Here is a 55699-nt window from a genome sequence, read left to right as displayed (position 1 = left end):
GCTTTATCTCGGTTATGTCGGCTTTTCCGTCTGTTTCTCCTTCGCCGTCGCTGCACTTCTGGAGGGCCGGATCGATGCGGCCTGGGCGCGCTGGGTAAGGCCGTGGACGCTCGCCGCATGGACCTTCCTGACGGCCGGTATCTCCATGGGATCTTACTGGGCCTATTACGAACTCGGCTGGGGCGGCTGGTGGTTCTGGGATCCGGTTGAAAACGCCTCCTTCATGCCATGGCTTGCGGGCACCGCACTGCTGCATTCGGCACTCGTCATGGAAAAGCGCGAAGCGCTGAAAATCTGGACCGTGCTTCTGGCGATCATGACCTTTTCGCTGTCGCTGCTCGGCACCTTCCTCGTGCGCTCCGGCGTCTTGACCTCCGTGCACGCCTTCGCCACCGATCCGAGCCGCGGCATCTTCATTCTCGGCATCCTCACCGTTTTCATTGGCGGAGCTTTCGCGCTGTTCGCATGGCGGGCGCCCTCGCTGAAGGTGGGTGGATTGTTCGCGCCGATCTCACGCGAAGGGGCGCTGGTCCTCAACAATCTGATCCTGACGGTCTCGACCGCAACGGTACTGATCGGCACGCTCTATCCGCTCATTCTCGAAACGCTGACAGGCGAAAAAATCTCGGTCGGCGCGCCGTTCTTCAACCTCACCTTTGGCCTCCTGATGATCCCGGTCCTGATCGTCACGCCATTCGGGCCGATGCTCGCCTGGAAGCGCGGCGATCTTCTCGGCGCTTTCCAGCGGCTTTATGTGGCGGCCGCCATTGCAGCCCTTGCCGGGCTGACGCTCTGGTACGTGGAGAACGGCGGCCCGGTACTCGCCGCACTTGGCATCGCAGCCGGTTTCTGGCTGATCTTTGGGGCGCTTGCCGATCTCTGGTATCGGGCCAATTTCGGCAAACTGGCCTTCGGCATCGCTTTTCGACGCCTGAAGGGCCTGCCGCGTTCGGCCTTCGGCGCCGCACTTGCCCATATGGGGCTTGGCATCACCGTGCTCGGCATCGTCACCGTCACCACCTTCGAGACCGAAACCGTTCTTGAAATGAAGCAGGGCATGGAGGCGAAGGCGGGCGGCTACAGTCTCACCTTCGATGGCATCCGCCATGCCGTCGGCCCTAATTTCACCGAGGATCGCGGCCATTTCACCATACGCAAGGCGGGTGTGGAAGTGGCCGACGTCTGGTCCTCCAAACGGCTCTACACCGCACGGCGAATGCCGACCACGGAAGCGGGCATTTTGACCTTCGGCCTCAGCCAGCTCTACGTCTCGCTCGGTGACCCGATGGCGGATGGCGGCATGGTAGTGCGCATCTGGTGGAAACCCTTCATCCTGTGCATCTGGGGCGGCACGCTGTTCATGATGGCCGGCGGTTTGATATCGCTCTCCGACAGACGGTTGAGGGTGGGCGCACCGAGCCGCAAGGCGAAGCCGGCAAAAACGGCCGCGATGCCGGAGGCGGCGGAATGAGGGAGGTTGTGGCGGGGCTCACGCTCCTTCTCGTTCTCATGTTTACGTCATGGCCGGCCTTCGCCTTCAACCCGGACGAGGTGCTGAAAGACCCCGCACTGGAACAGCGCGCCCGCAATCTCACGTCTCAACTGCGTTGCATGGTCTGTCAGAACCAGTCGATCGATGACAGTAATGCCGAACTGGCACGGGACCTGCGCGTTCTGGTGCGGGACAGGCTGGTGGCAGGCGATAGCGATCAGGCTGTTGTCGACTACGTCGTGTCTCGTTATGGCGAATTCGTGCTGCTGAAACCGCGTTTCAGCCTGCGTACCGCACTTTTGTGGGGCGCGCCCATCGTTCTGGCGCTTGCGGGAATATTCGCCATCCTCGTTTTTTCGCGTCGGCGCGCCACCCAGGAGCGGCCGGAAAAACTGAGCGCGGACGAAGAAGAGAGAATTCGTAATCTCATTGAAAAATAACTGATTTTCATATCCGTCCTCGGTTCTTTTTCAACATTACGGTTTTTTCATTCGTCAGACACTTCGCTGTAAGGTGTCGCCTCCTATATCTTCATCATCCACCGCTTCTCCCCCGGTCAAACGGGTTCCAGTCTGAATGAAGAAAGAAGGTACACCATGTCTCACTCGCAAAACGGACGCTCCTCGCTGAAGACGGTTCTGAAGGCAACGACCGTTGGCGGTCTTGCCGCGCTGATGCTTTCCACAGGCATCGCCGCACCGATCGTTCATTCCTTTGCCGCTCCGGTCGAGGTGACTGCGCCGCAGGTTCCGAGCTTCGCCAATGTGGTCGAGGCGGTTTCGCCCGCCGTCGTCTCCGTTCGCGTCCAGTCGAACGTGCAGCCCGCTTCCGATGATTCCAGCAACTTTTCCTTCAATTTCGGCGGCCGTGGTCTCGACCAGCTGCCGGACGACCATCCCCTGAAGCGCTTCTTCAAGGAATTCGGCGGCCCCAACCAGGACCGTCCCGACCGTGGTCCGAACCGTCACCGTGACGGCAAGGGTCCGCTGCGCCCGGTCGCTCAAGGATCCGGCTTCTTCATCTCCGAAGACGGTTATGTCGTCACCAACAACCACGTTGTCGATGACGGCTCCGCCTACACGGTGGTGATGAATGACGGTACCGAACTCGAAGCCAAGCTCGTTGGCCGTGATCCGCGTACCGATCTGGCGCTGCTGAAGGTCGATGTAAACCGCAAGTTCACCTATGTGCAGTTTGCCGACGATAGCAAGATTCGCGTCGGTGACTGGGTCGTAGCCGTCGGTAACCCCTTCGGCCTCGGCGGCACGGTAACCTCGGGCATCGTTTCTGCCCGTGGCCGCGATATCGGCTCCGGCCCCTATGACGATTACCTGCAGATCGACGCCGCCGTGAACCGCGGCAACTCCGGTGGTCCCGCCTTCAATCTCAACGGTGAAGTCGTCGGCATCAACACCGCGATCTTCTCGCCCTCCGGCGGCAATGTCGGTATTGCTTTCGCCATCCCGTCGTCCGTTGCCAAGGACGTGATCGCCGACCTGCAAAAGGACGGCAAGGTCGAACGCGGCTGGCTCGGCGTGCAGATCCAGCCCGTCAGCAAGGACATTGCCGAGTCGCTTGGTCTTGCCGAAGCGAAGGGCGCGCTCGTCGTCTCGCCGCAGTCCGGTTCGCCGGGCGACAAGGCTGGCATCAAGCAGGGTGACATCATCACTGCCGTCAATGGCGACCCGGTCAAGGATGCCCGCGATCTGTCGCGTCGCATCGGCAGCATGACGCCAAACAGCAAGGTTGAAATCTCGCTCTGGCGCGGCGGCAAGTCGCAGTCGGTCACCGTGACGCTTGGCGATCTCGCAAGCGACGACGCCTCCAAGGCAACGCCGGGCCAGGAAAATGACAGTGGCAGCAAGCCTTCCAGCGCAAAGGTGCTGTCGAGCCTCGGCCTGACGGTTGCGCCCGCTGACGACGGCAACGGCCTTGCCATCACTGATGTCGATCCGGACAGCGACGCCGCTGCCCGTGGCCTGAAGACGGGTGAGAAGATCACCTCCGTCAACAACCAGCAGGTGGCTTCTGCCGCCGATATCGAGAAAGTTCTCGAGCAGGCGAAGAAGGACGGACGCTCCAAGGCGCTGTTCCAGATCCAGACGGACAGCGGCAGCCGCTTCATCGCACTGGATATCGACCAGGGTTGATAATCTGAGATGCGACGCCGGTTCTTCTTCGAGCCGGCGTCGCTCGGGACTGTGTCTCCCCTTGAGGGCGGGACAGAGTATGTGGAACGCGCGTGCCGCTTGTTTCTTCTCCGCTAGGGAGGAGAAGGTCGCGGCAGCGGGATCAAGGGCAAGGCCAGCGATAGACCGCGCCCTTGCCCCCTCATCCGACCCTTCGGGCCACCTTCCCCCCGCCGGGGAGAAGACAAGGACCCACAAAGCCGGTCCAGTCAGCACCGAGGAGGAAATCTCATGGAAAACAAGGTTCAGGAAATGTCCGTCGCATCTGTTTCCGGTTGTGCGGAAAAGGGCGAGGGCGCTATTGTCCCGCACATGAAGATTCTTGTTATTGAAGACGATCTCGAGGCTGCGGCCTATATGACCAAGGCGTTCCGGGAAGTCGGTATCGTTGCCGACCACGCGAGCGATGGTGAAAGCGGCCTGTTCATGGGCTGCGAGAATTCCTATGACGTGATGGTGATCGACCGCATGCTGCCGCGCCGCGACGGACTTTCCGTCATCAGCGAGCTGCGCCGGCGCGGCATCGAGACGCCGGTTCTCATTCTTTCGGCGCTTGGGCAGGTGGACGACCGCGTGACCGGCCTGCGTGCTGGCGGCGATGATTATCTGCCCAAACCCTATGCCTTTTCCGAACTTCTCGCCCGCATCGAAGTGCTGGGCCGCCGCAAGGGCAAACCCGAACAGGACATGGTCTACCGTGTCGGCGATCTCGAACTTGACCGGCTGTCCCATGATGTCCGGCGCGGCGGCAAGGAAATCCTGTTGCAGCCGCGTGAGTTCCGCCTGCTGGAATATCTCATGAAGAATGCCGGCCAGGTGGTGACCCGCACCATGCTTCTGGAAAACGTCTGGGATTATCATTTTGACCCGCAGACCAATGTCATCGACGTGCATGTGTCCCGCCTCCGTTCGAAGATCGAAAAGGACTTCGAAAAGCCGCTGCTGAAGACCATTCGCGGCGCGGGTTACATGATGAAGGACGAGGGCTGATTGGCGAAAATGGTCCGCCTCAGAATATTGTTCCGGTCAACAGCGGTGCGCCTTTCTGCGCTCTATATCCTGCTGTTTGCGCTTTGCGCCGCCTTTCTGGTCTTTTATGTCACCGCGCTTTCCGAACGGCTGCTGAACCAGCAGACGCGTGACGCGGTGCTGCAGGAAGTGTCGGATGTGCAGCGCATCTACAATCGCGGTGGCATCAACCCGCTGTTGCGGATGATGGAGCGCCGTGCCCGCCAGCCGGGGGCGAGCCTTTACATCATCGCCGGCCCCAATGGCGAAATCCTTGCAGGCAACGTCGCTTCCGTGCAGCCCGGCGTGTTTGACAAGGAGGGCTGGACGGGTTTCCCCTTCCGTTACGAACGTTACTCCGAAAGCGGCGACAGCGTGCAGCATATGGCGACCGCCAATGTCTTCATGCTGGACAACGGCCTGCGCATCCTGATCGGCCGCGATCTCGGCGAACCCACCAAATTCCGGGCGCTGGTGCGCAATGCGCTGATGGTGGCGCTTGCCATCATGAGCGCCGGTGCGCTGCTCATCTGGTTCGGCATCGGCCGCAATGCCTTGAAACGCATCGACCGCATGTCGGCAGCGACCAAGAAGATCATGGCCGGCGATCTTTCGCAGCGCCTGCCGCAGGGCCGCTCCGGCGACGAGTTCGATCGGCTGTCCGGCTCGCTCAACGCCATGCTCGGCCGTATCGAAAAGCTGAACGAGGGCTTGCGGCAGGTGTCCGACAACATCGCCCACGACCTCAAGACACCGCTGACGCGGCTGCGCAACAAGGCAGCCGCCGCCTTGGATGATAACGACGAGACGAAACGGCGCGCGGCACTCGAAGGCATCATCGCAGAATCCGACCAGTTGATCCGCACCTTCAATGCATTGTTGATGATTTCCCGCGTCGAGGCCGGCTCCATCGCCGCCGAAATGACCGATGTGGACATGTCGGCAATCGCCGCCGACAGCGCCGAACTTTACGAACCGGTGGCCGAGGACGCGGGACTTACGCTTGAGGCCGAGATCGAACCCGGTCTTTCGGTGCAGGGCAACCGTGAGCTGATCGGCCAGGCGCTTTCGAACCTCATCGACAACGCCATGAAATATGCCTGCGAATGCGAGGGCGACAAAAAACTCATCGTGCGTCTGGTGAGCGAACCGGACGCCATCGTGCTGTCCGTCTCCGATAACGGCCCCGGCATCCCCGCTGACAAGCGCGGCGAGGTGCTGAAACGTTTCGTGCGGCTGGACGAAAGCCGCTCCAAACCCGGCACGGGGCTAGGCCTGTCGCTGGTGGAGGCCGTGATGGAATTGCACGGCGGATCGCTTGCGCTGTCGGACACCGACACTACGAATTCCGTCTGCCCGGGCCTGACCGTCTCGATGATCTTTCCCGTTTCGACCCAGTAAGCCGCGCTATCCAACGCCGCTGCCACCAGCACCGGCTGGTCACCGCTATTTGTGCGGAAATTCGTTCACCTCCGAGAAATAATCGTCTCTCGAGATTGAATTGAAAGATGATCGGAAGAATATCTTATAAGGTTCTACAGCTGGACTTTATGAGGGGATCGCATCGCGATCGGCAAAAGGACTTATGATCGATGGCAAACATGGCCCCCTTGGTCGGCGACCACCATGGACCGATCATTCTGTTCGATGCCGAATGTGTGCTGTGTTCCGTGAATGCGCAATTCGTACTGCGGCATGACAAGGCCGGATATTTCCGGCTGGCCTCCATGCAGGGAGCCGTCGGCACGGAAATCTACCGGCGGCACGGAATGGACCCCATAAATCCGGTCAGCCTGCTCGTTGTCGATGGCGACAGGGTGCGACAGGATAGCGACGGCGTTCTTGCTATCTATGAGGCGCTTGGCATGCCCTGGCGGCTGCTTGGCATGTTGCGCATAATTCCCGCATTTCTGCGCGATCCCGTCTATCGTTTTGTCGCCCGCAATCGCTACCGTCGGTTCGGAAAACGCGCGCAATGCTGGGTGGCGCCGCCGGAATACAGGGACAGGATTCTCTGAACTTAGCGACGATCCTCCGCCCAGGGCAGGCGACAATTTCAGGCGGTGGGACAGACACGTGACGGCGTTGCGGAGATGGTTACGCATCCCCGCAACGCCACGTCGCCATCGGCTCAGAACGTATAAGCCACGCCAATCATCGCGAAGGGCTGGATGTCCTTCTTGGAGAGCGGGCTGTCCTTGGCATCGCCCAGCAGGAAGCCAACACCGCCGGCGCCGGTGATCGACCAGTTCTCGGTCATAAGGTAAGTGAGGGAGGCGCTGGCGTCGATGCGCTTGAAGCCTGCCTTGGCGTCATAGCGGCGCAGGCCGGAACGGGCGGATTGGGCCGAGGTGACGCCGAAATAGGATTTCATGTGCTTGTCGTCCGCCCAGGTGGCGGAGAGGTCCGCGCCAAGGATGAACTGGTCGACTTTGTGCGAAACGCTGGCGCCGACGGTTGCGGTCAACCCTTCGCTCCCGCTGATGGTCTTGTCCACCTTCGCATAGACCTCGAAGGGATCGATGCCATAAGCGATAACACCGCCGACCACGCCGCCCGCCTTGATGTCACCCATTCCGCGAAGATTTTTCTTGTCGTCCTTTTCCCTGCGCCCGGCTTCCCAGCCGCCCTTGACGCCCAGTCTGAAGCCGTTGCTGTTCAGCAGGTTGACGGTGACGCCACTGAAATCGATGCTCAGCGTATCTCCATACTCAACGGAAACCAGGGGAACCGCGCCTGCTTCCAGCTTGTCCGAGCCCTCATATTTGGGAGCGTAGGCAGCACCCACGCCAAGTGTGATTTTCCACTCACTGGAACTGCTGTAGCGGGCATTGTCGAAATTGCCCTGCGGTTCGGCGAACCTGTCCGATTTGCCGAGATCGGCAGCGAGGACGGGCGTGCAGACGGCCTGCGCCAGGGGCAGCGCGGTCAGGCACAACGCCATCGCACGCAGGTTCTTTTGCCATTTCACTGTAAAAATCTGTTTCATGATCTTATCCGTTGCAGCATCAAGCGTTGCAAAACCTGGGAGTCGGGTTTCGTTGAGCAGGACGCTACGTGGGCATAATTGCGGAGACATTACGCGAGATTGCCGGCCACGACAGAAATGGCGCTTCCTCAGGCCAGACCTCGGAAAAGATCGGCAAAAACGGTTTTCCTGATCGCAAAGCGCCACGCATTTGTTACAACGCGGAGTGTATGCGCCCGGAAGCTTCGACAATGCGTGGCGGCAGGACGATTTTGCGGGGAGCGATCCTTCCTGAGAATCAGGCACGGTCGAAGCGCAAGGATGGGTCGCTCGGGAGAGGGAGAGAGACAGTGACGAAACGGGAAACCGCTGAAAGGCGGCTGAGCGAGGTTCTGCCGGGAGTTATCCGCCCCTATACGCAGACGGAACTGAAATCCGTTCTCTCCACGCTGAAGGATATCGCCAAGGGCGAGCCAGCTGTGGCCGCGCTTCTTGCCGCCGAAAGCCCGCTGAAGGACTTCATCGCTGCGGCTTTCACGCTGTCGCCCTATCTGCGCGACATGGCCGCGGCGGATGAGGGGCTGCTGACGCTCGCGATTTCAAAACCGCTGGAGCCACTGCTGGCCGATCTCGTCCGTGAAGCGCGCTATTGCTGGAAGCCGGGGCAAGAGGGCGGCGTGCCCGTCGAAAACGAGGTGATGTCGCGCTTGAGGATCGCCAAGCGTCGGCTTTCCTTCGTCGCAGCGCTTGCCGATCTCGCGCGCATCTTCACCGCCCGCGATACCACGAGCTGGCTGAGCGACATGGCGGATGCTTCGCTGTCGGCCGCCATCGACCACCTGCTGCTTGTCGGCCATGAGACCGGCAAGCTGAAACTGAAGAACGTGGCCGCGCCAAGCGAAGGTTCCGGCCTGATCGTGCTTGGCATGGGCAAGCTCGGCGCTCGCGAACTGAACTATTCCTCGGACATCGACGCAGTGGTGTTCTTTGAACCCTCTGCTGGCATTATCGACGATCCCTATGCTGCGACAGAGAATTTCGGCCGCATGATGCGCCGCCTCGTGCGTATCATGCAGGAACGGACGGCAGACGGTTACGTCTTCCGCACCGATTTGAGGCTCCGGCCAGACCCCGGCTCGACGCCGCTCGCCATTCCCGTGGAAGCGGCGCTGCTTTATTACGAGGGCAGGGGCCAGAACTGGGAACGCGCCGCCTATATCAAGGCGCGGCCGGTGGCCGGCGATCTGAAGGCCGGCGACAATTTCCTGCGCGAACTGACACCTTTCATCTTCCGCAAATATCTCGATTACGCGGCGATTGCCGATATTCACTCCATCAAGCGGCAGATCCATGCGCATAAGGGCCATGGCGCAATTGCGGTTAAGGGCCATAACGTCAAGCTCGGACGCGGCGGCATCCGCGAGATCGAGTTCTTCGCGCAGACGCAGCAGCTGATTGCCGGCGGCCGTATGCCGGCGCTCAGGGTCCGCGCGACGCAGGAGGCGCTGGCGGCGCTCACCGAAGCGAAATGGATCGATGCCGAAACGCGCGACAGCCTGACGGACGCCTACTGGTTCCTGCGCGAAGTGGAACACCGCATTCAGATGGTGCGCGATGAGCAGACCCACGTGCTGCCCGACACCGAAACTGAACTGAAGCGCATTGCCTTCATGCTCGGTTTTGAAGATACCAAGGCGTTTTCCGAGAAGCTGGAAAAGGTGCTGCGGCTGGTGGAGCGCCGTTATTCGGCGCTGTTCGAACAGGAGACGAAACTCTCCGGTGAGGCAGGCAATCTGGTCTTCACGGGCCAGAAGGACGATCCAGATACGCTGAAAACCCTCTCAGCACTTGGTTTTCAGCGGCCGGAGGATATTTCCCGCGTCATCCGCACCTGGCACAATGGCCGGTACCGGGCAACGCAATCGGTCGAGGCGCGCGAGCGGCTGACGGAGCTGACGCCGGATCTGCTGCGCGCCTTTGGCGAAAGCAAGCGGGCGGATGAGGCGCTGCTGCGCTTTGATAATTTCCTCTCCGGGTTACCGGCGGGCATCCAGCTCTTCTCGCTGCTCGGCAACAATCAGGCGCTGTTGTCGCTGCTGGTGACGATTATGTCGTCGGCCCCGCGCCTCGCCGAAATCATCGCCGCCCGCCCGCATGTCTTTGACGGCATGCTGGACCCGGCGCTGATGAGCGACGTGCCGACGCGCGAATATCTTGCCCAGCGCATGGGCAATTTCCTTTCCAATGCCCGCCACTACGAGGATATTCTCGACCGGCTCCGTATTTTCGCCGCCGAGCAGCGCTTTCTCATCGGCGTGCGGCTGTTGACAGGCGCGATCCGTGGCGAGATCGCCGCCCGCGCCTTCACCCATCTTGCCGATCTGGTTATTGAAGCGGCCCTGAATGCCGTTCTCTCGGAGATGGAGACGGCGCATGGGCCATATCCGGGCGGGCGCGTGGCCGTGATGGGCATGGGCAAGCTCGGCTCCTTCGAGCTGACCGCGGGTTCGGATGTCGACCTCATTCTCCTCTACGATTACGACGATGCCGCCCATGAATCGACCGGCGCAAAACCGCTCGATGTGGTGCGTTATTTCACTCGCGTCACCCAAAGGCTGATTGCCGCACTATCGGCGCCCACGGCCGAGGGGGTGCTTTACGAGGTGGACATGCGGCTTCGCCCCTCCGGCAACAAGGGGCCGGTGGCGACGCGCATTTCCGCTTTTGAGAAATACCAGCGCGAGGAAGCCTGGACCTGGGAACATATGGCGCTTTCCCGCGCTCGCCTGATCTGTGGCAAAGCCTCGCTGATGGAAGATGCGCGCGGCATCATCGCCTCGGTACTGTCCCAAAAGCGCGATGTGGCGAAAGTCTCAGCCGATGTGCTGGAAATGCGAAGCCTCATTGAACAGGAAAAGCCGCCGGAAAACATCTGGGATTTCAAGCTCATCAATGGTGGGCTGATCGACCTCGAATTCATCGCCCAATATCTGGCGCTGGTCGGTCCCGCCAGGGGTCTCCAGCCGCACGAACCGGGTCGCAACACGGCAGAGGCATTGCAGGTGCTGGCCGCCCCGGTGATGGAGCAGCAATCCTTCGACGACTGCATGGCGGCGACGGCGCTTTACACCGAGATATCGCAGATCGTGCGGCTGTGCATCGACGGTGCTTTCAATCCGAAGGAAGCGCCTGCCGGTCTTATCGATCTGGTTTGCCGGGCCGGGGATTGCCCGGATATTTCCACGCTGGAGGGCGAGGTGAAGCGGCTGGCGAAGGTTGTCAGGAAGGCGTTTGTGGCAACGGTGAAGAATGGCGGGTGATGGTGGGTATCGCGCGTTCTGCCTTCACTTACTGCAACGCAAGGGGCACAGCCCGATATTCCTCAATGCACCGTGCCACAGCACCCTGCCGCATGCGGGATGATAATCGTCACCACCGTGCCTCTGCCTTCGCAGGAGCGGATTTTCATCGTGCCGCCATGCAGCCTGACGAGCGAGCGCGAGATGGCGAGCCCGAGGCCTGAGCCGCCCTGGCTTTTGGCGTATTGGCTCTGCACCTGCTCGAAGGGCTGGCCAATCTTGTCAAGCGCCTCGGCGGGAATGCCGATGCCGGTATCGGCGATGGTGAGGATCATGGCGGCCTGATGCACATGGGTGCGCAGCGCTACGCGGCCGCCATTACCGGTGAACTTCACGGCATTGGACAGAAGGTTGAGCATGATCTGCTTCATGGCGCGGCGGTCGCCCTGCATCGTCAGCCCGGCGCAGACCTTCTGCTGCACGGTGATGTTCTTCTGTTCCGCCTGGATGGCGGTCAGCCGCAGGGTTTCCTCGATCAGCGGCGCGAGATCGATTGTCTCGCGGTTGATCCGCATATGGCCGGCCTCGATCTTGGACATATCGAGAATGTCGTTGATGACATTTAGGAGGTGCTTGCCGCTGTCGTGGATATCCCGGGCATATTCGGAATATTTCGGCGAGCCAACCGGGCCGAACATCTCGTTTTGCAGGATGTCGGAAAAGCCGAGAATGGCGTTGAGCGGCGTTCGCAGCTCATGGCTCATATTGGCGAGGAATTCGGACTTTGCGAGGTTTGCCGCCTGGGCGCGCTCTTTTTCGGCGAGATAATTGGCGTTGGCGTCTGAAAGCTCCGTCTTCTGCCGCTCCAGCTTATGCTGCGAGGCGGAAAGATCGCCGATGGTGGCCATCAGCCGGCGTTCGGAGTCACGCAGGCGCTCCTGATGGCGCTTCAGAAGCGTAATGTCGGTGCCGACGGAGACGAGGCCGCCGTCACGGGTGCGGCGTTCATTGATCTGTAGCCAGCGATCATCGGCAAGCTGCACTTCCGTCATGCGCGAAAGGCCGGACTGATCGGGGTCCGCAACGCGCCGCTCCACGACCGGGCGTGCCGCAGCCGCCTGCACGGCGCTCTTTTCGGTGCCCGCTACCAGAACGCTGTCCGGCAGGCCGTAAGCCTTCTGGTAATGGGTGTTGCACATGACGAGACGGTCGTTCTTGTCCCACAGCACGAAGGCTTCCGAGGTGGATTCGATGGCGTCTGCAAGGCGCTGGTCTGCCTCGGCATAACGTTGCGCAAGGCGGTGCTGCTCGGTCACGTCCATGGCGATGCCGATGACGCGCGGGCCGTTATTGGTGCGGATGACCTGGGCGCGGGCGCGCAGCCAGACATAGTGGCCTTTCGCGTGGCGCATGCGGAAGATCTGGTCGATCTGGCGCAGATCACCGCAGCCGACAGCACGGGCAAGCTCGTAGAGGTTCCCATCTTCGGAATGCATCATGCGCGCCGCATCGGAAAAGGACAGCGGTGCGGCCTTCGGCGGTCTGCCGAGGATTTCGTAGAGCGAGCCCGACCAGAACATGCGCCGCGTGGAAAGATCGAAGTCCCACAGGCCGCAGCGGCCACGTGACAGCGCCGTCTCCACCCGCAGGTTCGATTCAGCGAAGATGTCGTCAGCGTCGCGGGCGCGTTTGACCTGCATGTAATAGGCGTAGAGCACGACGAGAAGGATCGAGGAGATTCCGGCAAACAGCGTCACGTTCATGGCGATTTCGCTGCGCCAGAAAGAACGGATCGGCTCAAGCGAGCGCGCCGCGATGACCATGCCGCCATCGTCGCCGAAGGGGATCATCGTCGCATAATGCGGCTGGTTGTCGATATTGGTTTCGATGGTGCCGGGGGCACCGGGAAAACGCTGAACAATGGCGATTTCGGGAAGCAACGCCGGCAGGGAGGTGCCGATATAAAGCGTGGCGCCCTTGCCGGCGCCGGCGAAAATCCGACCGTTACTGCCCGACAGAAGCACCATGGTGCCATCAGCAAGGCTGCCCGAAGGCAGCGCTGCGGCAAGGCTCGCCTCGGCGCGGGTGCGCTCTTGCGAGGCAAAGACAATACCGTTGTTGATAAGGGCTGCTTTGGCCGTCAGCGCTGTCAGTGCGGTAGAGTGGCGGGCTGCCTCTTCCATGCGACTATATTCGGCAACGATGCCCAGCATGCGTGACGCCGCGATGACGACGAGAAATGCAAGAATGAGAATGGGAATGAGGCGCTTCAGCAGGGTCTCGACCTGCGGCATCGGGCGGTCGGAGCCGTTCATCAAACCCATCAGGTCGCTGGAAAGCCTTTCGCCCCAGGCCGCAAGATCAGAAAATTTGGCATACGGCCGCTCATCGCCCGCAGTCGCCCGCCGCACGTTCGTCATTGTCCCGCCTTCAAGATATCCCCACTGATTCGAAGCGCCGCCGCTCGAATATGCATAGTGAATCAAATGCGATTCGCCGTGTCCAGAGGCAAAAGTTAAAAGAATTTTAACCCCTTGAACCGACTCCGTATTTTTTCGGGACAGCGCGTTACGGTCTGCACAGCGGCGCCAGGCATTGGAAAAACCGACACCCGGATGGCCGGTCTGGGACGTTCCGGTGTGTTCCGGCCGGTGGTTCTCAAGCCTTGTCGAAAGCTTCAAGAGCAGGTCCAAGTGCGCCGAGAACGCCGTTTCCGGCGGCAGGAAGCCCGGTCAGCACCGCGCTGATGATATCGTCACGGCTTGCGCCATGCGCTTTGGCTTCCAGCACATGAAATGCCACACCGCCTTCAAGCCGCAGTGCGGCAAGAATGCCGATATAGACCAGGCATTGCGTCTTGGCATCCAGCGTGGACGCCGCACCCAGCCCCTGCACGGCCTGAAGCCAGACCGCCTGATGGGCCGGGGCCTCGGTGATGAAACGCTGGAACGAATTGCTGGTGTTGGAAATATCCGTCATTTGAAGTCCCTTTCCGCTTGCGGCCGCGTTCCGGCCTGTCGCTGACGATTGTGTCGCGCAATGCGTTGCGCCGCCTTGACGGAAATCAAGACGGCGCACAGGCATTGTCCGGAATAGGGGAGTTGGCGAATGTTCGCCGGGTATTATCCTTTCAGAATACGCCCGACGATATCGCTGACATCCGTCGAAAGACCTTTTGCTTCGGCGATCGTCGAAAGTGCTGCCTTGGCGTGTTCGGCGCGGCTTGCTTCCAGCGACCGCCAGGAGCGCATGGAGGTGAGAATGCGCGCGGCAAGCTGCGGGTTACGCTTGTCGATGGCTATGATCTGCTCGGCGAGGAACCGGTAGGCGGCACCGTCGGCGCGGTGGAAACCGGTAGGGTTGGAGAAGGCGAGCGTGCCCACCAGCGACCGTACCCGGTTGGGATTGGAGGCGATGAAGTGTTTCGACGTCATCAGCGCCTTGATACGTTCCAGCGCGCCGTCGCCGGGAATAGCGGCCTGCAACGAGAACCATTTGTCGAGAACCAGCGCATTGTCGGCAAAGCGGGCTTCGAAGGCGGCAAGCGCCTCCTTTGTCTCCGCGCTGTCGGGGAAACGTTGGGTCAGCACACCAAGCGCGTGCGCAAGATCTGTCATGTTGGTGGCGCTGGCATAGGCCTTTGCCGCCCTGTCAGGCGTTCCCTCGGCAAAAGCAAGGAAGCTCAACGCGCCGTTGCGAAGCGAACGCCGTCCAGCGCTGTCAGCATCGGGGCTGTAGGCTTCACCATTGCCGTCACTGTCGGCGAGCAGGCGGAGCGTCTCGATACCGGCTGTGGCAATGGCCTTGATCGTCGCGTTGCGGGCCTTGTGGATGGCGTCCGGGTCGGTATTGCCGCCCAGTTCGCGAGCGATGTCCGTTTCGCTCGGCAGCGCCAGCGCCTGTGCGCGGAAAGCGGGTTCAAGCGAAGCATCGCCGACGATTTCGATCAGCGTTGCGATGAGGTCGGCGTCCGAGCGTACTTCTTGGCCGTTCTGCACGGCCCTGGTGGCGGCAATCAGCGCCGGCAAAGCGAGATCGGTAAGCGCCTGGAAACGGGCAAACATATCCGTCTCGTGCCGGGCGACCTGCACCAGATCGGCAGCACTCTGTTCGAAATGCAGGTTGATCGGCGCCGAGAAGCTGCGGTTGAGCGACAGCACTGGGCGCGATGAAATGCCGGAGAAGGAGAATGTCTGGTTGCGTTCGGTCAGATGCAGCACGCCGTCACGGTATTCGCCGCCCGTAACAGCCTGCGGCTCGGCGATCTGGCCATTGTCGAGAATCAGCGCCAGCGACAGCGGAATATGACGCGGTTGCTTCACCGATTGGCCGGGCGTTGGTGCGACGGTCTGTTCCAGCGTCAGCCTGAAGGTCGCCTTGGCGGCATCGTAAGCGGAGGAAACGGAGACGAGCGGCGTGCCGGCCTCGGTGTACCACAGCGAAAACTGCGACAGGTCGCGGCCGCTGGCATCGGCAAAACTCTTGACGAAATCCTCAACAGTCGCCGCTTCGCCGTCATGACGTTCGAAATAAAGGTCCATGCCTTTCTTGAAGTCGTCTTCCCCAAGGATCGTGGCGATCATGCGGGTAACTTCGGCGCCCTTTTCATAAACGGTCGTCGTGTAGAAGTTGTTGATTTCGCGATAGGTATCGGGGCGTGGTGGATGGGCCAGCGGACCGGAATCCTCTGGAAACTGCTCCGATTTCAGGTGACGCACATCGGCGATGCGCTTGACCGGGCGCGAGCGCATGTCGGCGGAAAATTCCTGGTCGCGATAGACCGTCAGGCCTTCTTTCAGGCACAGCTGAAACCAGTCGCGGCAGGTGATGCGGTTGCCGGTCCAGTTGTGGAAATATTCATGCGCGATGATGCGCTCGATATTGGCGTAGTCCGCGTCGGAGGCAGTTTCCGGGTCGGCCAGCACGAATTTGTCGTTGAAGACGTTGAGACCCTTGTTCTCCATCGCGCCCATGTTGAAATCGGACACGGCGACGATCATGAAAATATCGAGGTCGTATTCACGGCCGAAGCGTTCCTCATCCCACTTCATCGAGCGCTTCAGCGCATCCATGGCATAGGCCGCGCGCGGCTCCTTGCCATGCTCGACATAGATCTTCAGCGCCACTTCGCGGCCAGAAAGGGTGGTGAACGTGTCTTCCACCACGCCGAGATCGCCGGCGACAAGCGCAAAGAGATAGCTGGGTTTCGGGTGCGGATCGAACCAGGCTGCGAAGTGGCGGCCTTCATCGTAATTGCCGCCGCCGAGGAAGTTGCCGTTCGACAACAGCAGCGGATTGCCCTCCTTCGCGGCGATGATCGTCACCGTATAAGGTGCCAGAACATCGGGCCGGTCTGGGAAATAGGTGATGCGGCGGAAACCTTCCGCCTCGCACTGGGTGCAATAAACGCCGTTGGTGCGGTAAAGCCCCATCAGCTGCGTATTGACCTGCGGATTGATGTAATTGGTGACACAGATTTCGAAGGGCGTCTCCGCAGGCAGATCGCGGATCGTCAGGCTATCGGGCGTCGCGTCATATTGGCTTGCGGGAATGTCCACCTGATCGAGCAGCAGGCCCGAAAGCGTCAACTCGTCGCCATCGAGAACGAGCGGCGCTGACACATCGACGCGCTCTCGGCGATGAAAGATCAGACGGGCTTCGACCTTGGTATTCTTGGGGTCGAGTTCGAAGGTGAGATCCACCCGCTCCAGAACGAAATCGGTGGGGCGGTAATCTGCCAGGTGAACGATCTGGCCCGTGTCTGTTCGCATGACTGTTCCTGAATAACTTTGTCGTTGTCCTCCGGGCATCATGTCGTCATAAGGCCCGGATGTAAAATAGGTAGAGTATTCGTCACAATCATGTGCGCATCGGGAGGACGTTCTGTCCTGCCATGGAAGGCTTTGCCGGCCCTGCAGACGATCCTGCCGCTGCCGGACCTGCGGACCATGCCAGCAAATGTTGAACGATTGCTGAAATTGTATTTTATTTTCTTCAAATTTTAGCGCGTGTCGCTTTTGGTCTGATTCTCACGTCGCCATCAGGGCTGAATGCCTGAACAATGGGGTGAGGAGGCCACAAGCCAGGGAAAGCAATCCTGCGCCTCACCAGATCAACGGAATTCATGGGTAAATAACATTTTTTGTTGTAAAGCGCTTCGGGAATGCTCTAGCCTTGGGCAAATCCAATTCCCCCGCGTCGTCCTCCCCCGCATGAACAATCTCCCGATGGCGTGTTTGCGCAGCCGATATGAGTAACTGCCGATGAACGCCGAACCGACAAATCCCTTTCGGGGGATAAGCCTGAAGCTGATTTCGGTTGGCTTTTTTCTGGTGATGCAGACTTGTATCAAGGCCTCCGGTCCCGATGTGCCGGCCGGTCAGATCACTTTCTTCCGCTCCGCTTTTGCCATCATCCCCATCGTCGTTTATCTTGCCTGGCTGCATGCGCTGACGAGCGCGCTGCACACCAACAATCTCATCGGCCATTTCAAGCGCGGGTTTCTCGGCATTCTCTCCATGGCCTGCGGGTTTTACGGGCTGACGCTGCTGCCGTTGCCGGAATTCATCGCCATCGGTTATGCCTCACCGCTGCTGGCCGTCGTGTTCGCCGCCTTCATCCTGCGCGAGAAGGTGCGCATCTACCGCTGGAGCGCGGTTTTCGTTGGCATGATGGGCGTGCTGGTTATCCTGTGGCCGAAGATGACCCTGTTGCGTGAAGGCGGTTTTGCTGCGGGCGAGGGGCTGGGCGCGATTGCCGTGCTCTGCGGGGCAGCACTTGGCGGTCTCGCAATGATCCAGGTGCGGCAACTGGTGGAAACGGAAAAGACGCCGACCATCGTTCTCTATTTCTCGCTCACGGCCACCTTGCTGTCGCTCGTCAGCGTACCCTTCGGCTGGAGCGCTCTGGATACCAAGCAGGCCGTGCTGTTGATCACCAGCGGCATTTGTGGCGGCGTTGCACAGATCTTCCTGACGGAGAGCTATCGCCACGCGGAGGTCTCCACTATCGCGCCCTTCGAATACAGCTCCATCGTTTTCGGGATAGCGGTCTCCTATATCCTGTTCGGAGACATTCCAACGCTCACCATGCTGATCGGCACGGCAATCGTGATTTTCGCCGGCATCTTCATCATTTTCCGCGAGCACCAGCTGGGCCTGGCGAGACGCGCGGCACGCAAGGCCTCCACGCCGCAGGGGTAACGCACCAAATTTGGCGGAGGTCGCAAACATGCGGCATCGTCGGCGCCAGAGCCGTTGTCGTTTCGTCGCCTAGTCCCGCAAATGCAAAAGGCGCCTTCCCGAAGAAAGACGCCAGCGCGCAATCAAAGATATGGACCGGTTTTACACCGGCCTGAGTGCTCTCAGCGCTCGCGGAAATCCGCAAAGACAGCTGCAGGACGTGTGACGCGAACCTGCTGCATGGCAGCACGTGCGGTCATCTGTTCGTTAGCGGCAGCGCCGAAACGATGGTAACCCTGACTGGAGCGAGGGCCGAGGCCCGCCAGTCGGAGCGTTTCAAAGCCGGAATGTACCGGACGGAAGCGAGTGGTCATTGCCTTGGTTCCTTAAACCGAATTCCTCCCAAGACACAGGCTGGCTTATCGCAGTGCAGCATGGATTCGGCAAGCCGGGTCAGCGCGCCGCTGTTATGCGTAATACGCATGGCTTTTTTCATACTTCGTTTACTCTGAGTAAGAATCAGGCAATCAGCCTTCGGAGATTTTTGCCTTAAACGCCAATAAATCCTGCCATGCCAATGACTTGCTGGCAGGTGCGTTTAGAAGTTCCTGCGGATGCAGGCTCGCCAGCGCCGGTAAAACCAGATGCCCGGCTGCGACATCACGCCACTGTCCGCGCAGCGTATGGATCGTTCCGGTGCCGCCGAAAAAGAAACGTGCGGTCAAGTTGCCAAGAAGCAACAGGTGTTTCGGCTCCGCAAGTGCGATCTGGCGCTCGATGAAGGGGCGGCAAATATCCATTTCGGCCTGAGTCGGCGGGCGGTTGCCCGGTGGACGCCAGGGCACGACATTGCCGAGCATGATGCGTGCGCGGTCAAGGCCGATAGCGGCCAGCATACGGTCGAGCAGCAGCCCGGTCTTGCCGGCAAAAAGCTGGCCCTCGCGGTCGTCATCCGCATCCGGCATCGGGCCGATCACCATGACGGCGCAAGCAGGGTCGCCTTCGGTGAATACCGTGTTGCGGGCGCTGTTCTTGAGGTTGCAGCCGCTGAAACCCTCAAGCGCGATTTTCAGTTCGGAAAGCGACCTTGCGCTTTCAGCCGCAAAACGGGCAGCCGCCACGGCCTGTTCGTCCGGCATGGCAACATTCTGCTGAAGTGCCGGAGCAGGCGGCGCGCCTCTCGTCGGCGCGCTGCGACCTGCCGTCTGCCGCTGCGGAGCATCGGCACGACGCTCCGTGCCGCTGTCCATCTGGTGTGCGGGCGCAGAGCTTTCCTGACGCACTGCCGGTCGGGCAGGGCGGGAGGCGGCAAATTCGGCGAAACGGTCAACAGGTCCGTCTTCCAGCAACCAGTCCACGCCCGCATCCGCATGGAAATGCAGAAGCGCGGCGAGTTCGGCCGGGGAGAGGTCGTGAGCGGCGATCATGGGGTGAAATTATCCCATGTTCCACGCCCGGGGAACCCGTAAATCACGCTGTCCAGCGCTGAATGTCACCGCTTTCGCCGATCATGGCCAAACCATGGGCAATCGAGAGCAACTCGCCGCCGGTTTCGATCCGGTCCGCGTCGAAACGACGGGTGAAAAGCTCGCGCACCGCCGGCACGAAGGAGGTGCCGCCGGTGAGGAACACCTTGTCGATTGCCTCAGGCGCGACTTGCGTCTTCTCCAGAACCTCGTCCAGCGCGCCCTCGATCTTGGCGAGGTCGTCGGCGATCCAGTTGTTGAAGTCGCTGCGCTTGACCATTTTGCGGCCGGCCTTGCCGAGCGGCGCGAAGTTGAATTCCGCTTCTTCGGCCGAGGAAAGCGCCATCTTGGTGGCGGAAATCGACTGATAAAGCGGATAACCCTCGTCATGCTCCACGAGATCGATGAAGAGTTCGAGCTTGTCCGGCTCCAGCGCCGAGCGCACCAGCGATTTCAGATCGGTGAATTCCTTCGAGGTCTTGAAGATCGACAGCTGGTTCCAGCGACCGAAATTCACGTAGTAGCCGGAAGGCACGTCCAGCACCTTGTCGAAGCTCTTGAACTTGCTGCCCTTGCCGATTTCCGGCGAGACCAGATTGTCGATCATGCGGAAGTCGAAATGGTCACCGGCGACACCGACGCCGGAATGGCCGATGGGGGTGGCGGAAAGCTTGCCGGCATGGGTCTCGAAGCGGATCAGCGAATAGTCGGTGGTGCCGCCGCCGAAATCCGCCACCAGCACATTGGCGTCCTTCTTCAGGCTCTGGGCGAAATAATAGGCGGCCGCCACCGGCTCGTAGACATAGTGGATTTCGGGAAAACCGGCACGCGTCAGCGCTTCGTTGTAGCGGGAGAGCGCCAGCGTCTCATCCGGATTGCTGCCGGCGAAACGCACGGGGCGACCGGCGATGACGGTCGAGACGTCGCTTGGCCACTCTGCGCCCGCATAGGTTTTCAGCTTGCGCAGAAACACGTCCATCAAATCCTCGAAGCTCTGGCGCTTGGCGAAGATCAACGTGCCCTGAAAGAGCGGCGAGGCCGCAAATGTCTTGATCGACTGCAGGAAGCGGCAATCGCCCGCATTGTCGATGAATTGCCTGATGGCAGCGTGGCCCGCTTCCACGTGCAGGGCAGCCGCACCAAGGCCCGAATCCTTCATGAAGGAGAGCGCGGTGCGCATGCTGTCATCCGTGCCCGCGCTGCTGGTAAACTGCATGGAGCGGCTTTCGCCGCCGCCGTCGGAAAGAGCCATGACCGTGTTGGTCGTGCCGAAATCGAGGCCCAGTGCCCGCTTTTGCGTCATCGCCATATCCTTGTCGCCGATAGAAATGCTCGCCCGGCCCAAAGGCGGCCCGGCGTGAGAATAAGGGACGCATTTGGCATCCCGATGTCAGAGGAGGGCGGTTGATTGCACAGGCCCGGCAGAATGGCAAGCGCCACTTCTCGGTTTATTAAAACATTAGAATAAAGTAATTTTCCGTTATAAATACAGTTTTGCGATGCAAATTAAATATTTTTTCGCAATCGCAAAGTATAAATAAAGGCTATATCCTCAGGGAGCTTTCTTAATTGTAGCTGTCGCGTTGTAACCCGGAAGTCCAGATGTCCCGCAAGCAGGCATGTTCCGCCCTCCAAGATGTGCCGCCCGGGCCGGAGGTCCTCATTCGCGGCGACGTGGAAATTTTCCATTCCCAGCTTATGAACCTCATGGCGTCATCGCAGCAGGGTTATGCCCTTTTCGATGGCAGCGATGACTTGCGCTTTGCCAATGCGGCCTTCCGCGAGGCGCTGGGCATGGCTCCGGACGGTTTTCCGAGCTGGATGGAGCTGATGCGCGGCGGGTATCGCAGCTCGACAGGAACGGCGGTCGAAACCACCGATTTCGAACTGTGGTTGCGCTCGGCGCGGACAAGGCGCGGCAAGTTGCCTTACCGCACCATCGAAACCAGCCTGAACGATGGACGCTGGATGCTGACGACGGAAACGACGCTGCCGGGCGGCTGGATGTTGTGTGTCGTGACCGATGTTTCCGAGCTTGGCATCCAGTTGCGCGATCTGCGGCAGGAGCGCGACAGGGCGCTGAAATCGGCGCTGAGCGACGAGCTCACGGGCCTCGGCAACCGCCGCTATGCCATGGATATCCTCAACCAGATGCTTGGCCCCAACAAGGCGCAGGCGCTTGCGGTGATCATCATGGATATCGACCATTTCAAGGCGGTGAACGACCGTTTCGGGCATGCCTGCGGCGATCTCGTCCTTAAGGATTTCGCCACCCGGCTTTCCGCCGCGATCGGCCGGGACGATCTGGTGGGGCGGATCGGCGGTGAGGAGTTTTTGCTCGTTCTCAGCGGGTCGCGAATGCTGAGCGCGGAAAGCACCATGCAGAAGCTGCTGGCGACGTTGACCGAGGCATCGCCGCTGAGCGATGTGCCGGATTTCCGTTACAGCTGTTCGGCCGGCATTGCCTTTGCCGATCCCGGCGAGAGCGCGAGCGATGTGCTGCGCCGCGCCGACACGGCACTCTACGAAGCCAAGAATACCGGCAGAAACCGCTTCGTAGTCTACGGAGCGGCCTCTTGACCGCTCCGGCGTCGCACCGGCGTCAGTTCGATTTCGCCGCGCCGCCATCCACCCGCAGCATTGTGCCGGTGATGTAGCTTGCCGGAACCGAGCAGAGGAAAGCCCCGGCGGCGGCGAATTCTTCCACCGTGCCAAGCCTGCCTGCCGGAATGCTCTTGACCGAAGCCTCGCGGATTTCCTCCATGCTTTTACCCAGGCGCTTGGCATTGGCGCCATCCAGCTCGTCGATGCGGTCGGTATGGATGCGGCCGGGCAGAAGAAGGTTGGAGGTGATGCCGAAACCGGCCACTTCGCTCGACAATGTCTTGCTCCAGCCCACCAGCGCCCCACGCAGCGTGTTGGAGAGCGCCAGATTGGGGATGGGTTCGAACACGCCGGAGGAGGCAACGGTCAGGATGCGGCCAAAGCCCTGTTCCTTCATCTGCGGCAGCAGCGCATTGGTGAGCGTGATGACGCGCAGCACCATCGACTGGAAGAAGCTCTCCAGCTTCTCGGTCGTGATCTCCTGCGCAAGACCCGGCGTCGGGCCACCGGTGTTGTTGACGAGAATGTCAATGCCGCCGAGCTTGTCGTTCACGGCCTGAACCATGGCCTCGACGAAATTGTCATCGCCAAGATCGCCCCGCACCCAGTCGGCCTTGCCCTTGCCGAGTGCATTGATCGTCTTGCAGTTCGCGTCCAGCTTTTCGCTGCTTCTGCCAACGAGAAGAACATTCACGCCTTCATTCGCCAGCGCCGTGGCGATGCCCAGCCCAAGGCCGCGAGAGGAGGCGAGAACGAGGGCGCGTTTGCCGGAAATGCCGAGATCCATGGGTTTTGTCCTGTCTTGTTTTCAGCAGATCAAAGAATCGAAGCGTGACTACAGGCGAAAACCTTCCACAGTTTTCGCTATCCCGCTCCATCTGTGCTGTTTATAGGAAGGCGGCGCCCGCTTTTGAAGGTTAAATACGCGTCATGACCGAACAATCTCTGCTGAAATTCTCAATTGCCATCACGGTTCTTCTGGCCGCGTTCGGCATTGGTGCAGGCCTGTTTTCCGGCTCTTTCGCGGTGGTGTTCGATGGCGTTTATGCCCTGACGGATGCCTTCATGACGGTGCTGGCGCTACTGGTGGCGCGGCTGATCGCGGCTTCCGCCGCCCCGCGGCCCGGTGGCCGGCTGGCAGAGCGTTTCACCATGGGCTTCTGGCATCTGGAGCCGATGGTCCTCGGCCTCAACGGCACGCTTTTGATGGGCGCTGCGATCTATGCCCTGATCAACGCCATCGACAGCCTGATGGACGGCGGCAGATCGATCGAGTTCGATTACGCCATCATCGTCACCTTCGTCAGCTTTGCCGTTTCGCTTATCATGGCATGGTTCGTCAAACGCCAGAACCGCAGACTGAAATCGGCCTTCGTGGCGCTGGACGCCAAAAGCTGGCTGATGAGCGCGCTCCTGAGCGCGGCCCTGTTCCTCGCCTTCGCCATCGGCTACGGGCTGACGGGAACGGCGCATCAGTGGATCGCGCCCTATATCGACCCCGCCGTTCTGGCGCTGGTCTGCCTCATCATCATTCCCATGCCGCTCGGCAATGTGAAGCAGGCGCTCGCCGACATCCTTCTGGTGACGCCGTTTGAATTCAAGCAGCATGTGGACAGGGTAGCGGCCGAAGCCGTCGAAAAATTCGGCTTTGCCTCGCACTATTCCTATGTCGCCCGCGTGGGCCGAGGCCGCCAGATCGAACTCTTCTTCATCGTCCCGAAAAACTGGCCACCCCGGCGTCTCGAAGAATGGGACGCGATCCGCGACGAGATCGGCGATGCACTCGGCGGCGAGGGGACGGATCGGTGGCTGACGATTGTGTTTACGACGGATGAGGAATGGGCGGTTTGAACGGGATGTTTGATTTTAGCTGCTTGCGGTACTCATCCTGATTCGCAAGTAGAGAACTCTCGTAATCTTAGACAAAAAGAAATAGGTGCCCGAAAATCGGCGTTCTGAGCATTTTCCCGGTGCTAGTCGTTTCCAGGTAACGGCTGCGGCCTTTAGAACAGGCGACGGCTGATCGAAATGAGCGAAAGCTCAAAGATAGCACACGGGAGACACCAAAATGAGCAATCAGATTGAACGTGCAGAAAAGTTTCGAAGCTTGCACATTCCGGGCGATCCCATCGTCCTTTACAACATCTGGGATGCAGGAAGCGCGATGGCCGTTGCCCGCAGCGGTGCGAAGGCCATTGCAACCGGAAGCTGGTCCGTTGCTGCCGCGCAAGGCTATTCGGATGGTGAGGAGATGCCGCTCGATGACGCACTGGCGGTCGTCGCTCGAATAATGAAATGCATCGATCTGCCTCTCACTGTGGATTTTGAAGGCGGTTATTCGAGTGATGCTGCAACGGTCAGGCGCAACGTAGGTCGTCTGCTCACCCTCGGTGTCATCGGATTGAACTTCGAGGATCAGGTGGTGCACGGGACGGGCCTCTATGATATCGATTATCAGGTGGACCGGCTTCGAGCTATTCGCAGCGCTGCCGAAGACCACCGTGTCCCGGTCTTCATCAATGCGAGAACGGACGTGTTTCTCAAGGCAGATGAGGGCATCGATCATGCGGTCTTGCTGGATGAGGTGCTCGCTCGCGGGGCAGCCTATAAGGCGGCAGGAGCAGATGGTTTTTTCGTGCCCGGGCTAAAAGACAAAAAGCTGATCAAAGAAATATGCGACCGCACGACTTTACCGGTCAATGTTATGATATCGGGCGACCTGAAAGATATCCGAGAGCTGGCAGACCTTGGTGTGGCCCGGATCAGTTTCGGCCCCACGCCATACATCAAAGTGGCTGGAGACTTGGAAAACAGCGCACGCGTTTTTGCCTGAAAGCAACTCTTGTACTGACCTGATCTCGTCATTGCTGAGGTCAGAGTCGGAAGAGCGGCGTTAGCCCGGCTGGGTCGGCCTTGGCGGAAAAACACTTTGCAGCTCGAGTTTTCGGCCGGCCGGATGGCTGGGAGTGCGAGCTGCAATGAACGGCGGGAAGCGTCCTGACCGCCCTGGCGACTTAGGCTCGGTGCAATCCTTGGAATTGGCAATCCCGTTGCCACCAAATAATGACAAACCTTGACGCCCACCCACGCAACTCCTATTCTCAATCTTACGTGCACGTAAAAGTAATAAAATACTCATCAGGTTGTCTGACAATTGAGTGGCGTGCGACATGTTTTGCCGCTATGGAAGCTCGACAAAGGCGTCGTGCTTTGCGAAGACAGGCTAGGGCGAATGTGTTGTCGCAGACGGGCTTTTCGGCCAGTGCAGGCAACACGGTGCGAATGCCGGAAGCGGATATAACAACAGCCGGATGGGACCGGCGAGGTGAGAGGACAAGATGACGGAAGCGATGGAACTGCCGGAACGCGAAGCGATGGAATTCGACGTTGTGATCGTCGGTGCGGGTCCTGCGGGCCTTGCCGCCGCGATCCGTCTGAAGCAGGTCGAGCCGGAGCTTTCGGTCGTCGTTCTGGAAAAGGGTGCTGAAGTCGGCGCGCATATTCTCTCAGGTGCCGTGGTTGATCCCATCGGCATCGACCGGCTTCTGCCCGGCTGGCGTGAGGAAGAGGGGCATCCCTTCAAGACCGAGGTCAAGGACGACCAGTTCTTGTTCTTAGGCCCTGCGGGCTCCATCCGTCTGCCGAACTTCATGATGCCGCCGCTCATGAACAATCACGGCAATTACATCGTCTCGCTTGGGCTGGTCTGTCGCTGGCTGGCGGAAAAGGCGGAAGCGCTCGGCGTCGAGATCTATCCGGGCTTTGCCGCCACCGAAGTGCTTTATAATGAAGAAGGCGCAGTGATCGGTGTCGCCACCGGCGATATGGGCATCGAGAAGAACGGTGAACCCGGCCCCGCCTTCACGCGCGGCATGGAGCTGCATGGCAAATATGTGCTGATCGGCGAAGGCGTGCGCGGTTCGCTCGCCAAGCAGCTGATTTCCAGGTTTGACCTTTCGAAAGATCGCGAACCGCAGAAATTCGGCATCGGCATCAAGGAACTCTGGCAGGTCAAGCCGGAACACCACAAACAGGGCCTCGTGCAGCATTCCTTCGGCTGGCCGCTCGGTTTCAAGACCGGCGGCGGCTCGTTCCTCTATCATCTGGAGGACAATCTCGTCGCCGTCGGCTTCGTGGTGCATCTCAATTACAAGAACCCCTATCTTTATCCTTTCGAGGAATTCCAGCGCTTCAAGACGCATCCGGCCATCCGCGACACTTTCGAGGGCGGCAAGCGCATTTCCTATGGCGCGCGCGCGATTACCGAGGGCGGTTACCAGTCGGTGCCGAAGCTGACTTTCCCCGGCGGCGCGCTGATCGGCTGTTCGGCCGGTTTCGTCAATGTGCCGCGCATCAAGGGTAGCCACAATGCGGTGTTGTCGGGCATGCTGGCGGCGGAAAAAATCGCCGCGGCTATTTCCGCCGGTCGCGCCCATGATGAAGTGGCCGAGATCGAGGCGGAATGGCGCGACGGCGATATCGGCAAGGACCTGAAGCGTGTGCGCAACGTCAAGCCGCTGTGGTCGAAGTTCGGCACGCTTGTTGGCGTCGGCCTTGGCGGTCTCGACATGTGGACCAACCAGCTGTTCGGTTTCTCCGTTTTCGGCACGCTGAAACACGGCAAGACGGATGCGCAGAGCCTTGAGCCGGCCTCCAAACACAAGCCGATCGCCTATCCGAAACCGGACGGCGTTTTGACCTTCGACCGGCTGTCATCGGTGTTCCTGTCCTCCACCAACCATGAGGAAGACCAGCCGGTGCATCTTCAGGTGAAGGATATGGACTTGCAGAAGCGTTCCGAACACGACGTCTATGCCGGTCCCTCGACGCGTTATTGTCCTGCCGGCGTTTATGAGTGGGTGGAGAAGGACGGTGAGGAGGTCTACGTGATCAACGCGCAGAACTGCGTGCACTGTAAGACCTGCGATATCAAGGATCCGAACCAGAACATCAACTGGGTGCCGCCGCAGGGTGGCGAAGGGCCGGTTTACGCCAATATGTGATCGCGGTGCTGGTCTGCCGGCAACCTTCGTCTTGCCCGGGCTTGCCCCGGGCATCTGCAGCCGATTGATTTCACGATACGTGGTTGGATCCTCGCGACAAGCGAAAGGATGACGTCTCGTGCGCGAGGCATCGAAAGTCTCGTCCCCCTAGTATTTGTGGATTGCCCTTCGATTTCTTACATATAGGATGTTGGGGTGTTGTAGCTTTGCATGGTCCATGGATTGTGGGCCAGGAATGCGGTAACGCCTTGAATGTGCATATGTTGCGTTTGGGCCGTCGCCCGGCGGCAGGAGTGATGGAATGTCCGGCTTTCAGAGGCTGAATATCGTGCGGAATACAAGGATCGTCGCCGGTCTGGCGGCAGGTATGGTAGTTGCCGTTTCGCTCAGTGGCAGCCCTCTGATGGCCGCCAGCTGCCGCGCCGACGCCATGGCCGGCATCGACTGGCGCGAATGCAACAAGCGGCTCCTGATGCTGGGCGGCAGCAACCTCGATTCGGCGATGCTGTACGGCACGGATTTCACCTATACGGATTTGCGCGGCTCCTCGCTGAAGGGCGCCAATCTTGAAAAGGCGAAACTCATCCGGACGGCTCTTGGAGAGGCGAACCTGCAGGGCGCCAACCTGACGAAGGTGGAAGCCTACCGCAGCGACTTTTCCGCCGCCGACGCCACCAGCGCAAAATTCATCAATGCGGAAATGCAGCGGACCAATTTCAACAAGGCCAAACTGGACGGCGCGGATTTTACCAAGGCTGAACTCGGGCGTGCCGAGTTTCAAGATGCCAGCCTGTCCGGCTCGAAATTTTCGCTGACCAACCTGTCGCGTGCCAGCTTCCAGGGCGCAAAGCTCGGCGGCGCGGTGGATTTTGCCAACGCCTTCCTGCTGTTGACCCGCATAGAGGGGGTCGATCTTTCCGCCGCCACCGGCCTTGAGCAGAAACAGATCGACATCGCCTGCGGCGACGCCAAGACAAAACTGCCGAGCGGCCTGACGACGCCTGCCGCATGGCCATGCCCGGAAGATCCGGAAGACGATTGACCGGGAAGGGCGCGCTTTATCAGGCGCGCACCTCCCACTTCGTGTGACGTGAAGATCAAAAGCCCGAAAGCACGATCTTGCCCTTGGCCGTGTTGCTTTCAATCAAGGCGTGGGCCTTGATGAGGTTTGCGGCGTTGATGGTGCCGAAAACCTCGGTCAACGTCGTCTTGATCTTGCCGGCATCGACCAGTTCCGCAACGTGATTGAGCAGCTTGTGCTGTTCGATCATGTCAGGCGTCTGGAAAACCGCGCGGGCGAACATCATTTCCCAATGGATTGAAACGCATTTGCGCTTGAACGCCATGGCGTCGAAACCGCCGGCCGGATCGTCGATCAGCGCAAAACGGCCCTGCGGCGCAATGGTCGCCACGCTGTCTGCGGCGTGAATGTCGCTATGGGTGGTCGAGAATACGAAGCCCGGTGCACCAAGTCCAAGCGCTTCCACCTGCGGGGCAATCGGCTTGCTGTGATCGACGACATGATGCGCGCCGAGGTCTTTGGCCCATTGCATCGTTTCCGGCCGCGAAGCCGTGGCAATGACGGTAAGATCGGTCAGTGCGCGCAGAAGCTGGATGGCAATCGAGCCGACGCCGCCGGCGCCACCGATCACCAGAACGGCATTTGCCGCACCCGGAACGGGCTCTGTCACCCGCAGCCGGTCGAACAGCGTCTCGTAGGCCGTGATCGCGGTCAGCGGCAGTGCCGCCGCTTCCTCGAAATTCAGCGACTTCGGTTTGGCGCCAACGATGCGCTCATCGACCAGATGGAATTCGCTGTTGGAGCCGGGGCGGTTGATGACACCAGCGTAAAACACCTCGTCGCCGGGCTTGAACAGCGATACCTTGTCGCCGACGGCTTTCACCACGCCCGCCGCATCGAAGCCCAGCACGCGGGCAGCACCGTTTTCCGGCGCCTGGTTGCGGCGAACCTTGGTGTCAACAGGATTGACCGAAACGGCCTTCACCTCCACCAGAATATCATGCCCCGTCGCCTCCGGCTGCGGCAGGTCGAGGTCGATAAGGGCATCCGTTGCGGTAATGGGCTGGCTCGTCTTGTAACCGATGGCGCGCATGAACAGTCTCCTTTGCTTGTTTGCGTGCCTCTTACTTGATACATATGAACATCGATCGCAAGAATGCACATTTTGTGATGATACATACAAAAAGGATACTGTGATGTCGCGACCGCGCGCCAAGCTTACCGGCAATTTTCCGGGCTGCCCGGTGGAGTCTGCCTTGAGTTTTCTCGACGGCAAATGGAAAGGCGTGATCCTCTATCACCTCATCAACGAGGGCACCCTGCGCTTCAACGAGTTGCGCCGCCACATCCCAAGCGTCACCCAGCGCATGCTCACCAAGCAACTGCGGGAACTGGAAGAGGCGGGCCTGATTTCGCGCACCGTCTTCCCGGTGGTGCCGCCGCGCGTGGACTATGCGCTGACGCCACTTGGCGAAACCATGAAGCCGGTGATCTCGGCGCTGAAAAGCTGGGGCGACGCCCATGTTGTGTGCAAGAACGGCGCGAAATACACCCTTCATCCTGAGCCTGCGGAGAAAGCAGCCTGAAAAATAACGGGTAAAACCAAGCCCTCCGGCACTTCTTTTTCATGGTGCGATGCAACACGGATTTGCCCGGTTTGATGCATAATGCTGCGAATTCGATTCGCAGCAGGGACATCAAATCACATGAGCATCGGTTGGTTGGAGGCCGGATTTCTCGGCCTTTTGCAAGGACTTACGGAATTTCTTCCGGTTTCTTCAAGCGCGCATCTGAGGATAGCCGGGGAGTTTCTGCCCTCCGGTGCGGATCCGGGTGCCGCCTTCACGGCGATTACGCAGATCGGCACGGAAGCGGCGGTGCTGGTCTATTTCTGGTCCGATATCATGCGGATCGCCGCCGCCTGGCTCCGGCAGAACCTTCGCCTCGGACCCTATGACAAGTCCGATGCGCGGCTTGGCTGGCTGATCATCGTCGGCTCGGTGCCGATCGTGCTGCTCGGCCTGTTCTTTAAGGATGCCATCGAGCATTCGCTGCGCAATCTCTATATCACCGCCGTAATGCTGATTGTCTTCGGCATCATTCTCGGCGTCGCCGACAGGATCGGCAAGAAGCGCTACAAGCTGAACCAGCTGATCTGGCGTGATGGCATCCTGTTCGGTTTCGCGCAGGCTATGGCGCTCATCCCCGGCGTCTCGCGCTCGGGCGGCACCATCAGCGCCGGCCTGCTCTTAGGCTACACGCGCGAGGCGGCCGCACGATATTCCTTCCTGCTCGCCGTTCCCGCCGTCTTCGGTTCCGGTTTCTACCAGCTGTTCAAAAGCATCGGCGAGGAGAACCCTGTAGGCTGGGGCCAGACGGGGCTTGCAACCCTGATCGCCTTCGTCGTCGGTTACGCCGTGATCGTTGTCTTCCTCAAGCTGGTCTCCACCAAGAGCTACATGCCCTTCGTCTGGTACCGGGTGGTCATCGGCGTCATTCTTTTGGGACTTCTCGGAACGGGCGTTATCAGCGCCGGCGGTTGAGGGGTGCTTGCCCTGTCAAAAACTCTGCAAATGAAAAGGCCCGCTCTTTCGAGCGGGCCTTTTGTGTTTCAGAGCAGCGTGCCGCTGAGGATCACCAGCGCCACCGAGAAGTAGATGACGAGGCCGCTGACATCCACCAGCGTGGCGACGAACGGCGCAGATGCGCTGGCTGGATCCAGCCGCAGACGCTGCAGCAGGAAGGGCAGCATGGAGCCGGCCAGCGAGCCGAAGGTGACGATGCCGACGAGTGCGGCAAAGACGGTGGCGCCCACCAGCAGCCAATGGTCGCCATAATCATAAAAGCCTGCCTGCTGCCAGATGGTCAGACGCAGGAAGCCGATGGCGCCGAGAATGCAGCCGAGCGTCAGGCCCGTCGGGATTTCCCGCAGCAGCACCCGCCACCAGTCCGAAAGCTTCAGTTCGCCGAGCGCCAGCGCCCGGATGATGAGCGAGGTGGCCTGCGAACCGGAGTTGCCGCCTGATGACATGATGAGCGGTATGAACAGCGTCAGCACGACGGCTTTTTCCAGCTCGCCTTCAAAATGCTGCATGGCGCTTGCCGTCAGCATTTCACCCAGGAACAGGGCAGCCAGCCAGCCTGCGCGCTTGCGGATCATGTCCGGAAAACCCATTGCCATATAGGGCTTGCCGAGTGCTTCCATACCACCGAACTTGTGAGCGTCTTCCGTGGTGTCGGCGATCATGGTGTCGATCACGTCGTCGACCGTGACGATGCCGAGGATATGCGAATGATCGTCAACGACGGGAAGCGCCAGAAGGTCGTGCTTGCGGATGAGCCGGGCAACATCCTCCTGCGACATCAAGGGGCTGGCACAGACGATGCCTTCCTTCGATGCAACGGAGAGAATGGAGGCGCCGGCCTCGCCGGTCAGCAGGCGACGCAGCGTCACGACGGTGGACAGCGTTCCGTCCTGCGCCAGAACATAGATGGCATAGACCGTTTCACGCGACCGCTCGACGACGCGGATGTGCGAAAGGGTCTGTTCCACCGTCCAGCTATCCGGTACGCTGACGAATTCCGTGGTCATGATCGAGCCGGCGGTGCGCGGCGGATAACCCATCAGATGTTTGATGGAGAGCGCGGTTGTGCGATCCAGCCGGGAAAACAGCTTTGCGCGCGGCTCTTCGTCCATTTCCGCCATGACGTCGGCAACGCGGTCGTCTGACATCAGGTTGACGAAGCGGGCGGCCTGGTCAAGCGGAATGCCGGCAATGATGGCGGCTGCGTCATGCAGTTCCGGCCGGTCGAGAATGGCGACGGCCTTTGCCTGCGGCATGGCGAGCAGGGCAGCGACTGCCTCATGCGTATCGAGTGTGTTGAGGTGCTCGACGCGTTCTGCAATGGTGGTGGAACCGGCATTTCCGCTGCGGAGAAGACGTGCGGCCTTGCTGGCTCTCTGGGAGAGGGTGTGGAAGTTCATGATTGCTCACCTTTCCGTCGATTCGCCGATTACGACGAACGCGGTGGTGAGCCGACAGGTGCCGGATCAGTTCCCGTTCGCCGCTTTCGGCAAAGGCAATCGACTACTACTGTCGCTAGACATCAAATGATGCTCCGTTAAAATCCGCGCTGTGCCGGGTCACAGCCTGCGCGTAACGCCGTGTTGCGCCCGAAACCAAAAAGAGTCAAGCGAGCCGATCGTGAAATTTCCGTAAGGTTTATTGCAGGTGCCGGAACGGGTGTTCCGGCCGCTGAAAAACCGGCTTTCAACCGGCTTTTGCGCGCCGTTCGACGGTGACGGACACAAGGAAAACGCCAAGCCCGAGAAGCGAAAGAACAGCGCCCACATAACCGGTGGAGGCATATCCATAGCCCATGGCGATGACCATGCCGCCAAGCCATGCGCCGAGCGCGTTGGCGATGTTGAAGGCGGAGTGGTTGGAGGCAGCCGCAAGCGTCTGCGCATCCGCTGCCACATCCATCAGCCGCGTCTGCACGGCGGGGCAGGCGGCAAAACCGCAGCCGATCAGGAAGACGCAGAGACACATCATGAATGGGTCATGCGCCGTCATGCCGAACACGGCCATGACCACCACGTTAAAGGCGAGCATGCCGCCGATCGTGCCGTTGAGCGAGATATCGGCCAGCCGCGAGCCGACCACATTGCCGACATTCATGCCGATGCCGAAGAGGGCGAGGACCATGGAGACGGTGGAAACCGGCATCATCGCGACATCGGTGGTGGTCTTGGCGATATAGCTGAAAACCGAGAACATGCCGCCGAAACCGACCGATGCGATGGCGAGCGTCAGCCACACCTGCACGCGGCGGAAAGCCCCGAGTTCACGCCAAACGCTGGCACCTTCCTCTACCCTGTCGCGCGGCTGGAACAGCCACAGCAGGGCGACTGTCAACAGCCCGATGCCGCCCACCAGCATGAAGGCTGCGCGCCAGGAAAGCACCTGCCCGAAGAAAGTGGCAAGCGGCGTTCCAAGCAGCGTGGCGATGGTGAGGCCGAGCATGACGCGGCCAACGGCGCGGGCACGTTTGTGGATTGGCGCCATGGAGGCGGCCACCAGCGCTGCAACGCCGAAATAGGCGCCGTGCGGCAGGCCGGTGATGAAGCGCAGCACGGTGAAGCTCAGGAAATCAGGTGCGACGGCGCTCAAGATATTGCCGAGTGCGAAAAGTCCCATGAGCCCGAGAAGCAGGGTGCGCCGCGTCATGCGTGCAGCCAGCACCGCGATGATGGGAGCGCCGATGACGACACCCAGCGCATAGGCCGTGATGACGTAACCTGCCTGGGGCACCGTGACGCCATAGGTCGTTGCGACGTCAGGCAGCAGGCCCATGATGGCGAATTCGCCGGTGCCGATGCCGAAACCGCCTGCGGCAAGCGCCAGTTCGATGAGTGCGACGGCAAAAGGCGTCAGTGCCACGGCAGGCCTTGCCGCAACAACGGTTTCACTCTCCGCCTCGAGGCGGGCTTCCGACAAATTCGAATGGCTCATTGCGACCTGAAAAGGGGGAGGACCCCACAGAAAAAAGGGCAAGACCGTATGGGAACGGCCTGCCCTGACTGGAGATGCGCGGTCATGAAAATGACCTTAAGTGATATCTAACATGAAATGATGCATTGCGGTAGAGCGATTCTCGGCAAAAGAGCATCTTCACGCGATGGTGTTTGGAACCCTATATAACCCCAAGCATTTACGCGCGGCTGCCTCACAGGATCAGGTTGGAAATATGAAGCTCATTGCAATTTTCAATCGTGACGGCGGCACCTTCCGCACCACGGATATGGATGCCTATTGCGACCACGCCCGCGAGGTCTTTTCCCGCGCCGGCCACACGATCGACTGCCGCGTGGTCTCCGGCAAGGAAGTTGTCGAGGAGATGGAACGCGCCGCCGATGAGCCTGATATCGAAGGCATCATTGCCGGCGGTGGTGATGGAACGATTTCGGCCGCTGCCGGTATCGCCTGGAAACACGGCATCGCGCTCGGTATCGTACCGGCCGGCACCATGAACCTGTTCGCCCGCTCGCTGAAGCTGCCGCTCGATATCCGCCACGTCCTGGAGACACTGGCGAATGGCGAGATCGCCAATGTCGATATCGCCAGCGCCAACGGCCGTCTTTTCGTCCACCAGTTTTCCGCAGGCCTGCATTCGCGCATGGTGCGCTATCGCAACAACCTCGCCTTCGCCTCCCGCCTTGGCAAGATCAAGGCAAGCGTCCGCGCCGCCATCAGCGTCATTCTCAATCCGCCGGTCTTCGAGGTGGAATATACGGTCAATGGCAAGACGCAGCGCCGCAAGGTGTCAGCAATTTCCGTCTCCAACAATGAATTCGGGCAGAACTCGCTTCTGGTCGCGGATAATGTCTCGGGCGGCCACCTCGGCTTCTATCTCACCGATCCCCTGCGCCCCTCGGGCGTGGCAAGGCTCGCTTTCGACATCCTGCGCGGCAAGCTGAAGGAAAACGCCGCGGTAACGGCCACGACCGTCACGGGTGTGGAACTTCATTTCCCCAAGAAGCGCCATGACGTGCGCTGCGTCATCGATGGCGAATTGCTGCCGATGGAGCGCGACGTGGCACTCGAAGTCCATGCCGGCGAATTGAAGGTGCTGGTGGGGCGAGGGGTCGTGGCGTAGCGCACCACCTCCATAACGGTGCAATCGAACCTGCTTCAAGATAGCCGCTCGTTTCTTCTCCCCGGCGGGGAGTAGAAACAAGCGGCAAGGCCGAATCATCGTCTCGATCCCCCAAAAAACGCCAGTCTTGCCAAATCGAAGCCGCCCGGCCATGTTCGGTTGGGTGCGGCTCCGGAAGGCGCCGTCGTCTTTGCGGGAGTGCGATCTGTCATGAATGAAGTCTCCAAGCCGGTGTCCAACCTTGCCGCCATCGATGCCGCCCATCACCTTCACCCCTTTTCCGATATGGGTAAGCTGAACGCGAGCGGCACCCGCATCATCGAGCGTGCAGAAGGCGTCTTCATCTATGACAGCACCGGCAAGAAGTATCTCGACGCCTTTGCCGGACTATGGTGCGTCAATATCGGTTACGGACGCCGCGAGATCGCCGATGTCGTGCAGCGCCAGATGAACGAACTGCCCTATTACAACGCCTTTTTCGGCACTACGACACCATCAGCTACACTTCTGGCTCAGAAGATCGCTTCCCGTGCCGGGCCGAAGATGAACCATGTGTTCTTCACCAATTCCGGTTCGGAAGCCACCGACACCTGGTTCCGCATGGCGCGTGTCTACTGGAAGGCGCTCGGCCATCCGACGAAGACCAAGGTGATCGCTCGCCGCAACGGCTATCACGGCTCTACGGTCGCTGGCGCTTCGCTCGGCGGCATGAAGTGGATGCACGAGCAGGGCAATCTGCCGATCGAGGGTATCGCCCATATCGGCCAACCCTATTGGTATGCGGAAGGCGGCGATCTCTCACCCGCGGAATTCGGCCTGAAGGTGGCCCGCGAACTGGAAGCGAAGATAGAAGAGCTCGGTGAAGATAATGTCGCGGCTTTCGTGGCGGAACCCATTCAGGGCGCCGGTGGGGTCATTGTGCCACCGGAAACCTACTGGCCGGAAATCGCCCGCATCTGCAAGGCGCGCAACATTCTGCTGGTGTCCGACGAGGTGATCTGCGGTTTCGGCCGCCTCGGTTCCTGGTTCGGCTACCAGCATTTCGGCGTGGAGCCGGATCTCGCGCCCGTCGCCAAGGGCCTGTCATCCGGTTATCTGCCGATTGGCGGCGTCCTCGTTTCCGACCGGGTGGCGGAGGTGATGTTGTCCGAGGTCGGTGATTTCAACCATGGCTTCACCTATTCCGGCCACCCCGTCTGCGCCGCCGCCGCTCTGGAAAATATTCGTATCATCGAGGATGAGGGGCTGGTGGAACGGGTGCGGGATGATATCGGCCCTTATTTTTCGCAAGGCTGGAAAAGCCTCACCGACCACGAGTTGGTGGGTGAGGCAGTGAATGTCGGCCTCATGGGTGGCCTGCAGCTTGCGGCCGACAAGGCGACCCGCAGGCGTTTTGCCAAGCCGGATGACATCGGCACCGCCGTGCGCAACCATTGCCTGGCAAACGGCCTCGTCATGCGTGCCACCGGCGACCGCATGCTGGCATCACCGGCGCTGACGATCAGCCGCTCGGAGGTGGACCAGATCATCGAGACTCTGCGCAAGGGGCTCGATCACCTGCGCGATACACCAGAGCATTTCCAATAAAGCGCGTAGTTGTTTTTTACGTCCGGGAAATGCGACAAAAACTCTAAGGGAGAAATGAAATGGCAGGACAGGAACATCACTATGCCGTTCAGGTGAAGTGGACCGGCAATCGCGGCAAGGGTACCTCGGGCTACCGTGACTATGAACGCGACTACACGATTTCCACGTCCGGAAAAGCGGATATCGCCGGCTCTTCAGATCCCGCCTTTCGCGGCGATGCCTCCCGCTGGAACCCGGAAGACCTGCTGGTTGCCTCGCTCTCGGCGTGCCACAAGCTATGGTACCTGCATTTCTGCTCCGTCAACGGCATCATCGTTGAAGACTATGTCGACAATGCCGAAGGCACGCTGGTTATGGAAAAGGACGGCGCCGGGCAATTCAGCGAGGTAGTGTTGAAACCGGTCATCACCATCTCGAAGGGTGATCTTGCGCGGGCTGATGAGTTGCACCACGATGCCCACGACAAATGCTTCATCGCCCGGTCGGTGAATTTTCCCGTGCGTGTGGAGGGGACAGTGAAGGTGCTTTGAAAGATCAGGCCAGTCGCAGACCGAGATGATCGGCCATAGGCTGAAAGTCTCGGTCGTTGTGCAGCAGTTCGTATCCGTTTTCGCTGCAGTAAGTGCCGATGATGAGGTCGTTGTTTTTACGGATCGTATAACCGCGCCCCCGTAGGAAGCGGTAATTCGAGGCAGCCTTGATAGCGAGTTGGGGAGACATCATCGCGACGCAGGGAAATTCGCTTAACATTTGCTCCAGACGGCGAGCATGTTGGCCGTCGCGTGCACCCTGAAGAACCTCCAGGAGAACAATGTCTCCGACAAGGATGTTACTCTGCGTTATGGCGGTGCGAAGCTTTAAAGCGAGGGCGGGTGAATCTTTTCGAATGAGCGAAATCCATGCAGACGTATCTGCGACGATCATTTGGAATCCTCTATGTCCCAATCCGTTTCCGCATCCCAGTCCGTCCGCATCTCATCCAGATTGCCTTCCCAGCCCATGCCCTCTAATGCATCAAGCGCACGCATTTGACGGTGAATGCGCACGAGATCCCGCAATGCCTTTTCTACCGTCGCTTTTTTGGTGGAGAGACCGGTTATTTCCATCGCCTCGGCGATCAAGGCGTCATCAAGTTCAATGTTGGTGCGCATTGGGAAAACCTTGGTGTATCGATTTTCGAAACAATACACCAAGGACGTTTCTAGCGATATCTATTTTTACTGGAACGCCGTCTCGTAGAAGCTTCTGAGCTTGCGCGAATGCAGCGTTTCCGTTGGCATTGCGGCGAGTTTCTGCACGGCGCGGATGCCGATCTGCAGATGCTGGGCAACCTGCGTGCGGTAGAACTCCGTCGCCATGCCCGGCAGCTTCAATTCGCCGTGCAGCGGCTTGTCGGAGACGCAGAGGAGGGTGCCGTAGGGCACGCGGAACCGGAAGCCGTTGGCCGCGATGGTGGCCGATTCCATGTCGAGTGCGATGGCGCGCGATTGCGACAGACGCTTGACCGGGCCCGCCTGGTCGCGAAGCTCCCAGTTGCGGTTGTCGATCGTGGCGACGGTGCCGGTACGCATGATGCGCTTCAGCTCGAAGCCCTCGTAACCGGTGACTTCCGCAACCGCACCTTCCAGCGCCAGCTGCACTTCCGCCAGAGCCGGGATCGGCACCCAGACCGGCAGGTCGTCGTCCAGAACGTGGTCCTCACGCACATAGGCGTGTGCCAGCACATAATCGCCAAGGCGCTGGCTGTTGCGCAGGCCGGCGCAATGGCCAACCATCAGCCAGGCATGCGGGCGCAGCACGGCGATATGGTCGGTGATCGTCTTGGCGTTGGAAGGGCCGACGCCGATATTGACCAGCGTAATGCCGGCATGGCCCTTTTTCTTCAGGTGATAGGCTGGCATCTGCGGCAGGCGGCCAAGCACCGCATCCGTGTCCGGCCTGTCGGAGCCAGCAGGGGTGATGATGTTGCCCGGCTCCACGAAGGCCGTGTAGCCTTCGCCACCATTCTTCATCAACTGCCGCGCCCATGCGGCGAATTCGTCGATATAGAACTGGTAGTTGGTGAACAGCACGAAGTTCTGGAAATGGCTGGCGCTCGTTGCCGTATAATGGCTGAGGCGGGCCAGCGAATAATCGATGCGCTGCGCGGTGAACGGCGCAAGCGGCGCGGGTTCGCCGGGCACCTGATCATATTCGCCATTGGCGATGAGATCGTCGGTGTTGTTGAGATCGGGCGTGTCGAAAAGATCGCGCAACGGCACGTCGGACAGCGAGGATGCCGCCGCCGCCTCGACATAAGCGCCTTCGCCGAAGGCGAAATGCAGCGGAATGGGCGTGGCCGATTCGGCAACCGTCACCGGAACGCCGTGGTTCTTGATCAGAAGCCCCAGCTGCTCTTTCAGGTAGTGGCGGAAAAGCTCCGGCCGGGTGATCGTCGTCGTGTAGACGCCGGGGGAGGTGACATGGCCATAGGAAAGGCGCGAATCAACATGACCGAAAGTGGATGTTTCGAGGCTGACCTGCGGATAACAGGCGCGGTAGCGGCCGGAAATCGGCGCACCCTTGGCAAGTTCGGTGAAGGAGTTGATGAGGAACGCCGTATTGCGTTCGTAAAGCGCGGTCAAAGCCTCAACAGCTTCTTTCGGGTCCGTGAACGTCTGCGGCGCGAAAGGCTCGGGGCTGATGAAGGAGAAGGGCGGAATCGTTCGTTTTGCTATTGTCATGGCCCATTATAGGAGGCCTATTTCGACAGGCAAGCGACAGAAATACGAAGAAACTGAAAAGAAACGGAAAAATGGCTGCGGCAAAGAGCAGGCGGTGAAATCTCAGCCGAGCGCGCCGCGTTGCAGGCTCATCAGCAGCACGAAACCGGCGCCCTTTGATGCCGGGCGGGGATCTGCCTTGTAAACTGCAAGTCCCGCCACCGGGCCTAGAAAGATCGATGCCATCAGCACCAGTCTCAGTGCGGAAAACAGGCCGTTGGAAAAGCTCGTCGTCATCGGCCGGTCCTCACAGCACGACGGGGCAATTGGCGGCGGGTGCCGGGCTGTGCTGGCAGGCAAGCGCCGCACCCGCATTCACCCGCTGAAAGCTGCGGTTGGGATTAACGACGAGCGAGGCGAAGGACATGGCGAAGATCGCCATGAGAAACGCGAAGATTGCCAGCCGGCTGATCAACTTTGTCATGTCCATTCCCCTTTATTGGAGTTCATGGACAGAGTTTTGCCACACTCGGACTGAACGGACCCTGAGACCCCGGTTCATATGGTGTTCAGGGAGATTAATGGGATACTTCCAGTGTGAATTAGGGCGGTGGCTGGCTTCAGCGGCCTCAAATCGCCTGCTTTTGCATCACGCCGGAGAGGCTACCGCACGGGCTGTGAGTTCGTTGACGAGGCCATCGAATGCTTCGGGATTGGCGATGTCGACGATCGGGACGTGATGGTGTCGCGCGGATGCCAGCATTTCGGTATTTTCGCGCAGGGACCGCTCAATGAAGGCGTCCATGATCCGGCGCTGGCCCGCCGTCGCATCTTTATATCCTGCATGCGCGCGCATTCTGTCGGAGAGAAAGTCATTCTGTGCGTGAAGAAAGACCCCGGCAACCGTTCTGCCCAGCAGGGGCGCTATAAATTCCGGCCGCAAGGCCGCGCCCTCGAAGACGACGATATTGCCAGTGCCTGTCTTGCTGTCGATCAGCCCGCGCACAAGCGGCCAGATATTCTGGTGATGCACCTTCAGAAACCAATGGATCGTTTCTGCCGACAGCTGCCTGTAATATTCCTCCACAGGCGCGGGTATGCCCGGCCATGGCCTCCCGGGGTGGCGTGCCAGGCTGTCGGTTGAAATTGCCTCGCAGTGGAGTTTTTCGCTCAACAGGCCGGCTAGGGTGCTTTTGCCGACATGGGACGTACCCGAAATCAGGATTATGGAAAGGGTGGCAGGCATGCGTCGCTCTTAAGAGTGTTCGTTCGGGCCGCGACGATACATCAACGGATATATGCGTTACACACGACGTCCGTCTGCGACGACGGACAGGCTGTTACAAGCCTGTCCGCCGCATCTTATCTCACAACCGCGTCCAGGTCTGGGATTTGCACAGGATTTTCAGCACGCAGCCCTTCATGCTCAGCGAATTGCCGGAAACGGTGCCGGAGCCGCTATAGGTCTTGTCATTGGCGGGATCGGTAATATCGCCCGAATAGCTGTTTCCCTTGCCGGAAAGCTTGCCGATCTGTTTTCCCGCATGTTTGCCTGTCTTCAGCGTCACGCAGAAAGCTGCGCCGCAGGGGCCGATTACGGCTGTCTCGCCGCTCGCCGTCTTCCAGTTGCCTTCAATGGGCTCAGCAGCAAAAGCAAGGTTGCTGCCGATCAGCAGGCCTGCGGCAATCATCATCACACGCTTCATAAAAACTCCTCCGTCCATGTCGCGCTTTCTTTGCCCGTTTCGTCCTCCGCACGGGCATGCGGATAGTATTTGACGTTCACGTAAAAGGAAACAAAAAATTCCAGCTGCGAGACGGCATTTGCGTCGGTTAGGAGAGTGGGAGAGGGGCAATTCGAAAAACCGTTGTTTGGATCGTGGTGAATGAAGGGTTGAAATCCAATTCTAAAGTTTTCGTAAAATTCGCTCGAAAGTCCTTAATTTCCGCACCTCGTGATATTTAACAAAAACCCAATTTTACCAATCGTTTGCAGTTTGTTTGCGGCCCATTAATCATGCCTTTTAAGCGCCCGTTGAAAGCCTCATGACATATTGGGGTCATCAAAAGCGCAGGGAAAACCTGCCGGCCGGAAGAACAAAAAAGCCGCAAAAGACGGCAGTTCCAAAGGTTAGCCTCGACAAGAAGGCACTTGATGAAACAGGCGAGAAGACAGGGATTAAAACGATGGCACGCTTTGAAATTCGCGATATCGAAATGGCTGTTGCCGGTGGCGAAACCCGCGCCGACACCCTTTGCAATCTCGGCCTGGTCTATGCGACCGGCCGGGGATGCAAGGTGGATCTGGTCGCGGCCCACAAATGGCTCAACATCGCCGCGATCCGCGGATCGGAAAGAGCCGCTTCGCTGCGAGCAGATCTTGCTCGCAACATGACCAAGGCGGAACTGGCCGAAGCGCTGCGTGCCGCACGCGACTGGATGACGATGCACTGACGCACCTTATCCGCGACAGAATTTCCGGTCCGGTTCCCTCCAGTCCCGATGACCGGTACAAACGAAAGTAAACCCGAAGGGGAATGCGGCGAGGGCTTTGAAAAGGAGCTTTTGCGCTGACACATCAAACCGCGACCGGCAGGAACAAGGCCGGCGCGGTTTTCTTATGTCTGGCGATGTCGGTTGATGGAAAACGATTCGCGAACAGTGGTTTGTCAGAGGATGTTGAATCGATGCACGCAATGGTCGATCGCACCATATGCCGCCTGGCTCGCCACCCTCATCCCTTTGCTTCTCACAGGAATCTGGCCGGCAGACGTCCGTATGGCGAAAGATTCCTTTCAGCCCAAGGACTTGGGCTGGCTGGATTCCTGTGACAAGAACAGGAATGAGAAGGCACGCGAAACCTCAACCCAGCGCCTTGATGACCTTCGGCAATGCCTGTTCAAAAAGATCAAGCTTGTCATCAGGTCCCACACTCACACGAATGCAGCGGTTGAGCGGCGCCACGCCCGGCATGCGGATGAACACGCCATGTTCCATCAAGCCGTCGACGATGGCGCGGGCGTAAGTGCCGTCGCGCTGGCAATCGATGGTGACGAAATTGGTTGCCGACGGCAGGGGCGAGAGGCCGTTATTGCGGGCAATCGCGGAAATGCGATCTCGAGCCACCGCAATTTTTCCAACGACGTCATGCAGATAGGCCTGATCCTTCAGCGCCGCCAATGCGCCGGCGACCGAAACGCGTGCCATGCCGAAATGATTGCGGATCTTGTCGAAGGCTTCGACATTGCCGAGCGTGCCGATGGCATACCCCACGCGGGCGCCGGCAAGCCCATAGGCTTTCGAGAAAGTCCGCATGCGCAGGATGTTCGGCTGGCCGATAAGGGCGTCGATGCTTGGCACGGCGCTGGCAGGTGCGGTCTCGCAATAGGCCTCGTCCAGAATGAGCAGGCAGGTTTCCGGCAGCGCACGGGCAAAGGCCACGACCTCGCTTGCCTCCCACCAGCTTCCCATCGGATTGTCGGGATTGGCGAAATAGACCAGCGGTGCATTTTCCCGGATGACGAGATCGAGAAGCCCGTCGAGGTTCTCGTGATCGTCGACATATGGCGTGGTCACGAGTTTTCCGCCAAAGCCGTTCACATGGTAGTTGAAGGTAGGATAACCGCCGAGCGAGGTGACCACCGGCGTTCCCGGCTCAACGATTAGCCTGGCGATCTCACCCAGCAAACCATCGACACCGCCGCCAATGGCGATATTGCCACGCGAAACGCCGTGGTGGATGGCGAGTGCTTCCTTCAGTTCGAAATTTTCCGGATCGCTGTACATCCAGGTCTCGGCCGCCGCATCCCGCATGACCATAAGCACGGATGGGGCAGGGCCGAACCCGCTTTCATTGGCGCCTATCCGCGCTTCCACCTTCAGGCCGCGGCCCCGCTCGATGGCTTCCGGGCCGACGAAGGGAACGGTTGAAGGAAGAGAGACGGCTAGCGGCGTAAGACGTGAGAAAGCGGACATTGGCTGAGATTTCCAGTACCTGTTTGAAAACCCGGCACACAATAGGTGCAAAAAAACCGGACGCAAGTCGCGCCCGGTTGCCGGATGGCTGTTTTGGAACAGTTTTTTCCACCGTCGCGCCGTGAGAGAAAAACTCGGCCGCGAATCGGCCGATGCGGCTCAGACGCTGGTCTCGAAACTCAGCCTGCGCACATGGTGCAGGAATTCCGCGTCGATCAACATGTTGAATCCGATTGTGACCTTTTCCTCTTCCCTGCGGATCAGGTTGCAGCCGATCTCATCGCGAATGCCGAGAATTTCCAGATAGAAATTAGTGGGCATCTCCAGATGCGGGCTGACCTCGATCTCTGCGCCGTAAAGCGAGATGCTGCGCACCAGGCAGCGCATGGTATCCTTGGCGCTGAGGTGATGCCCGATGAAGGTGATCTTTCCGGGCCGGTCGATCTGAAACTTCTCGTATTGCTCGTCCTGCGGGACGCTTTGACGGTGATCAATATGTAAAGCCATGACAACCTCCCGGATTGCCTTTTCCTGATGCCAATTTTAACGCGGCTTCCTTGCCAGTGCGTGAAGGAAATCCGCGCAATTGTCTGTTCTGCGTCTCGACATGGGCCAGACCGCCTGTCGGAAGCCGATGTTTCCCTTGAGGAAATGCATCCGGCTCCTTCCGGTTGCAAGGGTGTCGCAGTATGGGGTGATAATGTGTCATGCTTGCACCGGGCTGGTGGCGCTGTACGGTTGACGCGGGCCGTACTTGGCGTTACGCCTGATCCCGCAATATGGCTTCGCAGGGTGCGGCAAATCTGCCCATTGGCGATTGTTCTGGGAGTGAAATGTGGCGGGAAGGCTGGTAATCGTCGGGGCGGGGCAGGCCGCTTTCGCGCTGGCGGCAAAGCTCAGGGCGCTGAAGGATGAGCGCCCCATCACCATCATCGGCTCGGAGGATGCCTATCCTTATCAACGGCCGCCACTGTCGAAAAAATACCTTTTAGGCGAGATGAGCTTCGACCGGCTGATGTTTCGGCCTGAGGAGTGGTACGCGGAAAACAATGTCGATATCCGGCTCTCCACCTTCGTGGAGGAGATAGACCGCGCTGCCAAATCCGTTCGCATGCAGGATGGCAGCACGCTTTCCTACGACAAGCTGGTCCTGGCGACCGGCGCTGCACCACGCGAGCTGCCCGCCAGCATCGGCGGCGATCTCGAAGGGGTTCTGACCGTCCGCGACAAGCGCGATGCTGACCGGCTGTTTGAGGAAATGAAACCCGGCCGCAGGCTGCTGGTTATTGGCGGTGGTTATATCGGTCTGGAAGCGGCAGCCGTCGCCCGCAAGCTCGGTCTCGAGGTCACGCTGATCGAAATGGCCGACCGCATTCTCCAGCGCGTGGCGGCAAAGGAAACCGCCGATATCATGCGCGGCATCCATCAGGAGCACGGCGTCTCCATCCGCGAAAAGACCGGCCTCGTGCGGCTCGTCGGCATGGATGGCCGGGTGGCCGCTGCCGAGCTTTCCGATGGTTCGGTGCTTGACGTGGATTTCGTCATCGTCGGCATTGGCGTAACCCCGAACGATCGCCTTGCCCGCGAATCGGGCCTCGATGTCGGCAATGGCATCGTGGTGGATGAACACACCCGCAGCTCGGACAAGGATATCCACGCGGTGGGGGATTGCGCGTTGCTGCCGTGGCGGGGCCAGCTTGTGCGTCTCGAATCAGTCCAGAACGCGGTTGATCAGGCCGAGGCCGCCGCGCATGTACTGGCAGGCGCTGAAGTCGCCTATGATGCCAAACCCTGGTTCTGGTCGGATCAATACGAGGTAAAGCTGCAGATCGCCGGCTTCAACCTCGGTTATGACGAGACGGTGCTGCGGCCCGGCGCGCGCGAAGGCAGCTGGTCGGTCTGGTATTTCCGCGACGGGCGATTCGTGGCGGTCGACGCGGTCAACGATGCCAAGGCTTATGTTTCCGGCAAAAAACTGCTCGATACCGGCGCTGAGCCGGATCGCGCCATCCTGGCGGACCCGTCCGCCGATCTGAAATTACTGCTTTCCTGAGGACATCATGCCCGCTCCCGAAAATCGTTTCAAAACAGCCATCCACGCTGGCAGGCCGCAAATCGGTCTCTGGCTCGATATGGGTGAGGCCATCACGGCGGAAATTGCCGGAACAGCGGGTTTCGACTGGCTGGTCATCGATGGTGAACATGGCCCGAACGATCTTCGCAGCATCATCGACCAATTGCGCGCTCTCGCCACATCGCCCGCCGAACCGGTGGTGCGTGTGCCCGTTGGCGAAAGCTGGATGATCAAGCAGCTGCTGGACGCAGGCGCCCGCACGCTTCTGGTGCCCATGGTCGATTCGGCGGCGCAGGCTGAAGCTTTGGTCAGTGCGATGCACTATCCGCCGCGCGGCATTCGCGGCATGGGGGCGGCGGTTGCCCGCGCCTCAGCCTTCAACACCATAACCGATTATGCCGACAGTGCGTCCGACAGCGTGTGCCTGCTGGTGCAGGCCGAAACGCGCGCCGCTATCAATGATCTCGACAATATTCTTGCGGTGGAAGGCGTGGACGGCATCTTCATCGGCCCGGCCGATCTTGCTGCGGATATGGGCTATCTCGGCAGGCTGGATGAGCCGGAAGTGCAGGCCGTAATCGAGGCAGCGATCGTCAAGATCGTCGCTGCCGGCAAAGCTGCGGGCATTCTCACCTTCAACGAGACCTTCAATCGCCGTTATCTGGAACTCGGCGCATCTTTCGTGGCTGTTGGCGCCGATGTCACGGAGTTTTCCAATACACTGCGTGCGCTATCCAGCCGCTACAAGGGCGGGGCAGCGCCTGCGCCATCCAAATCCGGATATTGAGTCTTAGTCATCGTTGCTGGCGTTCAGCTTTTCCGGCGGAATGCCTTCTTCGCCGGAAGCGAGATAACCGTTATTGATGAGTGCCGCGCGGACGATGCGCTGGATAGCCTCATCCCTGTCAATGCCGTGATCTCTCGCGAAATCCGACAATGCTTCTTCAAGATCGCTGCTGAACACCATTTCCGCCCCCCGTTCGTCAATTCTCTGAAATAAATGCAAACAGGCAAGGCGGAACGTATCCCGCCTTGCCTGAATTCTAGCCTCTAGAGCGGCAATCAGCGCCAGCGATAAAGGCTGCTGTTCGAAGAACTCTGCTGAGTACCAGCGCCGACCGCATAACCGATCGCAAAGCCGAGTGCGCCGACGATCGTCAGCAACGAGGTTGCAGTGCCGGGGTTTTCCTTGACTGCCTCCACAACGTTCTGCCCCTGGGCGCGCACATTGCTTGCCGCCTTGCGAACGCGGCCACGAGCCTCATCCAGAAATTCGGATGCATCTTCACCAACGCCTTCCGCACGAGCGGAAACGGACTTGGAGAGAGACGAAATCTGCGAGCGCAACTCCGCGATCTGGTTTTCGATCGTATCTTCGACAACATTCAGTTTGGTCTGAGCCATTAGAACACCTCTTTTTGTTACCGAAGCCAGAACGTGCCGGAAGAGAAGAAGTTCCCCAATGGCCCGCAAAGTTTCGCTGGCGGGTGTTCGGCCAACAGGTTTTTCGGCTTCTTGGCGAAAAACCCTTGCATTCATTTTTTTAAAGCAATAATCAGGCCGCACCGGAGAGGTGGCCGAGTGGTCGAAGGCGCTCCCCTGCTAAGGGAGTATACGTCAAAAGCGTATCGTGGGTTCGAATCCCATCCTCTCCGCCACAATCGTGTGTTAAGCACTTGATTATTCTTATTTTTTCCATTCATTCAGCTCGTCGCCCTAATGGGCGTCCTAATCGCTGAACGCTGTGGAGAACCCGCGTTTTCCGCCTTTCCGCACAATGAAAGGGCTCTGTCGGGTATTTTTCTGCAAGGCTCAAAAGAGATTCGCGGCGACTCACAGAGCAGTTGAATGCCAGTGAGTGCGGTTCTGCTGCTAGATTATCCACAATGTATTAGCTGAAGTCATACCGGCCGCTTCACACGCGAATAATTCTGTGCCCTACTCGCTTAAGACGAGCGAGAGGAATCGGTATGGAAATTGCGGGAGGTACCCAACTCATAGAGAAGTATCTTGAGCTTGGCGGACAGCGGCGGATCTATGTTGAAGAAGACGGCTCCATCAGGGTGTTCACCCTCGACCCCGAGCCTGAAGCCGCGGCGAGATTTTGGGAAGAGAATATCGCCGTGTTGGATATTCAAGGACTGAACAATCTGTATCGCTTGCTGCCGCTTATCCAAGGATTGCATGGAGGGCACCCAAATGGACTATGATTATGAGCGATCAGGCTACAAAGACTTTCTTCGACAGTTGATCGACGGCGGTGACATAAATGATGATGCTGCGGAAGGTATCACCAAAAAAGTGATCGGCGAGGGTGAGGAAAGCCTGTCGGACAAACAGCGATATGTCTTCAACACGAAGGTAAAGAGCGTATTTCTTCGACCTAAGTGCTCGCTATGTGAACAGCCAGTCGAGTGGGATATCGCTTACGAGGAATTGGGAAGTTCCAATCCTCGCTGTTCCAGTTGCAATTATCGCTACGAAAAAATGTTGGAAGAGTGACTTCAGCACTCGGAGGTGCTGGTTGATCTGCGATTAGATGTTCCGTGGGTTTAAATGATAAGTGACATTTACGATGGCCTGCGTGAGTTAGCTAACGCTCTTGGGGACATGCGAGCGCTGCAGGATTTGCAGGCTCAACTTGATATGGCTTACTGGGCGCAAGCCATGTTTTGGTCTAGCGTCGGAGGGTGTATCGCCAGCGTGGTGGCTATTTTCCTCGCTGGCGGAACATACATTCAATCGACACGTGCCATCTCTCTGACCCGGCAGATCGGTGAAAACCAGACACAAGCCTACGTGCTGGCTTCAAAAGCTGAATTCGGCTCTAAGGGCAATATCCTGATAACGTGCTCGAACAATGGAGAGACACCTGCGGCATATTTTTCTGTGAACGCTTCCGCCAAGGTTGTTCAACCAGGTAATGTCACAGCGTCAATTTCGTTCATCGATGATGAATATAAAACTTGGTCGGCGTTGGCTGCTCACTCCGAGCTATCTGTTACGGTCCTAGATTCCGACCCGGTTGTTGCAGATTTCCGACGCGCGCCGTACACAGAAGACCTACTGCTCATTAGCGGACAGGTAGTTTACCGCACTATATTTGGTCATGATCATTTAACGCAGTTCGCATTTTTTGTCACAAAGGGGTCGTCCCGATTCCGTCGCCCAACCGGTAAGCTCGATACATTCAGAAGACTGCCTCAGGAGCCCAGTGCTACCTTGCGGCAGCATGTTGATGTCGTTCTGGAGGATGACGAGAAACAACCATGACGAAACCAGGCTTGAAAATTCCTCTTCGCGTTCTTGCTGTGCTGTTTTTCGCCGCCGCCTTCGCGCAATGGCTGTCCTACAATTGGCCAACGGCCTCGCAGTCTGCGATGTCGAGCGCCACTGGATGGCTTCTTACTGTCATCATTGCCGCGCCTGGAGCACTGCTGTGGGCGGTGTCTAATAACCGTTGAAAATATCTCAATGAAGAACCGGCTTGGACTCTCGTTTCACAAACCAGACCCGCCAGCCAGTGCCCTGGTAGCTGCCACTAGTCCAGATCGGATTCAGTATCTCGGCAGCCGCTGTCGCCTCTTCAAAGCTGTCGACGTACTCAACGATGATGTCGATCAACTCGCTGACGGTCATGTCGCGCTCGACGGTGAAATCCTCGGATTCAAATCCGGCGTGAATGATGGTGTCCATGGGCAATAAGCTGCACGCATCTCCCAGGCTCATCAACTATCAAAAGTGATAGTGACTATGCGGCCCGACGAAACCATCCATCGAAAACCGCCACGGTGAGCGGCTGCGGGAACGCTATGACAGCTGCGGCCTTTTTCCTCACCTTCAAGGCACGTTTCTTGCAGTCTACGGAGCAATACATCGCCTTGCTGATTTTGGCCACGAATGACATTCCGCAACAGACGCACTGCTTTTCAATCCGAGCGGTCTGGAAGCGGTGGGCGGCTCCGCATCTCATTGAACAGTGTTGGTTGGTGGGTTTATGCGGCTTGAATTCTGTTCCGCAGTGGAGACATGGCTTAACGGGAAGCGTGGTCATGGATATGTTCCGACACCGGCGAGTGCAAAACATCTGATCGGAACCCTCCCTGATAGGTTGGTAGGACGCTTGGCACTGTATGCACTCCCGTGGCTTCGTCTTCGCCTGGTAGAGTATGCGATAAGCTGCTCGGCCCACACTGTCTTTAAAGGGCTGCGTCCCATAGCTGCGATACTTCAGCGCCGCAGTAGCGCATGCGACTCCGCAAAACCGCTCTCGCCTGTCGATCTGGAACTGCGCAAGGGGCCCTTTGCAAAAGTTGCACGCTTCGATCGGAGCCGTATATTCCGGCTGTCCTTCCGCCCATGACGGCCGCGCGCCCTTCGCCAGTTTCTGAAAAGCCGCCGTGATCAACGCAGCAGACTCAACGTCAGATGCAGTCCAATCATGGCCTGCAATGCACAGAGCTGATCGCAGGCCGGCACGTGTCGAGCCCTCGTTCTCCCACGCGCTGAAGCGAAAGTCATCGAGAATCTCCATGACCTGCAGAATGACGTGCTTTCGGCGCTCGCCTTTGACTATCTGTGGAGGCTTGTGCTTGTCTCGAAGACGGGAGTTTCTGGCATCGACATATTGCGACAAATAGACCATTTGCATCACCCGAACATGGCGTCAAGAAGCCCCGCCGTCACTGGCGAGGAGGAGACTGGCGGTAGGGTCTTCACGCCCTCAGGCGCTTCGCTCTTCGGCCGGGACTGGCACTCCAGATATGTGCGATCCAATGCCCGCAGAATTGCAACATGGCGCGGCTCGATCGGCCAGCTCTTCAACTGCGCATAAGCGAGAATCTCGGAGTGGCTGATCGGATTGGGACCGGCCGCGTGGTATGTGCGCGCCTGGTGCAGATCAAGGAACCAGCGGAAGAGCAGATCGCCGCCGGCAGGAATGCGCGGCACGGTCGGTGCCTTCGCTTCCAATTGCCTTTTCAGCTCACCGCACAGCAGTTCACGCAGGTTGCTCATCTCGGGCTGCCGTTCATGTAAAGCTCGTTCTTCTGAGCATTGTTTTTCTGCACCAGCTTTATGCTCTGACTTTGCGCCTGCTGAAGGATCTGGCCAATGAGCTCCGGCGAGAGACTGACCATGACTTCGCTGGTGCCTCCGGGCAATGACTGGCTGCTGTTGCTGCTGCCGTTCACCGAGACGCCAAGACGGCCGTTCGAGTCACGAGACAGCGGCATGACGGCTTCGGGGTTTTTCTCGCCCATCACGCCAAGACCGCCCCCATGCGAGAACATCGTCGGGCTGGAGACGACGGAATTGGTGAAGGCGCCCCCCTTAGCAAACGGTCGGACCGCCGGCATAGGGCCGGCTTTTGGCAGGCTGGCGAAGCCACCAGTGCCGCCGCCAAACAACCCGCCGAATAGTGAGGACAAAAGACCGCCGCCACTACCACCGGCCGCGCCGTTCACCTTGAAGAGCGCGTCCAGCACATCGTCCAAAAGTGTGTCCGCGATGCGTTTCAGCGAGTTGACGGCGACGTCGCCCATCGCTTCCCAGAAAGATTTGCCACTCTCGATGGCACCGAACAGATCATCGAGTCCCGCTTTCGTGAGATCACGATAATAGAGCGTTTGCTCGTCTGCTTTCCTGCGGGCCTCTGTTCCCTGATAGATCGCTTCGTTGAGCGCGATAACCTTTGCCCGCTCTTCGTCCGTTGCGGCCGCTCCTGCCTGCCTGGAGGCCGTAGACGCTCGCTTGGCGGCGTCGGACAGGCCAACGATACGCAGCTCTTCCTCTAGCTCGGCGATCAATTCCTGAACGGCTTTCCGCTCGCGCTCCGCCTGCGTGACCGACGCGGATCGTGACTTTTTTGCTGGCGTTTCGGGTGGCGCCTTGTAAGCCGGCGGCGTCCATCCGCCTGAGGATTTCGGAACGAAGTTCATGACTTCCGGCCGGTTCTCCAACTCGCGGATCAAAACGTTTTCTTGCTCGTCAAGCTGCCGCATTCTGATCTCATGCGTGCCCTTGGCCTTGGCGCGCTGGCGGTCATTCAGGCGACTGTCTGCGGAGTCGATATCTGCGATCGCCTTCGCAACCTCCTGCTTCTGCCGCATCACGTCATTGATGTTGCCCTGGATCGTGGAGGAGCGTCTTTTGTCGACGGCACGCAGCGACTCTAAAAAATCCACCATGGAATCAACAACGCTGACGATGGCCGATTTGAGTGTGTTGCCCACGGTGCTGGAGATTGCATTGAACTGGCGGTCAATCTCCTGCGCCTTCGCAATGACGTCGTCATCCAGCACGTGACCGAAATCGTTGGCGGCCTTGATCTGAGCACGGATATCCGGCAATCGTTCCCGGCAACACACAACTGGAGGGTCGGATTGCCCATCGGAAAATTCCGCTGAGTGGGTCGTAATCATAGATTTCGCGGACGTTTGTGGCGTCAATCATTGTTGCGTCTCCTGAAATGGGGGATCGCTGTCGCACTCCGGGCTAGAGGAGGATGGCGGTCGAACCGTGGGCAGACCGGTGGCTGTGAATCGGCAATGCGCACCTGCGGTGCATCGGCTCGATCTGTGATCTCGCTTGCCTGGCGCGGTGCGTCCCTAACAATCCTTTTACCGGCAGGGAAAGAATGAGGCTGCGGCTCCTGCCGTGACGGAAGGCGGACTGCGCTCGAAGAGTGCAGAGCACGAAGTGCCGGCGAAGCCGTTCTGCGCCGGTTGTCACGCCCGCTATTTTCCCTTTTTATGGTGCGCGTGACACGTCGCCTCCGCTGCTGTCTCTCGCGGGCTAAACGGCGCTTTCGATCGGCTTGCGGTTCGTCACAGGCTTCGATCCTCAGAAGGCAACAGTCCTGTCGTTCGCAAGACGAGACTTCCAGCAGATCGCCAACTGTTGCCTGTGGCATAAGCCGCCCCTCAGCCGGGGAGCAAGCCGAGCGGAAGCCGTGGACGGTGGCCCGGTCAGCATAATTCAGCGTCCGGAGCACTTTCTGCATCGACATGTTCGAGAGGCCGCTATTTTCCTTCGTGCCCGGAAATACGAAGTCGCTCATTCGCACGGCCTTCATCCCCTCCAAGACAGCGATGGCTTGCTTGCTGAGCGGAACCCGGTGTTCGCGCTTTGCTTTCATTCGCAGGGCAGGGACGGTCCAGACACCGGCGTCCATGTCGATTTCATCCCAAGTCGCTCCTAGAACCTCACCGGTGCGCGCTGCCGTCAGAATAAGAAACTCAAGTGCGCGTGCACCAAACCCACCGACGGATTTCAGCTCCTGGCAGAAGGTGGGCATCTCAGTATAGGGCAGGGCGGCGTGGTGGCCGCGCTTAAGCTTCTCATCCACTGGCGGGAGGAGGTGTTCCAGATGGCCTTTCCAGCGTGCAGGATTTTCTCCTTCTCGCCATCCCGCCACGCGTGAATAGTCGAGCACTCGTTCGATTCGCCCTCGTAGTCTCGAAGCGGTCTCGTTCTTGTCTTTCCAGACCGGCAACACGACCGCCACGACGTCGTCAGTGTCAATTGAGGAAACCGGCATTTTAAGGAGACGCTTGCAATACGCATCGCCGAGCGTCATCACCCACTGAGCACGGTGCTTGTCGTTTCGCCACTTGTCGGCGCGCGTTGCGAGGAACGCCGTAACTGCCTGCTCAAAGGTCGTGCGCTTTTTCTGGGCTTTCCGCGATTCGGTCTCCTTGAACGGATCGCCCCCCGCACCCAAGATCTCGCGAATCTCGTCGGCCTTTGCGCGGGCGCCTGCAAGAGACACCTGGCCGGTACCGCTGCCAAAAGACCCTAGTCCAAGTTCGCGGCGCTTTCCTCCCCGAATGAAAACGAAGCTCCAGGTCTTGCCACCACCCTTTCGCACCACAAGGTAAAGACCGTCGCCGTCGCTTAATCGACAGGGATCTTTAGCGGCCTTTATTTGGGTGGTGTTCAGCTTATTGCGCGCCATCGGTCCTAATTCTGGTCCTAACATTTGCGGGTGTCACAAGGGGCATTTGAGACGTCATAGGCATATAAGAAATGAAAAAGCACAATAAAAGCAATGAGGGGTTTTCATCTAAGTTATGAAAGGCGTGATCGCGGCGGCCATCCTCTCCGCCATTTCGGCACGCAGCCTGAAATTATAAATCTCCCTAAACAGCTACTTCTTCCCAGCAGGCACCCAAAGCATGCGTTTCCGCATGCCAGTTCGTTCTTCAGCACGTTTCGCGAAACGCCGGACCCCTGCGATAAACCGGATGATAGTGGAGAGAGCTAATGCGCCGACGCGATTCTGCCCCTCGTTTCTTGCAGGCAGTTACAAAGCACTCTGTACCCAAGTGACACACACTCGTATCCCGCGCCGTTTTCGCGACTCGTCCCATAACGCTTGCGGACGCAATCGGCCAAACAATTGAAGTGCCGGAGCCTGCGAGCCGAATCGTTGATGGGGAATCGGTGGCGAACCGCTCGGGTTTCACTGTTGTTTCTATGTGCGCACCGGGGAGCCATACTAAGGGTGGCGCCGGAGCGGGGCAAAAGTTTCCGTCGCCCTTCCCCTGCGGGGCAAGGGATCTCCGAAAAGGCCTATAGTTTAGAAAGACCTTGTTAACCGCGCTAACTAACGGATTTTCAAGTCATTTCTTAACGCATGGTAAAGCCGCCTATGGGCCGTGTGCCCACTGTGTGCTGTTTCCGCAACAAACCGAAATGAAGCATGTACGTAAATGCGCTTTATCGGATGTTGGCGATTGCAAGCGGCGAAACCTTTTGTATTTTCACGACCAGAAGCGAGGCGGTGGATCGTTTGGCTTCTAAGAACACGGGAATGGGGCAGGGAATGCTGTCCTTCGGCAAAAGTACCCAGACCCACTTAAAAACTTTGACTGGAGGTCAATCATGAACATCAAGAGCCTTCTCATCGGCTCCGCTGCGGCTCTCGCAGCAGTATCCGGCGCTCACGCTGCCGACGCTATCGTCGCTGCTGAGCCTGAGCCCCTGGAATACGTTCGCGTTTGCGACGCTTTCGGCACCGGCTTCTTCTACATCCCCGGCACCGAAACCTGCCTGAAGTTCGACGGTTACATCCGTTTCCAGACCGACTTCGGCCGTAACAAGTCCGGCACGTCTGACTGGGATTCGTTCACGCGCGCTCAGTTCAACATCGACACCCGCACCGACACCGAGCTCGGCGCTCTGCGTGGTTACATCGGTCTTCGTGGCCAGGCTGACAACGACAGCAACCGTGGCGTTGTTGTTGACCAGGCTTTCATCGAACTCGGCGGTCTGAAGGTCGGTTACTACTACAACTGGTGGGATGATGGTCTCTCTGGCGAAGTTGACGTACTCAGCTCTAACCAGACCCGTCTGAACGCTGTCCGCTACACCTACGACGCTGGCTCGTTCTACGTTGGTGTTGCTGTTGAAGAGCTGGAAGCTGCTCGCGGCGGTTCCAACATCTCCGACGACTTCCTAAAGGGCGGTTCGTTTGAGCGTGCGAACAACGTAGGTATCGACGCTATCATCGGCGCGAAGTTCGGCGCAGTTTCTGCCAACCTGCTCGGCGGCTACGACACCGATGCTGAAGAAGGCGCAGTCCGTGCTATCGTAACGGCTGACATCGGCCCGGGCACTCTTGGTCTCTCTGGCGTTTGGGCTTCTGGCGCAAACCGCTACTACGAAGAGTCCGAGTGGACCGTTGCTGCTGAATACGCCATCAAGGCAACTGACAAGCTGACCATCACCCCCGGCTTCCAGTACTTCAACACGATCGACCTCGGCGCTAACAACGACTGGGTTGGCGATCGCGATGCATGGAAAGCTGGCGTAGCTGTTGGCTACAAGATCACCCAGGGCCTCTCCACGCTCGTTTCGGTTAACTACCAGGACGTAGACGGCACCGAAGGTGTTGATACGGGTGCCGGCGACAGCTGGGTTGGTTTCGTTCGCCTTCAGCGCACGTTCTAATCTGATCTGACATCGTCAGTGATGGAAAGCCCGGCTCTTGAGCCGGGCTTTTTCGTTTGATGCACATTGGCGAGGGGCAGGCAAAGCGTCGATTGGCCGGCGTTTCGATATCCCGGCGACTTTCCGTTACGGCTTAAGTCGGTTTGTATCGTTGCCGATTCGTCTGCCACTCAACTGTTTTGGGCCTGTCGAACTGGGAACTGATTCTCTCCTGCTGCGGATGGAAGCGTTGCTGGCGACAGCCCGATTTCCCACCAATGGCACCGCGTTTCAGACGATTTCCCATGGCGCAGCGATGTCAGAATTCTGGCGGTGGGATGAGGAATGACTTATCTCATTTATCGGCATTTCGCTTAAGTCGCTGAAAAGCATGAATTATTAACGTTTTGTTAGGAAGTGCTGCCCGTCGGTTAGAATTGTAGCTATTTCGCAACAATGCAAAACTAAGGTCCCCTTACTGTCTTCCTTTTGTCATCATTGGGATTGCCTCCCCGGCCGGTTTTGGCTCTAATCATC

Annotated in this window: 54 protein-coding genes and 1 tRNA gene (1 of these 55 only partly in view); 29 read left to right on the top strand and 26 right to left on the bottom strand. The window is 59.1% G+C overall.

What is annotated here, in order from left to right; all coding sequences use genetic code 11:
* From J5276_RS09945 to J5276_RS09920, 6 genes are all read left to right on the top strand, one after another.
* Window positions 1-1471: the 3' portion of a heme lyase CcmF/NrfE family subunit gene (locus tag J5276_RS09945; RefSeq protein ID WP_111796152.1), read on the top strand. The gene continues 524 nt to the left of window position 1, outside the view; the window shows 1471 of its 1995 coding nt (coding positions 525-1995); the start codon falls outside the window, past its left edge; the stop codon is at window positions 1469-1471.
* Window positions 1468-1932 carry a cytochrome c-type biogenesis protein CcmH gene (locus J5276_RS09940; protein WP_025592862.1) on the top strand — a complete coding sequence of 155 codons (465 nt, stop codon included), beginning with the start codon at window positions 1468-1470 and terminating at the stop codon, window positions 1930-1932. The genes J5276_RS09945 and J5276_RS09940 overlap by 4 nt, the downstream gene beginning before the upstream one ends.
* Before the next feature lie 156 nt (window positions 1933-2088).
* A complete protein-coding gene (locus tag J5276_RS09935; RefSeq protein WP_003512147.1) occupies window positions 2089-3642 on the top strand; it encodes a Do family serine endopeptidase in 1554 nt (517 codons plus the stop codon).
* A 270-nt stretch (window positions 3643-3912) separates the two neighbouring features.
* Entirely contained in the window at window positions 3913-4671 is a 759-nt protein-coding gene (locus J5276_RS09930) for a response regulator transcription factor (protein WP_013635754.1), read from the top strand.
* Between the two features lie 9 nt (window positions 4672-4680).
* Complete coding sequence (locus tag J5276_RS09925) at window positions 4681-6090, top strand: HAMP domain-containing sensor histidine kinase (protein WP_003512151.1); 1410 nt, start codon at window positions 4681-4683, stop codon at window positions 6088-6090.
* A gap of 191 nt (window positions 6091-6281) precedes the next feature.
* Complete coding sequence (locus tag J5276_RS09920; protein ID WP_112155272.1) at window positions 6282-6707, top strand: thiol-disulfide oxidoreductase DCC family protein; 426 nt, start codon at window positions 6282-6284, stop codon at window positions 6705-6707.
* 113 nt (window positions 6708-6820) lie between these two features.
* Here J5276_RS09920 and J5276_RS09915 read toward each other — a convergent pair whose 3' ends face one another.
* On the bottom strand, window positions 6821-7678 hold the full coding sequence (locus J5276_RS09915; RefSeq protein WP_162632928.1) for a MipA/OmpV family protein: 858 nt from the start codon (window positions 7676-7678) through the stop codon (window positions 6821-6823).
* 329 nt (window positions 7679-8007) lie between these two features.
* On the opposite strand from J5276_RS09915, the gene J5276_RS09910 reads away from it, so the two are divergent.
* Window positions 8008-10977 carry a bifunctional [glutamine synthetase] adenylyltransferase/[glutamine synthetase]-adenylyl-L-tyrosine phosphorylase gene (locus tag J5276_RS09910; RefSeq protein ID WP_112155273.1) on the top strand — a complete coding sequence of 990 codons (2970 nt, stop codon included), beginning with the start codon at window positions 8008-8010 and terminating at the stop codon, window positions 10975-10977.
* A gap of 62 nt (window positions 10978-11039) precedes the next feature.
* Here J5276_RS09910 and J5276_RS09905 read toward each other — a convergent pair whose 3' ends face one another.
* The 3 genes from J5276_RS09905 to pepN all read right to left on the bottom strand — a co-directional run bounded on the left by J5276_RS09905 (window position 11040) and on the right by pepN (window position 16727).
* Window positions 11040-13376: a PAS domain-containing sensor histidine kinase gene (locus tag J5276_RS09905; protein WP_019564062.1), complete on the bottom strand. Its 2337-nt coding sequence runs from the start codon at window positions 13374-13376 to the stop codon at window positions 11040-11042.
* 238 nt (window positions 13377-13614) lie between these two features.
* Complete coding sequence (locus J5276_RS09900) at window positions 13615-13935, bottom strand: carboxymuconolactone decarboxylase family protein (RefSeq protein ID WP_003512161.1); 321 nt, start codon at window positions 13933-13935, stop codon at window positions 13615-13617.
* A gap of 143 nt (window positions 13936-14078) precedes the next feature.
* A complete protein-coding gene (gene pepN / locus J5276_RS09895) occupies window positions 14079-16727 on the bottom strand; it encodes an aminopeptidase N (RefSeq protein WP_112155274.1) in 2649 nt (882 codons plus the stop codon).
* A 492-nt stretch (window positions 16728-17219) separates the two neighbouring features.
* Here pepN and J5276_RS09890 point away from each other — a divergent pair, with 492 nt between their 5' ends.
* Window positions 17220-18158 carry a DMT family transporter gene (locus J5276_RS09890; protein ID WP_003512165.1) on the top strand — a complete coding sequence of 313 codons (939 nt, stop codon included), beginning with the start codon at window positions 17220-17222 and terminating at the stop codon, window positions 18156-18158.
* A gap of 161 nt (window positions 18159-18319) precedes the next feature.
* Here the strand turns inward: J5276_RS09890 and J5276_RS09885 are convergent, their stop codons facing one another.
* The 3 genes from J5276_RS09885 to J5276_RS09875 all read right to left on the bottom strand — a co-directional run bounded on the left by J5276_RS09885 (window position 18320) and on the right by J5276_RS09875 (window position 20906).
* On the bottom strand, window positions 18320-18511 hold the full coding sequence (locus J5276_RS09885) for a hypothetical protein (RefSeq protein ID WP_003497027.1): 192 nt from the start codon (window positions 18509-18511) through the stop codon (window positions 18320-18322).
* Window positions 18512-18664: 153 nt separating this feature from the next.
* Window positions 18665-19564 carry a uracil-DNA glycosylase gene (locus J5276_RS09880; RefSeq protein ID WP_112155275.1) on the bottom strand — a complete coding sequence of 300 codons (900 nt, stop codon included), beginning with the start codon at window positions 19562-19564 and terminating at the stop codon, window positions 18665-18667.
* Window positions 19565-19607: 43 nt separating this feature from the next.
* Window positions 19608-20906 (bottom strand): Hsp70 family protein, encoded by a 1299-nt coding sequence (locus J5276_RS09875; protein ID WP_003512167.1) that lies wholly within the window; start codon window positions 20904-20906, stop codon window positions 19608-19610.
* 299 nt (window positions 20907-21205) lie between these two features.
* Between J5276_RS09875 and J5276_RS09870 the strand changes: the two genes are divergently transcribed.
* Window positions 21206-22183 (top strand): sensor domain-containing diguanylate cyclase, encoded by a 978-nt coding sequence (locus J5276_RS09870; RefSeq protein WP_162647897.1) that lies wholly within the window; start codon window positions 21206-21208, stop codon window positions 22181-22183.
* Window positions 22184-22205: 22 nt separating this feature from the next.
* Here the strand turns inward: J5276_RS09870 and J5276_RS09865 are convergent, their stop codons facing one another.
* Window positions 22206-22994 carry an SDR family oxidoreductase gene (locus J5276_RS09865; RefSeq protein WP_013635763.1) on the bottom strand — a complete coding sequence of 263 codons (789 nt, stop codon included), beginning with the start codon at window positions 22992-22994 and terminating at the stop codon, window positions 22206-22208.
* 143 nt (window positions 22995-23137) lie between these two features.
* Between J5276_RS09865 and J5276_RS09860 the strand changes: the two genes are divergently transcribed.
* The 4 genes from J5276_RS09860 to J5276_RS09845 all read left to right on the top strand — a co-directional run bounded on the left by J5276_RS09860 (window position 23138) and on the right by J5276_RS09845 (window position 28252).
* Window positions 23138-24058, top strand: a complete 921-nt coding sequence (locus J5276_RS09860) for a cation diffusion facilitator family transporter (protein ID WP_111783206.1) — start codon at window positions 23138-23140, stop codon at window positions 24056-24058.
* A gap of 217 nt (window positions 24059-24275) precedes the next feature.
* Complete coding sequence (locus J5276_RS09855) at window positions 24276-25040, top strand: isocitrate lyase/phosphoenolpyruvate mutase family protein (RefSeq protein WP_112155276.1); 765 nt, start codon at window positions 24276-24278, stop codon at window positions 25038-25040.
* A gap of 505 nt (window positions 25041-25545) precedes the next feature.
* Window positions 25546-27210, top strand: a complete 1665-nt coding sequence (locus tag J5276_RS09850; RefSeq protein ID WP_112155277.1) for an electron transfer flavoprotein-ubiquinone oxidoreductase — start codon at window positions 25546-25548, stop codon at window positions 27208-27210.
* Between the two features lie 301 nt (window positions 27211-27511).
* Complete coding sequence (locus J5276_RS09845) at window positions 27512-28252, top strand: pentapeptide repeat-containing protein (protein WP_013635767.1); 741 nt, start codon at window positions 27512-27514, stop codon at window positions 28250-28252.
* Between the two features lie 55 nt (window positions 28253-28307).
* On the opposite strand, the gene J5276_RS09840 is transcribed toward J5276_RS09845, so the two are convergent.
* A complete protein-coding gene (locus J5276_RS09840) occupies window positions 28308-29324 on the bottom strand; it encodes a zinc-binding alcohol dehydrogenase family protein (protein ID WP_013635768.1) in 1017 nt (338 codons plus the stop codon).
* 103 nt (window positions 29325-29427) lie between these two features.
* On the opposite strand from J5276_RS09840, the gene J5276_RS09835 reads away from it, so the two are divergent.
* A complete protein-coding gene (locus tag J5276_RS09835) occupies window positions 29428-29817 on the top strand; it encodes a helix-turn-helix domain-containing protein (RefSeq protein ID WP_013635769.1) in 390 nt (129 codons plus the stop codon).
* 120 nt (window positions 29818-29937) lie between these two features.
* Window positions 29938-30774 carry an undecaprenyl-diphosphate phosphatase gene (locus J5276_RS09830; RefSeq protein WP_003512187.1) on the top strand — a complete coding sequence of 279 codons (837 nt, stop codon included), beginning with the start codon at window positions 29938-29940 and terminating at the stop codon, window positions 30772-30774.
* A 68-nt stretch (window positions 30775-30842) separates the two neighbouring features.
* Here J5276_RS09830 and mgtE read toward each other — a convergent pair whose 3' ends face one another.
* Together mgtE and J5276_RS09820 are read right to left on the bottom strand one after the other, a co-directional pair.
* Entirely contained in the window at window positions 30843-32216 is a 1374-nt protein-coding gene (gene mgtE / locus J5276_RS09825) for a magnesium transporter (RefSeq protein WP_097171704.1), read from the bottom strand.
* 286 nt (window positions 32217-32502) lie between these two features.
* Window positions 32503-33747, bottom strand: coding sequence for an MFS transporter (locus J5276_RS09820; RefSeq protein WP_112155278.1), 1245 nt, complete (start codon window positions 33745-33747; stop codon window positions 32503-32505).
* Between the two features lie 235 nt (window positions 33748-33982).
* On the opposite strand from J5276_RS09820, the gene J5276_RS09815 reads away from it, so the two are divergent.
* From J5276_RS09815 to J5276_RS09805, 3 genes are all read left to right on the top strand, one after another.
* Window positions 33983-34891 carry a diacylglycerol kinase family protein gene (locus J5276_RS09815; RefSeq protein ID WP_112155279.1) on the top strand — a complete coding sequence of 303 codons (909 nt, stop codon included), beginning with the start codon at window positions 33983-33985 and terminating at the stop codon, window positions 34889-34891.
* Between the two features lie 210 nt (window positions 34892-35101).
* Entirely contained in the window at window positions 35102-36478 is a 1377-nt protein-coding gene (locus tag J5276_RS09810; RefSeq protein ID WP_065704894.1) for an aspartate aminotransferase family protein, read from the top strand.
* Between the two features lie 59 nt (window positions 36479-36537).
* On the top strand, window positions 36538-37008 hold the full coding sequence (locus J5276_RS09805) for an OsmC family protein (protein ID WP_065704892.1): 471 nt from the start codon (window positions 36538-36540) through the stop codon (window positions 37006-37008).
* A gap of 4 nt (window positions 37009-37012) precedes the next feature.
* On the opposite strand, the gene J5276_RS09800 is transcribed toward J5276_RS09805, so the two are convergent.
* The 7 genes from J5276_RS09800 to J5276_RS09770 all read right to left on the bottom strand — a co-directional run bounded on the left by J5276_RS09800 (window position 37013) and on the right by J5276_RS09770 (window position 40886).
* A complete protein-coding gene (locus J5276_RS09800; protein WP_065704890.1) occupies window positions 37013-37402 on the bottom strand; it encodes a PIN domain nuclease in 390 nt (129 codons plus the stop codon).
* A complete protein-coding gene (locus J5276_RS09795; RefSeq protein ID WP_013635779.1) occupies window positions 37399-37629 on the bottom strand; it encodes a type II toxin-antitoxin system VapB family antitoxin in 231 nt (76 codons plus the stop codon). The genes J5276_RS09800 and J5276_RS09795 overlap by 4 nt, the downstream gene beginning before the upstream one ends.
* 66 nt (window positions 37630-37695) lie before the next feature.
* Window positions 37696-39201 carry an AMP nucleosidase gene (amn, locus tag J5276_RS09790; RefSeq protein ID WP_112155280.1) on the bottom strand — a complete coding sequence of 502 codons (1506 nt, stop codon included), beginning with the start codon at window positions 39199-39201 and terminating at the stop codon, window positions 37696-37698.
* Window positions 39202-39303: 102 nt separating this feature from the next.
* Window positions 39304-39477, bottom strand: coding sequence for a hypothetical protein (locus tag J5276_RS09785; RefSeq protein ID WP_003509979.1), 174 nt, complete (start codon window positions 39475-39477; stop codon window positions 39304-39306).
* Window positions 39478-39487: 10 nt separating this feature from the next.
* The gene (locus J5276_RS09780; protein WP_013635780.1) at window positions 39488-39670 is read right to left on the bottom strand and encodes a hypothetical protein; all 183 of its coding nucleotides are present in this window, start codon (window positions 39668-39670) and stop codon (window positions 39488-39490) included.
* A gap of 159 nt (window positions 39671-39829) precedes the next feature.
* Window positions 39830-40426, bottom strand: a complete 597-nt coding sequence (locus J5276_RS09775) for a hypothetical protein (protein WP_112155281.1) — start codon at window positions 40424-40426, stop codon at window positions 39830-39832.
* Window positions 40427-40547: 121 nt separating this feature from the next.
* Entirely contained in the window at window positions 40548-40886 is a 339-nt protein-coding gene (locus J5276_RS09770; protein ID WP_013635782.1) for a DUF2147 domain-containing protein, read from the bottom strand.
* 481 nt (window positions 40887-41367) lie between these two features.
* Between J5276_RS09770 and J5276_RS09765 the strand changes: the two genes are divergently transcribed.
* The gene (locus J5276_RS09765; protein WP_003496982.1) at window positions 41368-41634 is read left to right on the top strand and encodes a sel1 repeat family protein; all 267 of its coding nucleotides are present in this window, start codon (window positions 41368-41370) and stop codon (window positions 41632-41634) included.
* Between the two features lie 408 nt (window positions 41635-42042).
* Here J5276_RS09765 and J5276_RS09760 read toward each other — a convergent pair whose 3' ends face one another.
* Window positions 42043-43155 (bottom strand): pyridoxal phosphate-dependent aminotransferase, encoded by a 1113-nt coding sequence (locus tag J5276_RS09760; RefSeq protein ID WP_112155282.1) that lies wholly within the window; start codon window positions 43153-43155, stop codon window positions 42043-42045.
* Window positions 43156-43314: 159 nt separating this feature from the next.
* Complete coding sequence (locus J5276_RS09755) at window positions 43315-43662, bottom strand: hypothetical protein (protein WP_013635784.1); 348 nt, start codon at window positions 43660-43662, stop codon at window positions 43315-43317.
* Window positions 43663-43990: 328 nt separating this feature from the next.
* Here J5276_RS09755 and J5276_RS09750 point away from each other — a divergent pair, with 328 nt between their 5' ends.
* Together J5276_RS09750 and J5276_RS09745 are read left to right on the top strand one after the other, a co-directional pair.
* Window positions 43991-45208 (top strand): NAD(P)/FAD-dependent oxidoreductase, encoded by a 1218-nt coding sequence (locus tag J5276_RS09750; RefSeq protein ID WP_026330594.1) that lies wholly within the window; start codon window positions 43991-43993, stop codon window positions 45206-45208.
* Between the two features lie 7 nt (window positions 45209-45215).
* The gene (locus J5276_RS09745) at window positions 45216-46016 is read left to right on the top strand and encodes an aldolase/citrate lyase family protein (protein WP_111783196.1); all 801 of its coding nucleotides are present in this window, start codon (window positions 45216-45218) and stop codon (window positions 46014-46016) included.
* Window positions 46017-46019: 3 nt separating this feature from the next.
* Here J5276_RS09745 and J5276_RS09740 read toward each other — a convergent pair whose 3' ends face one another.
* Both J5276_RS09740 and J5276_RS09735 read right to left on the bottom strand, forming a co-directional pair.
* Window positions 46020-46196, bottom strand: coding sequence for a hypothetical protein (locus tag J5276_RS09740; RefSeq protein WP_013635788.1), 177 nt, complete (start codon window positions 46194-46196; stop codon window positions 46020-46022).
* 95 nt (window positions 46197-46291) lie between these two features.
* On the bottom strand, window positions 46292-46633 hold the full coding sequence (locus J5276_RS09735) for a hypothetical protein (protein WP_003512218.1): 342 nt from the start codon (window positions 46631-46633) through the stop codon (window positions 46292-46294).
* Window positions 46634-46796: 163 nt separating this feature from the next.
* Between J5276_RS09735 and J5276_RS09730 the strand changes: the two genes are divergently transcribed.
* The 5 genes from J5276_RS09730 to J5276_RS09710 all read left to right on the top strand — a co-directional run bounded on the left by J5276_RS09730 (window position 46797) and on the right by J5276_RS09710 (window position 48693).
* Window positions 46797-46887: transfer RNA gene (locus J5276_RS09730), tRNA-Ser, on the top strand.
* 312 nt (window positions 46888-47199) lie between these two features.
* Window positions 47200-47439 (top strand): hypothetical protein, encoded by a 240-nt coding sequence (locus J5276_RS09725; protein WP_112155284.1) that lies wholly within the window; start codon window positions 47200-47202, stop codon window positions 47437-47439.
* On the top strand, window positions 47429-47731 hold the full coding sequence (locus J5276_RS09720; RefSeq protein ID WP_174005622.1) for a hypothetical protein: 303 nt from the start codon (window positions 47429-47431) through the stop codon (window positions 47729-47731). The genes J5276_RS09725 and J5276_RS09720 overlap by 11 nt, the downstream gene beginning before the upstream one ends.
* Window positions 47732-47785: 54 nt before the next feature.
* The gene (locus J5276_RS09715; protein ID WP_112155285.1) at window positions 47786-48502 is read left to right on the top strand and encodes a hypothetical protein; all 717 of its coding nucleotides are present in this window, start codon (window positions 47786-47788) and stop codon (window positions 48500-48502) included.
* The gene (locus tag J5276_RS09710; RefSeq protein WP_112155286.1) at window positions 48499-48693 is read left to right on the top strand and encodes a hypothetical protein; all 195 of its coding nucleotides are present in this window, start codon (window positions 48499-48501) and stop codon (window positions 48691-48693) included. Before J5276_RS09715 ends, J5276_RS09710 begins: the two co-directional genes overlap by 4 nt.
* Window positions 48694-48700: 7 nt before the next feature.
* Here J5276_RS09710 and J5276_RS09705 read toward each other — a convergent pair whose 3' ends face one another.
* The 4 genes from J5276_RS09705 to J5276_RS09690 all read right to left on the bottom strand — a co-directional run bounded on the left by J5276_RS09705 (window position 48701) and on the right by J5276_RS09690 (window position 53186).
* Window positions 48701-48925, bottom strand: coding sequence for a hypothetical protein (locus J5276_RS09705; RefSeq protein WP_112155287.1), 225 nt, complete (start codon window positions 48923-48925; stop codon window positions 48701-48703).
* Window positions 48926-49879: 954 nt separating this feature from the next.
* Entirely contained in the window at window positions 49880-50245 is a 366-nt protein-coding gene (locus tag J5276_RS09700) for a hypothetical protein (RefSeq protein WP_112155289.1), read from the bottom strand.
* The gene (locus tag J5276_RS09695; protein ID WP_112155290.1) at window positions 50242-51579 is read right to left on the bottom strand and encodes a phage tail tape measure protein; all 1338 of its coding nucleotides are present in this window, start codon (window positions 51577-51579) and stop codon (window positions 50242-50244) included. The genes J5276_RS09700 and J5276_RS09695 overlap by 4 nt, the downstream gene beginning before the upstream one ends.
* A 95-nt stretch (window positions 51580-51674) precedes the next feature.
* Window positions 51675-53186, bottom strand: a complete 1512-nt coding sequence (locus tag J5276_RS09690; protein ID WP_162647898.1) for an integrase arm-type DNA-binding domain-containing protein — start codon at window positions 53184-53186, stop codon at window positions 51675-51677.
* Between the two features lie 747 nt (window positions 53187-53933).
* Between J5276_RS09690 and J5276_RS09685 the strand changes: the two genes are divergently transcribed.
* From J5276_RS09685 to J5276_RS09675, 3 genes are read left to right on the top strand one after another with little or no spacing between them, the layout of a single operon-like run.
* Window positions 53934-54119 carry a hypothetical protein gene (locus J5276_RS09685; protein WP_019565351.1) on the top strand — a complete coding sequence of 62 codons (186 nt, stop codon included), beginning with the start codon at window positions 53934-53936 and terminating at the stop codon, window positions 54117-54119.
* Window positions 54116-55183 carry a porin gene (locus J5276_RS09680; protein ID WP_013635790.1) on the top strand — a complete coding sequence of 356 codons (1068 nt, stop codon included), beginning with the start codon at window positions 54116-54118 and terminating at the stop codon, window positions 55181-55183. Before J5276_RS09685 ends, J5276_RS09680 begins: the two co-directional genes overlap by 4 nt.
* A 37-nt stretch (window positions 55184-55220) precedes the next feature.
* Window positions 55221-55511 (top strand): hypothetical protein, encoded by a 291-nt coding sequence (locus J5276_RS09675; protein WP_162647899.1) that lies wholly within the window; start codon window positions 55221-55223, stop codon window positions 55509-55511.
* The last annotated feature ends 188 nt before the right edge of the window (window positions 55512-55699 follow it).

The sequence above is a fragment of the Agrobacterium sp. S7/73 genome (genome assembly GCF_019355535.1).
In the GTDB taxonomy this organism is placed as follows: domain Bacteria; phylum Pseudomonadota; class Alphaproteobacteria; order Rhizobiales; family Rhizobiaceae; genus Agrobacterium; species Agrobacterium tumefaciens.
Note: the sequence above shows the minus strand (reverse complement) of the source record. Positions and strands in the feature narration are given on the sequence as shown.

Bases quoted from the DNA above. Each gene is read 5' to 3' on its own strand.
- J5276_RS09940 (WP_025592862.1), top strand. From the start codon at position 1,468: ATGAGGGAGGTTGTGGCGGGGCTCACGCTCCTTCTCGTTCTCATGTTT.
- J5276_RS09935 (WP_003512147.1), top strand. From the start codon at position 2,089: ATGTCTCACTCGCAAAACGGACGCTCCTCGCTGAAGACGGTTCTGAAG.
- J5276_RS09930 (WP_013635754.1), top strand. From the start codon at position 3,913: ATGGAAAACAAGGTTCAGGAAATGTCCGTCGCATCTGTTTCCGGTTGT.
- J5276_RS09925 (WP_003512151.1), top strand. From the start codon at position 4,681: ATGGTCCGCCTCAGAATATTGTTCCGGTCAACAGCGGTGCGCCTTTCT.
- J5276_RS09920 (WP_112155272.1), top strand. From the start codon at position 6,282: ATGGCAAACATGGCCCCCTTGGTCGGCGACCACCATGGACCGATCATT.
- J5276_RS09915 (WP_162632928.1), bottom strand. From the start codon at position 7,678: ATGAAACAGATTTTTACAGTGAAATGGCAAAAGAACCTGCGTGCGATG.
- J5276_RS09905 (WP_019564062.1), bottom strand. From the start codon at position 13,376: ATGACGAACGTGCGGCGGGCGACTGCGGGCGATGAGCGGCCGTATGCC.
- J5276_RS09900 (WP_003512161.1), bottom strand. From the start codon at position 13,935: ATGACGGATATTTCCAACACCAGCAATTCGTTCCAGCGTTTCATCACC.
- pepN (WP_112155274.1), bottom strand. From the start codon at position 16,727: ATGCGAACAGACACGGGCCAGATCGTTCACCTGGCAGATTACCGCCCC.
- J5276_RS09890 (WP_003512165.1), top strand. From the start codon at position 17,220: ATGAACGCCGAACCGACAAATCCCTTTCGGGGGATAAGCCTGAAGCTG.
- J5276_RS09885 (WP_003497027.1), bottom strand. From the start codon at position 18,511: ATGACCACTCGCTTCCGTCCGGTACATTCCGGCTTTGAAACGCTCCGA.
- J5276_RS09880 (WP_112155275.1), bottom strand. From the start codon at position 19,564: ATGATCGCCGCTCACGACCTCTCCCCGGCCGAACTCGCCGCGCTTCTG.
- J5276_RS09875 (WP_003512167.1), bottom strand. From the start codon at position 20,906: ATGACGCAAAAGCGGGCACTGGGCCTCGATTTCGGCACGACCAACACG.
- J5276_RS09870 (WP_162647897.1), top strand. From the start codon at position 21,206: ATGTCCCGCAAGCAGGCATGTTCCGCCCTCCAAGATGTGCCGCCCGGG.
- J5276_RS09865 (WP_013635763.1), bottom strand. From the start codon at position 22,994: ATGGATCTCGGCATTTCCGGCAAACGCGCCCTCGTTCTCGCCTCCTCT.
- J5276_RS09860 (WP_111783206.1), top strand. From the start codon at position 23,138: ATGACCGAACAATCTCTGCTGAAATTCTCAATTGCCATCACGGTTCTT.
- J5276_RS09855 (WP_112155276.1), top strand. From the start codon at position 24,276: ATGAGCAATCAGATTGAACGTGCAGAAAAGTTTCGAAGCTTGCACATT.
- J5276_RS09850 (WP_112155277.1), top strand. From the start codon at position 25,546: ATGACGGAAGCGATGGAACTGCCGGAACGCGAAGCGATGGAATTCGAC.
- J5276_RS09845 (WP_013635767.1), top strand. From the start codon at position 27,512: ATGTCCGGCTTTCAGAGGCTGAATATCGTGCGGAATACAAGGATCGTC.
- J5276_RS09840 (WP_013635768.1), bottom strand. From the start codon at position 29,324: ATGCGCGCCATCGGTTACAAGACGAGCCAGCCCATTACCGCAACGGAT.
- J5276_RS09835 (WP_013635769.1), top strand. From the start codon at position 29,428: ATGTCGCGACCGCGCGCCAAGCTTACCGGCAATTTTCCGGGCTGCCCG.
- J5276_RS09830 (WP_003512187.1), top strand. From the start codon at position 29,938: ATGAGCATCGGTTGGTTGGAGGCCGGATTTCTCGGCCTTTTGCAAGGA.
- mgtE (WP_097171704.1), bottom strand. From the start codon at position 32,216: ATGAACTTCCACACCCTCTCCCAGAGAGCCAGCAAGGCCGCACGTCTT.
- J5276_RS09820 (WP_112155278.1), bottom strand. From the start codon at position 33,747: ATGAGCCATTCGAATTTGTCGGAAGCCCGCCTCGAGGCGGAGAGTGAA.
- J5276_RS09815 (WP_112155279.1), top strand. From the start codon at position 33,983: ATGAAGCTCATTGCAATTTTCAATCGTGACGGCGGCACCTTCCGCACC.
- J5276_RS09810 (WP_065704894.1), top strand. From the start codon at position 35,102: ATGAATGAAGTCTCCAAGCCGGTGTCCAACCTTGCCGCCATCGATGCC.
- J5276_RS09805 (WP_065704892.1), top strand. From the start codon at position 36,538: ATGGCAGGACAGGAACATCACTATGCCGTTCAGGTGAAGTGGACCGGC.
- J5276_RS09800 (WP_065704890.1), bottom strand. From the start codon at position 37,402: ATGATCGTCGCAGATACGTCTGCATGGATTTCGCTCATTCGAAAAGAT.
- J5276_RS09795 (WP_013635779.1), bottom strand. From the start codon at position 37,629: ATGCGCACCAACATTGAACTTGATGACGCCTTGATCGCCGAGGCGATG.
- amn (WP_112155280.1), bottom strand. From the start codon at position 39,201: ATGACAATAGCAAAACGAACGATTCCGCCCTTCTCCTTCATCAGCCCC.
- J5276_RS09785 (WP_003509979.1), bottom strand. From the start codon at position 39,477: ATGACGACGAGCTTTTCCAACGGCCTGTTTTCCGCACTGAGACTGGTG.
- J5276_RS09780 (WP_013635780.1), bottom strand. From the start codon at position 39,670: ATGGACATGACAAAGTTGATCAGCCGGCTGGCAATCTTCGCGTTTCTC.
- J5276_RS09775 (WP_112155281.1), bottom strand. From the start codon at position 40,426: ATGCCTGCCACCCTTTCCATAATCCTGATTTCGGGTACGTCCCATGTC.
- J5276_RS09770 (WP_013635782.1), bottom strand. From the start codon at position 40,886: ATGAAGCGTGTGATGATGATTGCCGCAGGCCTGCTGATCGGCAGCAAC.
- J5276_RS09765 (WP_003496982.1), top strand. From the start codon at position 41,368: ATGGCACGCTTTGAAATTCGCGATATCGAAATGGCTGTTGCCGGTGGC.
- J5276_RS09760 (WP_112155282.1), bottom strand. From the start codon at position 43,155: ATGTCCGCTTTCTCACGTCTTACGCCGCTAGCCGTCTCTCTTCCTTCA.
- J5276_RS09755 (WP_013635784.1), bottom strand. From the start codon at position 43,662: ATGGCTTTACATATTGATCACCGTCAAAGCGTCCCGCAGGACGAGCAA.
- J5276_RS09745 (WP_111783196.1), top strand. From the start codon at position 45,216: ATGCCCGCTCCCGAAAATCGTTTCAAAACAGCCATCCACGCTGGCAGG.
- J5276_RS09740 (WP_013635788.1), bottom strand. From the start codon at position 46,196: ATGGTGTTCAGCAGCGATCTTGAAGAAGCATTGTCGGATTTCGCGAGA.
- J5276_RS09735 (WP_003512218.1), bottom strand. From the start codon at position 46,633: ATGGCTCAGACCAAACTGAATGTTGTCGAAGATACGATCGAAAACCAG.
- J5276_RS09725 (WP_112155284.1), top strand. From the start codon at position 47,200: ATGGAAATTGCGGGAGGTACCCAACTCATAGAGAAGTATCTTGAGCTT.
- J5276_RS09720 (WP_174005622.1), top strand. From the start codon at position 47,429: ATGGACTATGATTATGAGCGATCAGGCTACAAAGACTTTCTTCGACAG.
- J5276_RS09715 (WP_112155285.1), top strand. From the start codon at position 47,786: ATGATAAGTGACATTTACGATGGCCTGCGTGAGTTAGCTAACGCTCTT.
- J5276_RS09710 (WP_112155286.1), top strand. From the start codon at position 48,499: ATGACGAAACCAGGCTTGAAAATTCCTCTTCGCGTTCTTGCTGTGCTG.
- J5276_RS09705 (WP_112155287.1), bottom strand. From the start codon at position 48,925: ATGGACACCATCATTCACGCCGGATTTGAATCCGAGGATTTCACCGTC.
- J5276_RS09700 (WP_112155289.1), bottom strand. From the start codon at position 50,245: ATGAGCAACCTGCGTGAACTGCTGTGCGGTGAGCTGAAAAGGCAATTG.
- J5276_RS09690 (WP_162647898.1), bottom strand. From the start codon at position 53,186: ATGGCGCGCAATAAGCTGAACACCACCCAAATAAAGGCCGCTAAAGAT.
- J5276_RS09685 (WP_019565351.1), top strand. From the start codon at position 53,934: ATGTACGTAAATGCGCTTTATCGGATGTTGGCGATTGCAAGCGGCGAA.
- J5276_RS09680 (WP_013635790.1), top strand. From the start codon at position 54,116: ATGAACATCAAGAGCCTTCTCATCGGCTCCGCTGCGGCTCTCGCAGCA.